This window comes from Neorhizobium sp. P12A, assembly GCF_008365395.1.
GTDB lineage: Bacteria > Pseudomonadota > Alphaproteobacteria > Rhizobiales > Rhizobiaceae > Rhizobium.
Genome location: NZ_QOVX01000023.1, coordinates 1 through 57,671, shown reverse-complemented (window position 1 = coordinate 57,671; position 57,671 = coordinate 1). Strand labels below are relative to the sequence as shown.

Below are 57,671 nucleotides of genomic sequence, written 5' to 3'. Positions count from 1 at the left end.
CGCGTTTCCGCTTGCGCCCCTTTCACCGGACCGCACCAAAGCGATATTTAATCGCACGATCCTTCGGAGCCAGTTGCATAGACACGCTGCTTTTCTGTTTCATACGAATGCGCTCCGGTCATTTCCAAGTGGAACGCACGGGGTCATTTCTCGATGGAACTCAACAGAGCGAGGACCATGCAAAAGTCCAGTCAGAAGAGCCCAAATTTCTCTGGATTTTCCTTTACCCGACCTAGGCCTTCCGCCAGGGCGTCGCCTGCGCCCTAGGCACTCTTTCTGGGTAACATCCTAAAATCCTTTGCAAGCGCTTAACGCCATGCCTGGCCTCTTCCCTACGCCTCCATCAAAGTCAAAGCGAGATCGTCAGACCGCCGTGTGGCGATGGTGAGTTTATGCATCGCGATTGTCCACCTCACCCACTGAGTTGGAGGAACACGGGTCGTCCCCTAAAGATGAAGACCGGAACGAAGGCTACGGAATTCGATCATACGCTCGTCCGGAAACCGTGTGCCTGTGGCAGGCACCATTCATGAAAAGTTCAGTTTGGGTGGGTTACGGAACTGCAATGTTTCGCAGAATGACCATCGCCACGCCGATCTTCTTGTCTTTTCAGACGAGCATTCGGCTATGCTGGTCATTTAACCCAAGCTTCGCATTGCGAGGCACAATCGTAAATTTTGGATGCCATGAACATTGAAATCATAGACGACGTGCCCGCGACAGCAACGCCGACGCAACCTGTCGATCCTTATCAGGGAATCAGAGGTGCGCTGTTGTCCAATGGCGAGTTGACAGATGAGGCGCGTCAGCTTGCCAAGACGCATGAGCTCAATGTCGCCAGCTTTCAGAATTTTGAATTTTATCAGAGGCATCGCGAGAACGAGGCTGAAATCCTGCGCGTTTATCGCGCTGCCGCAGCTGATGTGGACGCAGGCGAACCGATTATTTCCGCGGCCGAATGGCTGCTCGACAACCACTATATCGTCGAAGAGGCCATCCAGGAGGTGCGGAGGGATTTTCCGCGGAAATTCTTTAGCGAATTGCGCACGATCGTGATCGATGGTGTTTCCATTCCGCGGACACTGGCGCTCGCCTGGCTCTATGCCGTCCACTCGCACAGCAATGTCAGCCGTGCGGGCCTTGCGGCTGTCGTTGATGGTTTCCAGGACGCCGAGACGTTGCGGATCGGCGAGCTTTGGGCGTTGCCCTCGTTGGTGCGCTACGTTCTGATCGACAATCTGCGCCGCGTTGGGACCCTTATCGACGCCAGCCGCCAGATGCGGAAGAAGGCGAACGAACTTGCCGACCAAATCACGGCAGCGACGGGCAAGGCTTCGGATCTGCTCGGGCACAACAGCGCGCTCGTTTCTGATCCGACCTTCGTAACACAGGTTCATTACCGCTTGCGCAATGCGATCGAGCCCATGGATGAGGCGCTTGCCTGGCTGGAAGCGAAGCTCACTGAGGCCGGCACAGACATACAGGCCGTCGTGAACCTGGAGCAAAGCCGCCTGGCGGGCGGCAATGCGATGATGGGAAGCATTATTCGCAGCCTTCGCGAGATCAACGATACGGACTGGTCGACCTGGGTCGAAGAGGTCAGCAAGGTCGACATGCTGCTTCTGACCGAGACCGACTATCCACAACTGGATCCCGGTTCGCGCAATGGCTACCGCAGGCAGATCGAAAGGCTTGCCAAGCGCAGCGGCAAGTCGGAAATGGAAATCGCCCAGGCCGCCGTCCGACTGACCAAATCCGCCGATGCGGAGCCTGCCGATCCGTTTTCGCCCGAGCGCAATGTCGGCTACTATTTCGTCGGCGCCGGCCGTCGCATACTTGAAGCAACCGTCGGCTACCGGACGCCAGTCAGCCAATATCTGTTGCGCGCAATGCAGCGCATGAACTGGCTGGCGATCGCCGTGCCGGTGCTCTGCCTGACGTTGATCGCGCTGATTTTTGTCGGCTGGGCCATGACGCAGTCGGGAACGGCCCTTTCCATCACGGTCGCCTTGCTTGTGTTGCTGACACTTCCCGCGTCTGAAGGCGCGACGGGTCTGTTTAATTTCGTGGTCACGAATTTCGTCAGGCCGGAACGGCTGATCGGATACGAGTTCAAGGAAGGCATTCCGGACGATGCCCGCACGCTGGTGACGATCCCTTCCCTGATCGGCAACCGCAACCATGTCGACGAGCTCGTCCGCAACCTCGAAGTCCACTATCTCGCCAATCCGCTCGGCGAACTCTATTTCGCGCTGCTGACCGACTGGCCGGACAGCAAGGTCGAGCAATCGCAGGCCGATCTGGACGTTCTTGACTATGCCCGCAGCGAGATCGCAGACCTCTCGGCCCGCTATGCGCAGGACGGCAAGACCCGTTTTTATCTCCTGCACCGCCGCCGCCTCTATAGTGAGGGCGAAGGCGTCTGGATGGGCTGGGAGCGCAAGCGCGGCAAGCTGCACGAACTCAACAGGCTGCTGCGCGGCGATCGCGACACCACGACCTTCCTGCCCGGCGCCGATATCGTTCCTGAGGGCATCCAGTACGTCATGACGCTGGATTCCGACACGCGCCTCGTGCGCGATACGGTCACCAAGCTCGTCGGCAAGCTCTATCACCCGATCAACCGCCCGGTGCTCGATCCGGAAAGCCGGAGGGTCGTCAGCGGCTATGGCGTGCTGCAGCCGCGCGTCACGCCTTCGCTCACGACCGGCAAGGATGCATCGGTCTTCCAGCGCATCTTCTCCGTCAACCGCGGTCTTGACCCTTACGTCTTTGCGGTCTCGGACGTCTATCAGGACCTGACCGGCGAAGGCACCTTCACCGGCAAGGGCCTCTATCACGTCGATGCCTTCGAGAAATCCCTTGAGGGCAAGATCGAAGAGAACTCGGTTCTGAGCCACGACCTTCTCGAAGGCTCGATGGCGCGCTGCGCACTCGTGACCGACGCCGAGCTCGTCGAAGACTTCCCGACCCGCTATGAAGTCGAAGTGTCACGCCAGCATCGCTGGGCGCGCGGCGACTGGCAGCTTCTGCCTTATATCTTCAAGCCCGAGCGCGGTGTGACCGAACTCGGTCGCTGGAAGATGTTTGACAACCTGCGCCGTTCCTTGACGCCGATCGCCTGGTTCTTCGCGTCGCTGCTCGGCTGGGCCTGGCTGAACCCGCTCGGCGCGCTTCTCTGGCAGATGCTGCTGATCTTCAGCCTGTTCGTGGCGCCGACACTGTCGCTGATCAACGGCATCATTCCACGCACCAGCGATATCGTCGCCAGAGCCCATCTCCATACCGTCTTGACGGATATACGCGGCGCCAATGCCCAGGTTGCGTTGCGCATCGTCTTCATCGCCGACATGGCATGGGTGATGGCGGATGCGATCGTCCGCTCTGTGTATCGCCTTCTGGTCAGCCGCAAGCTGATGCTGCAGTGGCGCACGGCCGCCAGCGCCCAGGCCGTTGCCCAGAAGACGATCCTCGGCCATTACCGCGTCATGTGGCACGCCCCCGCACTTGGCGTGATCGCCGTTTTCTTGGCCGCCTTGCCGGGTGACAGCGCCTATCTCGTCGGCATCCCCTTCGCGCTGCTCTGGATCCTGTCGCCGGCCGTTGCCTGGTATGTCAGCCAATCCGCGGAGACTGAAGACCGCCTGGACGTCCCCGAACAGGTCGCCAGCGATCTGCGCAAGATCGCGCGTCGGACCTGGCGCTACTTCGACCAGTTCGTCATCCCGAGCCAGCACTTTCTGCCGCCGGACAACGTCCAGCAGACGCCGCATGCGGTCGTTGCGATCCGTACGTCTCCGACGAATGTCGGCGTGTACCTCCTCTCCGTCGTTTCGGCGCGTCATTTTGGATGGATTTCGTTCGAAAACGCCGTCACCCGCATCGAACAGACGCTCGCGACCGTCGATCGCCTGGAGAAGTATCGCGGCCATCTGTTCAACTGGTATCACACCGATACCTTGAAGCCGCTCGGACGCAAGTATGTCTCCGCGGTCGACAGCGGCAATCTTGCCGGCCATCTGATCGCCGTATCGTCGGCCTGTCGCAGGTGGGCGGAAGCGCCCTTGGCGCATACGCGCGGCAATCTCGATGGCCTCGGCGACGTTGCAGATATCCTGCGCGAGGTCCTTGCCGAGCTTCCGCAGGAAGACGAGGCGATCCGCGCCATCAAGGGTCGCCTCGTCGAGCTGATCGTCGGCTTCAAGACCGCGCTGGAGAAGGCCAAGGGGCATGACGCATCCTCTGCGCAAGTGACCCGCTTTACCGAGCTTGCCACGGACATCGAGCGGCTGGCGCGAGACCTCGATCGTGATGTCAAGACCGGTCGCAGCAGCGAAGTCGTGCGCTGGGCAAACAGCCTTGTCCTGACATGCCGCGCTCATCTTTCGGATGGCGACGTTGATGCGGCGAAGGCTGAAGAGATCCGCACGCGGTTGCTCGCCGTTGCCGATCGCGCGCGCGACACCGCCTTCGCCATGGATTTCAGCTTCCTCTACCGTCCCGAACGCCGGCTGTTGTCGATCGGCTTCCGCGTCGAAACCGAAGAGGTGGATGCCGCCTGCTACGACATGCTCGCCTCCGAGGCCCGCCTGACCAGCCTCTTTGCAGTCGCCAAGGGCGATCTGCCGACCGAGCACTGGTACAAGCTAGGCCGCCATGTCGTCGCCGTCGGTTCGCGCGGCGCGCTGGTCTCCTGGTCCGGCTCGATGTTCGAGTATCTGATGCCGCCGCTCGTCATGCAGGAGCGCCAGGGCGGTATTCTCAACCAGACGAACAATCTGATCGTTCAGGAACAGATGAATTATGCGCGCCGGCTCGGCACGCCCTGGGGCATCTCGGAAGCGGCTTTCAACGCCAGCGACCACCAGATGAATTATCAGTACAGCAATTTCGGCGTTCCGACGCTCGGCCTGAAGCGCGGTCTTGGCCAGAACGCCGTCATCGCGCCCTATGCCTCGATCCTCGCCAGCCAGTTTGCGCCTCAAGCGGCACTCGAAAATCTCAACCGGCTGCGGGAACTCGGTGCGCTCGGCATGTACGGCTTCCACGATGCCGTCGACTTCACACCGAGCCGCGTGCCCGAGGGCAAGAAGTGCGCTGTCGTCTACAATTACTATGCGCACCATCACGGCATGTCGATTGCCGCAGTCGCCAATGTCGTCTTCGACGGCCTGCTGCGTGAACTGTTCCACGCCGATCCCGTGATCGAAGCTGCCGAGCTGCTGCTGCAGGAAAAGGCACCCCGTGACGTGCCGAAGATGACCGCAAAGCACGAGACTGACGCGGTCGCCATGGTCCAGGGCGACCTCATGCGTCCCGAAGTTCGTCGGGTGGAAGATCCGGCATCGCGTGAACGCGACATCGTCCTTCTCTCCAACGGCCGCCTTTCGACCATGCTGACGGCAACCGGTTCGGGCTATTCGCGTTGGAACGGGCTTTCCGTCTCGCGCTGGCGTGCCGATCCGACCGAGGATCGTTGGGGCAGCTTCATCTTCCTGCGCGACGCCTCGTCCAATGAATGGTGGTCCACGACGGCCGAGCCACGCTCGATTGCCAACGAAAATACGCGCACGAGCTTCAGCGACGATCGCGCCGAGTTCTCCAAGACCGTCGGAAACCTGACGAGCGACCTCGAGGTCTTCATCGCCAGCGATCATGATGCCGAAGGCCGGCGCCTGACGCTGACCAATACGGGCACGGAAGATCGGCTGATCGAAGTCACCTCCTACATGGAGCCCGTGGCTGCGCATGACGGCGTCGATACCGGTCACCCGGCTTTCGCGCGCATGTTCCTGAAGACGGATATCAGCGAAAAGGATCATACGATCTTCGTCGAGCGCCAGAAGCGCGAGCTGACCGATCCCCAGATCGTGATCGCTCACCTTGTCGTCGACGACGGCGATTCCGCCTCCGCCACGCAGTTCGAAACCGATCGCATGCGTTTCCTCGGCCGCGGCAGAAACCTGACCGAAGCAGCCGCATTCGATCCGGGCGCGACCTTGTCGGGATCCGACGGTTTCACGATGGATGCCTGCGTATCGCTGCGGCGTGTCGTGCGCGTTCCGGCGGGCGAAAAGGTTTCCCTCACCTTCTGGACGATCGCTGCTGCGACCCGCAGCGAACTCGAGACGGCAGCGGCCCATTATCGCAAACCGGACGTTTTCACCCAGGAACTCGTTCAGGCCTGGACGCGCACGCAAAACCAGCTGCGCCAGGTCGGGATCAACTCGAAAGAGGCCGCGATCTACCAGCGACTGGCCCGCTACCTCGTCTATCCGGAAATGGCGATGCGCGCAGACGCAGCTGCCGTTCGCCGCGGTCTTCAGCCGCAATCGGTCCTCTGGGCTGCGACACTATCCGGCGATGCGCCGCTGATAACATTGCGGATCACCGATGAGCTTGGCACAGACCTCTTGAAGGAACTGCTGCGCGCGCAAGGCTTCCTGCAGTCACGCGGCGTGGAAATCGACCTCGTCATCTTCAACGAGCAGACCGGCACGCCTGCACAGGATATGCAGCGCACGATCGACCAGCTCTGCGACGCGGCCCGACACACGAGCGAGATCGCCGGCATCCAGCGCAACATCTATACGCTGCGCAAGGACATGACCGAGCCACGCACCTATGAGGCCATTCTTGCGGCATCGCGGATCGTGTTGCTCGGACGCGATGGAAACCTGCGAGAGCAGCTTGAGCACGCGCTGACGATTTCGGGCTCTCCAGCCGTTCTCGGCCAATGGGGCGATTCCACGCTGGTCCCCCGGATGAGGCGCGAAGAGACCGCTTCTTCGACCGTCGACGGCGCCGACCTGGCGTTCTGGAATGGATATGGCGGCTTTACGCAGGACGGACGCGAATATGTCATCCGTCTTTCCGGGGGCGAGCCGACACCGCATCCGTGGATCAACGTGATCTCGAACGGGAAATTCGGTTTCGGCGTTTCGGCGGAAGGTGCTGCATTCACCTGGGGCCAGAATTCCCGCGACCATCTGTTGACGCCGTGGACCAACGATGTCGTCATCAATCGACCGGGCGAAGCATTCTATCTACGCGACCTCGACCGCGCGGCGACGATCGTACCCTATGCCGCACTGGCCCAGGACGCCTCGACGCGCTTCGAAGCACGTCACGGTCTTGGCTATTCGGTCTTTTCGAGCGAGCAGGAAGAGATCGCGCTGACAGTGACGCAGACGATCGACGCCGAGCGGCCGATCAAGCTGACGCAATTGCGCATCAGCAACAAGTCGTCCGAGCCGCGCAATCTGCGTCTCTACGGCTACGCCGAGTGGATTCTCGGAAGCCATCCGACCAAGACCAAGCCGTTTATCCTGTCCGAATACGACCAGGGCTCCGGTGCGATCTTCGCGACCAACCCCTTCAGCGTCGATTTTTCCTCGCGTGTGGCAACGTTCGCGGCAAGCGAGACGGCAACCAGCGTTTCGGGCAGCCGGCGGGAATTCGTCGGGCGCCACGGCACGATGCAACAGCCGCGTGCAGCATCGGGCGGCATCGTCCTCTCCGATTCGATTGAACCCGATGGTGATCCGGCCGCCGCCATGGCCTTCGACCTCACGCTTGTCGCTGGCGAGACCCGTGAAATCGTCTTCTATATGAGCGACACGGGCTCCACGGAGGAAGCGAGAGCGCTCGTCGCGGAGCTGCGCGGTGAAAGCTTCGATGACGTCATCAACCGGACGAAGGCCTTCTGGGCCGACTTCACGGGCAAGGTCCACATTACCACACCGGATCGCAGCTTCGATTTCCTGGTGAACACCTGGCTGCCATACCAGACGTTGAGCTGCCGTATCATGGCCCGCACGGCCTTCTATCAGGCGAGCGGCGCCTGGGGCTTCCGCGACCAGTTGCAGGATTCGCTGGCCTTCCTCAGCCACTCTCCGCAATATGCGCGCAACCAGATCCGCAATGCCGGACGACGCCAGTTCGTCGAAGGCGACTTCCAGCACTGGTGGCTGGACGATAGCGGCGCGGGCGTGCGCACCAACATCTCCGACGATGTCGTCTGGTTTGCCTATGCGCTCGACCAGTATCAAACCGCGACCGGAGATCGCTCGATCCTCGACGAGACGCTCCCCTTCATCGAAGGAGCCGAGCTCAGTGCCGGTCAGCACGATGCGTTTTTCCAGCCGCGCATTTCGGCCGAGAATGCCTCGCTCTACGAGCATGCCGCGCGCGGTCTCGACCTTGCGATCAAGCGGACCGGGGCGAACGGATTGCCGCTGATGCTGGCGGGCGACTGGTGTGACAAGATGAATCGCGTCGGCGTCGAAGGACGAGGCGAGAGCGTATGGCTCGCCTGGTTCCTGCTTGGCACGCTGAGCCGCTTCGTCGGGATTGCCGAAGAGCGCGGCGACACCCAACGCGTCAACCGGTGGTCCGACCATGTCAGGATCTTGAAGCAGGCGGTCGAAGCGGCCGGATGGGATGGCGAATACTATCGCCGCGGCTTCTTCGACGACGGAACGCCGCTCGGATCCAGCACATCCGATCAATGTATGATCGATTCCATGCCTCAATCCTGGAGCGTCTTGTCAGGACAGGGCGATGCGGAGCGCAGCACTCGCGCGATGAACGCGACGCTGGAGAAGCTCGCCGACGAGGACGGACAGCTGGTTCGGCTGCTGACGCCGCCCTTTGTCAATCCGGCACACGATCCTGGAAATATCGCTGCCTATCCCCCGGGCGTGCGCGAAAATGGCGGCCAATACACGCATCCGGCGACGTGGGTGGTCATGGCACTTGCGCGCATGGGACGGCCGGACGACGCTTGGCGCTGCTTCCAGATGCTCAACCCGATTCAGCACGCGCTGGATAAGGATGCGTCGGAAGTCTATCGGATCGAACCCTATGTCGTTGCCGGTGACATCTATGGCGAAGGAGCGTTGAAGGGGCGCGGCGGGTGGAGCTGGTATACCGGCTCGGCCGGCTGGCTCTACAGGGCTGCGCTGGAAGGCATTCTGGGCATTCGGATCGAGCAAGGTGTCCTGTTCGTCGAGCCCAATCTGCCTCGCGACTGGAGCGGCTTCGAAGCGAAAATCCAGCTCGAAGGCAAAGAGCATCATATCGCTGTATCTAAGCCCATCGACAATGCCGGCCCGGTGGTTCTCATCGACGGAGAGAAAATGAAGCGGATTGATGGGGGAGCCGTCCGTGTGAGCTGAGCGGTTTCATGCGAATTTACGCGGGCGGCGGATTTGTCTGCCGCCCGCGTTGAAAAGGAAATTCAATCGATCCGTTCGCGAGGCAGGATAGGTTGAAATGCGGAGTGATGGATGTCGGAAAATCTCGAGCTGATGGGCGACATTGCAAGTGTGATCATCAATTCCAGGAAGATGGGAGGGGTCGACTGGAGCGAGATATCGATTGCGGTCACCGTCGATGAGAGCGGCGAGGCAAACGAGATTTTCGGCTATACCTACGACGCAAGCGGAAACTACACCGCCGTCGCTCCGAGATTGCGCGAGATCGAGCAGCCGGAGGCGGCATATTGGCAATGGCTTCGTAACGACGGCAAAAAGGGTTTCCAAAAGATCTTGTTTCAATTCAACCGGACCAGCCGCCGGGTGAATGCTGACTTCGAGCATGAAGATCCAGGCAGATGGCAGGTGACGCCGAACAATGTAGACAGCATCATCGCGCAGCTTCGGCCAAATCTCGGCGAATAGTGGCTTTGAAAAGGGGGACGGCGTTGAGCTGCATTTCCCTTCCCGGTCAAAGCGTTGAGACGCGGCTCGCCGTCTGCGGCTTGTTGCGCGAATATCATGCTCTGTTTGCCGATCGCCTCTCCCATTTCTTGAAGGTGGACGCCAACCGGCTGACCGTGATCGGCATCTTTTCGGGAAGCGGCACGGTACGGTGCTGCCGGTATTGGAACGCTTCCCCGGTCTCGATTTTTCCGACCTGGTCCGATCTTCAGTGGAACCCGACTAGGGCGACGGCAGATCGATCAAATCCGTCCACTGGCTGACGATCCTGGGTAAGGATATTGTCGAGCGCCCGGGCGGACACGAGACGCTCACAACAGCGCTCGGGCCGCATTGCCAAACATATTCCTGCAATGGCGGGATCACAATCCGGGCCGGCGATCAGCTCCGGTTCCGGTACGTAACGCAAGGCATTGTGCTCGACGACTACCGCCGGGTTGCCGAGGCCCTGAAGTCCGACCGCTTGGAATCCTGTCGCCGCAGGCTTTTCGCCGCGCGTTCGACCCCGGAAGCGATGAAGCACACCTAGCGCTGGCTGACGCGTTTCGATTGATATTGTCCGCGCTAGAAATTCCCGAAGAGTGAACCGAGCACAATGACCACTACAAGGGCAAGGAGAGCGCCGACGACGGCCGCCATGACGATGTCGAGGTATCCTTCCCTGTGCGTTACGCCGCATACGGAAAGCAGCGTTACCACCGCGCCGTTGTGCGGTAGGCTGTCGAGCGTACCTGAGCCGATGACGGCGACACGATGCATCAATGCCGGATCCATGCCGATTGTGGCTGCGATTTTCATGTAGGTGGGGCCGAGTGCATCAAGCGCGATGGTGAGGCCGCCGGAGGCGGAACCGGTGAGCGCGGCCAGAATGTTGGTCGCCACCGCCAGCGACACCAGCGGGCCACCGCCGATGGAAAGCACCCATGCGCGCACATCCGCGAATACCGGCAGCGCAGCGATGACGGCGCCGAAGCCGACAAGGCTCGCCACCGACAGGATCGGCAGGACCGAGGCGTTGGCGCCGGCCGTCATGGTCGCGCGCAAGGCCGGTATGCTACGGAAATTGATCGCAATGACGGTGATGATGGCGGCGAGCAGCGCGACGATCACCGACCAGACGCCTCCGACCGCCGAGACGCTCGTTTCGCCCCATTGGGGCAAAGCAAGGAACGAGGTATCCATGGGCGGCAGGACAACGAAGGACATCAGCAGGTTGACGACGATCACCACGATGACGGGCAGCGCCGCGAGCACGATGGGCGGACCTTTGGCCGCCTCCTGGCTGTGGTGAACCTCCACCGGGTCGAATTCGCGCGCAGTGGTGGCTCGTTCCCGCACGATCGGATCATCCGCCGCTACTTCCGCCGATTCAGTCACGAGCGCAACCGAGGCACCGAAGCCTTCGCCGTTCGCGCGCGCCAAAACCTCTCGCCGCTTCAGCCACCACATGCCGAAGCCCAGCATGATGACCGAAGCGATGATGCCAAGCCCGGGTGCCGCGAAGGGGGTGGTGCCGAAGAACGGCATCGGAATGGCGTTCTGGATGGATGGCGTGCCCGGCATCGCCGACATAGTGAAAGTGGAGGTGCCGAGCGCGATGGCCGCCGGCATCAACCGCCGCGGCACGCCCGCCTCGGCGAACAGTGCGATACCCATGGGCGCCAGCACGAAGAATGCGACGAACAGGCTCACTCCTCCATAGGTGACAATGGCGCCGGCCAGCACCACGGCGAGGATCGCGCGCTCCGCTCCGAGCTTTTGCGTCATGAAATTGGCGATCGAAGATACAGAGCCTGAATCTTCCATCAGCTTGCCGAACAGCGCACCAAGCAGGAATAGCGGAAAGAACTGCGCAATGAAGTCCGCCGCATTGCGCATGAAGGTCTGCGTCCAGCTTGCGAGCAGCGGTTCGCCGGAAAAGGCGGCTGAGATCAGCCCCGCAAGCGGCGCGAGAATCAGGATGCTCGCCCCCCGGAAAGCGAAAAAGATAAGGACAGCGAGCCCGGCGAGAATGCCAAGAAGACCCATGGCTCACACCCCTTCCAGGAGCACGTCGAGGTCGATCGAGGATTGGACGCCGAGCATATGACCATGCCCGTCGAGGAATACCTGCGCGCTATTGCGCCCCTCCGCCTTGAGCATGGAGAGGAAGTCCCATTCCGCATTGAGCTTGGAAGAGTAGCCGAGCGTCGCCATCAGCGGGTTCGGCACCATGTGGACGCGCATTTTCGCCCATGCGGCTCCTTCGGCGCTGCCGGGGTCAGCCACCTTGCGCAGAAGGGCGATCATGCGCAACTCCTTGAGGGCCACCGCATTGAACGAGACCTCGTTGAGCCGGTTCATGATCTCCGCCGCCGTCTGTGGCGTGCCGGGGCGCTCGACAGGGTTTATCGGGATGAGAATGGTGTCGTCGGATTTCAGCTCGCGCACCAGTGGCGTCAGGGTCGGGTTCCCCGAATACCCCCCGTCCCAATAGTGCTCGCCATCGATCTCGATGGCCTGAAAGAGGGTCGGCAGACAGGCCGAGGCGAGGAGCACGTCCGGCGAGATCTCCGCATTGCGGAACACCCGGCCACGTCCAGTGCGCACGTTAGTGGCAGTGATAAAGAGCCGGATGGGTGATGCCTTAAGCCGTTCGAAGTCTATCTGCTCCTCAAGGATGCGCCTCAGCGGGTTCACGTTGGCGGGATTGAGGTCGTAAGGAGAGAAAAGACGGGAAATGATGTCCATGCCGATGAACATGGGCGATGTATCCATGGTCCAGCGGCCGAGCAGTCGGTCCAGCGGACTGCGCTGGAAAGGAGAGAAGCGGGCGGCATCCGAGACTGCCCGCCAGTAACGGTCGAGCGCTTCGCGCGCGCCTTCCGGCCCGCCATGGGCGAAGCCGTCCGCCAATACCGCCGCGTTCATGGCCCCGGCAGAGGTGCCGGAAATGCCCTCGATGCTGAGCCAGCTTTCCTCAAGCAGCCGGTCGAGCACGCCCCAGGTAAAGGCACCATGGGCGCCGCCGCCTTGCAGCGCCAGGTCCACGAGGAGGAGGGAGCGGTCCATATCACACAGCCCTGATCATCTTTTTCCGCCCTCTGATATGAGAAATCGAATAGGTTGAGTGAGTTCTGGCACATGCGATCCGAAGGGGCGGGATAACACTCGGGGCGTGCCCTGAGGTGGTGGACTAATCCATGATATCGTACCCGCCGTCGATGTATATCGTATCACCGGTGATCAATCTTGCCCGCTCCACGTCGCGCTGCCTGCCAACAGCCATTCCTCCAGCCATATCCGCTGTTGGTACACGCAGCATGACGAAACGGTTGCAGCGCATGTATCTTACGGTAGCATACGCGGAGCTTCAGTTCGGGGTGTCTGATGGGAACTGGGGTACCTCGCCGGTTGACATGCGTTCAATTTCGGACGGCCTATGGTCGGACAATGATCTCAATTCCCGCGCCTATCTGGCTCTCCGAGGATCAGTTTTGCCTTTTCGCCAGGCTTTCCCGTTGCTCCGGCGTCAGTGGTCTGATCTTTTCGCCGCGCAGCATCAAAAACAATTTGGCGGTCTCTTCCAGCTCTTCGGTAGCGTATTGCGCCTCGCGCAGCGATTTTCCGGCAACGACCGGACCGTGATTGGCGAGCAGAACAGCATGGCTGTCCCTCGCCTTTTCCCGTACCGCCTCAGCCAGTGCTACGTCACCCGGTGGAAAATACGGTGCCAGCGGTAGCTTGCCGACCCGCATGACATAATAGGCGGTCAGTGGTGGAAGCAGATCATCGGGATCAAGACCATCGATAAGGCTGAGGGCAACAGCATGCGTCGAATGCAGATGCACAACTGCGCCGGCGCCCTTGCGTTCGCAATACATGCACTGATGCAGGAAGGCTTCCTTGGTCGGCTTGTCGCCGCCGATGTGGACCCCTTCGGCAGAAAATTTCGACAAGCGCTCCGGATCGAGCGCGCCCAGCGAGGCGTTGGTGGGCGTCATCAAAAGATCGCCGTTCGACAATCTGGCGCTGATGTTTCCGGTCGAGCCGAACGTAAAGCAGCGGTCGAACAGCGATTTGCCAACCTCGACGATCTCGTCGCGCAGGCGCATTTCCTCAGACAGTGTCGCCGTCATTTCAAGAGCTCCCAGGCTTTTATGAAGAAGTCAGGCGCGCCGAAATTGCCGGATTTGAGCGCCAGGGCCATTGGCTGTTCGTCCCCCATCGTCAGCGTCCAGGGGACACCCGGATCAATCTCCGGCCCGATATAAAGGGCCGAGGGCTTGAGCGCACCGACGACAGCTCCCGAGGTCTCGCCGCCGGCGACAATCAGCCGCCTTACGCCCTTCATCCTCAGCTCTGTCGCGGTCTTGGCGAGGAAATCCTCCACCAACTCGCCGGCTTTCTGTCTTCCGAGAACCTCCTGGGCCGCGCGCACCTCCTGAGGATCGGCACTCGAATAGATCAAAGGCGTGTGCTGGTCCTGCCCAATTGCCCACTCCACCACTTGGTCAACGGCAATGCGCCCCTTGGCAATGTCGATCGGATCGAGCTTCAATGCCGGTTGTCCGCCGCCGATCACAGCCTTGATCTGGGCCCGCGTCGCCTCGGAACACGATCCGGCGAGGATCACTGCCCTGCCGGGAGGCGAAGGAAAGTCAACGACGCCCGCGCTGGACGCCAGGAGCCCTCGTCGGCGGAAATTCTCCGGCAGACCGATCGCAATGCCCGAGCCACCGGTTATCAGGGGCAGGTTAGCCGCTGCCTCGCCGATCACCCGCAAATCCTGGTCTGAAAGCGCATCGATGATCAGCGCCTGCTCGCCGCGCGCGCGTGCATTTGCGAAAGCTTGCCCGATGGCATCGGCCCCGCGTGCGACGACGTCATGGGCGATCAGCCCGACCTTCATTGTCGACTGGGCGGCCATGAGGCGGACAAGCGAACTGTCGGTCATGGGCGTCAGGGGGTGATTGCGCATCGGGCTTTCCGAGAGCAACTGGTCGCCGACGAAGAGATGTCCCTTATAGATCGTCCGGCCATTTGCAGGGAAAGCCGGGCAAACGATGGTCAGGTCGGTGCCCAGCTCCTTGACGAGCGCGTCGCTGACCGGACCGATGTTACCCTCTGCAGTGGAATCGAACGTCGAGCAATATTTGAAGATGAATTGCTGTGCTCCTGCAGCTTTCAGCCATGCGAATGCGTCGAGCGCCATCGCCACTGCTTCCGAAGCTGGATTGGTCCGGGACTTCAGTGCAACGACGACCGCATCGACATTACCGGGATCAAACGCTGGCGACGGCACGCCCACCGTCTGGATGGTCCGCATTCCCTCACGCGAGAGCATCAAGGCAAGGTCCGTTGCCCCCGTGAGATCGTCGGCGATTGCGCCCAGCAACATGTCGTTCTCCTGCTTGTAGGGGACGAGCGCCCTAGGCGGTCGCCCCTTCGATGATGGCAAATCCGGTATCGATGACTTTTGGCGGATCGCTGCGCTCTGCGCTTTCGAGCAGGTGCTCGACCGCGGCTTTGCCGATGGCGAAGCGATTGGAAAGAACGGTCGACAGCGGCTTGGGAAGCGCCTGACCAATCTCCAGGCCGTTGAAGCCGAAGAGGGCGAGCTTGTCCGGCACGGAAATGTCGGCTGCCAGGCAGTGCATGAAGCCGCCGACCGCCATGTCGTCGTTGGAAAAGGCGACCGCCTCGATATCGGCGCCGTCAACGAGAAGGCGCGCCAGTGCCTCGCGTCCTGACAGGGTGGAACTCGGCCCATCGATCCTGTTTTCTGCGACCAGAGCCAGCCCCTTTTCGCTGAGGCCCTCGCATAGGCCGAGGTAGCGGGCGTGAGAGCGGCGGTCGGCAAGCCAGTCGTGGCCGACATAGGCGATCTTCGAATAGCCGCGCTGCATCAGATGGCGGGCAATCGCCCTTCCCGCCTCGCGATTGGAAAGACCGACGGCAAGATCGATCGGCCGATTGTCGATGTCCATCAACTCGGCGATGCGAACTCTGCTCGCTTCCAACATTCGCCGCGCCGCATCCGTATGCTCAAGCCCTGTCGTGACGATCGCGGCCGGTTTCCAGGCGAGCAGTGAGGAAATGAGCTGCTGTTCCTTGACGAGGCCATAGTCGGTGACGCCGATCATCGGCTGGTAGGGCGTGCCCGCAAGACCGGCGTGGATCCCGTGCAGCACCTCGGCAAACACGATATTCGACAGCGACGGCAGGATCACCCCGATTATCATCGAGGAAGACGACGCCAGCGAGCCGGCCGCGCGGTTAGGCACATAGCCGAGCTTTTCGATCGCCTCATTGACCCGTTGCCTGGTCTCGGCTGCAATGAACCCCTTGTTGCGAACGACCCGCGACGCCGTGTTTTCGCTGACATTGGCCAGCCGCGCGACGTCTGCGAGCTTCGGCGTCCCTGTCGATGTCAAAGCTTCCACTTCCTCAATCGTCCGCCGATCCATTCGTGAAATTCCTCACGGTGACATCCATATCTCAGCGCTAACATATTTTGCTTGATCCCATCAAGAGGATATGGTTTGAAAGTGATGTTAGCGCTGAGATAATCTCGAGTGTCCTTGCTTCGACGAATATGAAAGGGGTTGCCGAATGGTGCACCAATTGACTGTTGCTGTTGTCGGTCTCGGCTCCATGGGGCTCGGAATGGCGCGCTCGGCACTTCGAGCGGGGTTCACGGTGCGCGGCTTCGACATCAATCCGAATGCCCTCCATGCGCTTGAGACGGATGGCGGCGTGGCGACGACAGCGCCAAGAGATGCCGCAGATGGGGCCGACATCGCGGTGGTCGTTGTGGTTAATGCGGCTCAGACCGAAGCGGTGCTTTTCGGGGATAACGGCATCGTCTCTTCCATGAGGCCTGGGAGCGTGATCATTTCCTGCGCGACGATTTCGCCCAGCGAGGCGAAAGATTTCGCGTTGCGTGTCGAGGCCGCCGGTCTGCTCTATCTGGACGGCCCGATCAGTGGCGGCTCGAAGAAGGCTGCTTTAGGTGAACTGACGTTCATGGCCTCCGGATCGCCTCACGCCTTCACTGCAGCTCGTCCTGCCCTCGATGCGATGGCTGGGACGGTCTATGAACTCGGTGATAAGCCGGGCATTGGATCGTCGTTCAAGATCGTCAACCAGTTGCTGGCCGGCGTCCATATTGCTGCCGCCTGTGAGGCAATCACCTTCGCCAAGAGCCTCGATCTCGATATTTCGCGCGTTTTCGACGTCATAACGAAATCGGCCGGCAACAGCTGGATGTTCGAGAACCGCATACCGCATGTCCTTGCCGGCGACTACACGCCGCATAGTGCAGTGTCGATCTTCACCAAGGACCTCGGCATTGTTTCCGAGATCGGGCGCAAGCAAAAATTTCCCCTGCCGATCACGGCTGCCGCATTGCAACTGTTCATCATGACCGAAGCGGCGGGCATGGGGCGAGATGATGACAGCTCGGTTGCCAGACTGCTTGCCAAGATCGCCGGGCTTGAACTGCCAGGAATGTCGGAGGAGATCTGAGAATGCCGAAGTTCGCCGCCAATTTGTCGATGATGTTTACCGAGCGCCCGTTTCTTGAGCGGTTCCAAGCGGCGGCCAGTGCCGGCTTCACCGCGGTCGAATACCTCTTTCCCTATGATCATCCTGCGGAGTTGATCACCGAAACACTTGCCGCTGCGGGGCTGAAACAAGCGCTTTTCAACATGCCTCCCGGCAACTGGGCTGCAGGCGACCGCGGCCTCGCCAGCCTTCCGGATCGCCGTGAAGAATTCGCCACGGCGCTTTCGACGTCGATTTCCTACGGAAACGTCATCAAGACGCCACTGCTCCACATGATGGCAGGCAACGCCCCATGGGACGATCCGCTGGCGGTGGCATGTTATCGCGACAACCTGCAACGGGCAGCCGAAGCGACGGCCGAAGCGGGCATCGGCCTCGTCATCGAACCGATCAACGGCCGCGATATGCCAGGCTATTTCCTCAATCACTTCGAGCGCGCGCTGACGCTGATCGATGATCTCGGCCACTCGAATGTGCGCCTGCAATTCGACATCTATCACCGCCAGATCCTTCACGGCGATGTCCTTACGGCTTTGAGGAGGATGGCACCTGATATCGGGCATATCCAGATCGCGGCGGTCCCGACACGCAACGAACCGACGACGGGCGAACTCAACGACGGCGTCATCCTCGCTGAAATCGACGCGATTGGGTACCAGGGCTATGTCGGATGCGAATACCGGCCGGCCGGGATCACAGAGGAAGGGCTCGGCTGGATGAAGTCGATTTGATCGCTCAGGTCTCCCCGGAAACAGGAGAGATCAGCGGACCACCTCCGCAGGACAAGTGGCAGAATGGATCTCGGGCTCTGCATGTTCGAGATCGAGAACGAATTCGCAGCCGGCTTCGATCATCTTGGCGCTCGCTTCCGTTGTCATCGCTACTCCGCCGATGCGAAGGCCATGGTCGCGCGCCTGCGCCATCATCGCGATCTCACGATTGACGCCCGTCCCGAGGTCATCGAGCGCGCGCGCCATCGATCCTCTGAAGGTGCCTGTGGTCGGCAAGTTGACGATCCCGGAAATCCCGGCCGCTCTAAGGGTCGTGAATACCTGGCTCAGTTGCCGAAACGGATCGAGCAAGCACACGCCCACAAAGGCCGGCTTGGTCGGCATATCGCGAAATGATTGGGACGTGATCGCAGCCAGAAGCACCGCATTGGCGTCATGAATGGGAAGGGAAGCGATCCAAAGGCCGGACTTTGAAGGAAGGCCCTCGAGCCAGGGACAGAAGATCCATTTGGCCTCAGTTTCACGCCCCGAAAACGGGGGCCAGGTCGAGGTGATGCGGATGGCAGATGGGTCGGCATTCATCGGCATTAGTACCCAATTTTACTCACTCTACGGTGTATGCCTCCCTTTTCCTAGCGCGCCTTCGGGTTAAGAATTCAAAAAAATCGCTTCGAGGTGATTTGAACTGGGAGGAAAATAGTGACTTTGTTCCGCAGCGGCGAGGCGCCACCGGATTGGTGCGAGCTTACCAAATTCTATGTCCATAACCTTGGAATTAACGAAAGCATTGTCTGCGCGCCGGAGGCCGAGCGTGACCGTCTGCTGGTGACCAATGGGACATGCCAGATCCTGATGGGCGGCGGCTCTCAGGTGCTCAAGGAGGCGCAATTCACGGACATTCCGGCCGGCAAGGGCTATACGGTCGTCGGAAAATCAGAAGGTGCCCAGGCCGTGCGGCTGGTTGGACACTGGAAGGGCGAATTGGGAGGCTGCGGCGTTTTCCGCGTGCAGAACATCCCTGACTGGGTGAACAAGGGCGACCCGGTCACCTATTCCAAACACACGTCGGTCGATTCCCACTACCACGATTGCGACGAGTACTGGATCCTGCTGGAGGGCGCAGGCGAAGCCGTCGTCGGTGCGAAGCATTTTCCGATGCGTGCCGGCGATTGCCTCGCCATCGGCATGGGTCACCACCACGACTTTCCCAACGCTGCCGAGCCGGTCAAGGCTGTGTATTTCGAGACCACGTTGGAAAGGGAAAAACGCGTCGGTCACCTGTGGGAGCACACCCACGGCCCAGCCCACCCCAAACCAGAAAGAATATGAGATGACGAAAAGATTGATTCACGTCGGCGTCGGCACTTTTGGTCGTCGTTGGTGCTCCGAATTTCTCGCCGCCAACATCGCCGACGGGACGGTAGAGGTCGTGGCGGTCGTCGATGTCGACGAGACTGCCCTTGAACTGGGACGCCGCCTTCTCGGCCTGCCCGAGAACCGCTGCTATACCGATCCGCAGAAAGCCTTTGCCGAGAACGCCGCAGATTTTTGCACCATCGTGGTGCCGCCGAATTACCACGAGGGCATCGTCGACATTGCGATCGCGCATGGTGTCGACATTCTTTGCGAAAAGCCTATCGCCGACACGATGGAAGGATCGGTTCGCGTTGCGCGCAAGGTAAAGGCGGCCGGCCGCAAGATGGCCGTCACGATGAGCCATCGCTTCGATCAGGACAAGACGACCCTTCGGTCCGTTATTCGCTCGGGACGGCTTGGGAAAGTCAACATGGTCAGTTGCCGCTACATGGCCGATATGCGCAAGCATATGGCGTGGGGCGCGCTTTTCCGGCACACGATGGAAGATCCGTTGATGATCGAAGGAGCGGTGCATCATCTCGATTTCGTGGCCGATTTCGCCGGCGCACGCTGCCAGACGCTTTACGCTTCGACCTGGAAGCCGAGCTGGGCGGAATATGCCGGAGATACCGACGGTATCGTGATGATGACGTTCGAGAATGGTGCGAGAGGCATCTACGAAGGTTCATCCAGCGCCGCTGTCGGCATGAACGACTGGTACCATGAATATGTCCGTGTCGAATGCGAGGAGGGAACGGCAATCCTCAGCAATCGCGAGATCCAGGTGTTCCAGCGACAAGAGCTGAAGCGCCAGCGCAGCCGGGAGGGTGAGGGTCAAAAAATCCAGTTGATCACCCAGCCGAAATGGCTGAACACTTGGCTGATCGAGCGATTCTGCAACTGGCTGGATGGTGGACCGGAGATGGAAACGCATGTGGAGGCGAATGTGCAGGCCAGTGCGTTGATCTTCTCGGCGATAGAGAGCCAGAGAACCGGCAATGTCGTGAATGTGCCGGAGTTTATCGAACGCCATTCATAATGAACGAGCCGAGGAACCGGGCTGACAAGAACGCGCTGCGGGCACGCATTCGCCCGGGCCACCGAAGCGGCTTCCTTGTGGGAGCCGCGATCGGAACCGGAATGGCGGCCAACTTTGCCGTTCGCGGTGGCGCCGACTTTCTTCTTGCCCTCAGCGCTGGACGTATCCGCAGCATGGGAGAGCCGTCGCTCGTCGCCATGCTGCCGATCCACGAATGCAACAGCTTCGTCATGGATTTCGCCACCAGGGAGATCCTGCCGAGGGCAGCAGTCCCGGTGTTCTTCGGCGCTTCGGTCTTCGATCCGCGCGAGGACCTGCATACGATTGTCAACAAGGTGGTCGAGCAGGGTTTCTTCGGCATCGCCAATTTCCCGACCGCGATCCTGGTGGATCCTGAATTCCGCGAGTTGCTGGAGGAGGCGGGCGTGGGCTTCTCGCGTGAGCTGGATATGCTGTCGCTCGCCCACGAGGCGGGACTTGCCACCATCGCCTATGTCCATAACGGCGCGGAAGCCGAGCGTGCCGCCATGATCCCGGTCGACGTGATCAATGTCGATCTGGGATGGAACAAGGGCGGCGTCGCCGGCGTATCGACGGAAGTCCGCATCGAGGAAGCCGCTCTCCACGTCGCTTCGGTCGTGCGTCGGGTTCGTGCCATCTCGCCTCAGACGTTGTGCATGGTCGAGGGAGGGCCGATCGTAAGCCCGCGCCATCTGGAGGAACTTTGCCGCGTTGCACGGGTAGACGGCTATATCGGTGGCTCGACGATCGACAGGGTCCCCCTCGAGACCGCAATCGAGATCGTGACGGCAAGCTTCAAGACCATCGAGAGCCTGCGCGATCGTGTGGAGCGGCTGGAACACAGTGGCTTCGGCAATCCTTTGCCGTCACCTCTGCTCGGTCGTTCCGACACCGCCGCTGCGACCCAGGCAATCTACAATCGCTTGCTGATGACAGACCTCCCGGTTTTGATTGTTGCTTCGCCGAAAAGCGGTGCACGCGAAGTCGCCGAGGCGCTGCATGCCGAAAGCGCGCGGCGGCAACGCGATCTGATCCTGGTTAACCTCGGCGGCAAGACCGAAGCCGCTCAGGCGCTGGAACTCTTCGGTGGCCTTCCGGTTGCGGTGCCCGATCTCGTCAAGGCTCGGCTCGGATGGCTGGAGGTCGGCCACAAGGCTACTCTTCTCCTTCATGACCTGGAAATGCTCCCCCTCGATCTTCAGCGTGCCCTTGCCGAAGTGGTCAGGACTGGAAGAATGCGGCGCCTTGGCGAGGAAACGTCACGAGCGACCGATGTGCGGCTTATCGGGATCATGAATCCCGCCCATCCCAATACGGTGGCGGCGCGCAGCTTTTTTGAGCAATCAGGTTTTGCAACGATCGTTCTTGCTCCTCTCAACGAGCGTCTGGAGGATCTTCCGATCCTGATCGAGACGGCCCTTGCGAAGATCCGGCTGCGCACGCGACGGCCCAATCTGACGCTCGAACCAAGCGCCTACCGTCTCTTGCTCGAATATGCCTGGCCCGGGGATATTGCCGAGCTGCAGACGGTGCTGGAAAACGCAGCCCTCAGTGCGTCCGGCGATGTCCTGTCGCCCCTGCAACTCGAGGCGCTCGTGCCGGCCCAGAAAGCGCTCCCCATGTCGGCATTTGCATCCGAGCGGGACTGGATCCTCGACGGATTGCGGCGCAACCGGTTTCGCCGCGGCGCAACGGCACAGTTCCTCGGTCTTTCCCGCAAGACGCTCTACAACAAGATGTCCCAGTACAACCTGACACAACTGGCAAAGAGCGACTGAGGCGGCGCGCCCGCGGGACTCTCTGCATCATCCGGCAAGTCCAATGTCACTCTTGCCGGACAATGCTATTGCTGCCGCCTCACCGCTTCTTCAAGGCTGCTTCCAGCGCTACGATGCCGGCGGCAAATGTATCACGCCCCACCTGATGCCGAATCTGGGCCTCGTGTTCCTCCGAAACATCGAAGTGGGCATACCATTCCACGAATGTCTTGTTGCCTTCGGTCACGGGCAGGCAGTGAAACGTTGCCACGTAATTCTGTATGGGCATCGGCGACACGAGAATATTATATGTGAAGGAACGGTCGAGATCGCTGAACGACAGCAGCTTCTCCCTGAGGTTTCCACCATTCGTCAGATTGAAGTTGCGGACGCAGCCGACCTTGTCGCTCGGATACCCATCCTCGACCACGCTCTCGGCGATCAATGGATGCCATTCGCCGTGACCGTTGAAGTCGCGCGCACAGGCCCAGACTTTCTCGATCGGTGCATCTATGATGCCGCTGACGTAAACTCGTGCCATTATATATTCCTCCATGAACATCGTGTCTGATCGGGGTGAAGCAGAGGAACGGTCCCTCCAAGACCGTCCCTCTGCCGGAATGGTCAATGCTTGAAGCCTGCTAGCTTCGCTTGATTTCCTTGAAGCGGCGCGTCTGCTCGACCAGGGCGATTTCCGTCGGCAGCCGTTCCATACTGCTCGCGCCATAAAAGCCATGGCATTGCGGGCATCTCGAGAGGATGATCGCAGCGTCCTCGGGAGTGGAGACCGGGCCGCCGTGGCAGAGTACGATCACATCGTCCCGGACCTCCAGGGCTGCCTGAGCGATTGCCGATACGCGAACCGCCGCCTCATCGAGCGTCATGGCAGTCTCCGCCCCGATCGACCCGCCGGTCGTGAGGCCCATATGAGCGACGATGATGTCGGCGCCGGCCTGCGCCATCAGGCGCGCCTGATCCACGTCGAAGACATAGGGCGTCGTCAGGAGATCCTTGCTTCGGGCAAGGCGCACGACATCGACCTCGAGGTTATAGCTCATGCCTGTTTCTTCTAGATTGGCGCGAAACACGCCGTCGATGAGGCCAACCGTCGGAAAATTCTGAATACCGGAAAAGCCAACCGCTTTCAGCTGATCGAGAAAATAGTCGAAATTGCAGAAAGGGTCCGTGCCGTTGACGCCGGCAAGAACCGGGGTGTGGGATACCACCGGCAACACTTCGCGGGCCATTTCCATGACGATTTCATTGGCGTTGCCATAGGCCAGCACGCCCGCAAGCGAACCCCGGCCCGCCATGCGGTAACGGCCCGAATTATAAATGACGATGAGGTCGATGCCGCCGGCCTCTTCGCATTTTGCCGACAGACCCGTTCCGGCCCCTCCCCCGATGATCGGCGTGCCACTTTCAATCATGCCGTGGAACCGCTTCAGCAATTTTGCCCGTTCGATAGGTGCCATTTTAAGCCTCAGGTATAATGCCTCGGAATGCGGCAACGGTTGCGTCTGCGAATTCCGGGCTGTTGATGTGATAGGGAAGACGGAGCAATGTCCTGTTGGAGGTTGCTCGAAGGGTGTTTTCGAGAGCGCCGAACAAGGCCGCATCGGCCTCCGGATCCCAGAATTGTTTCCCGGGCGCATCCAGCGCCGATACGCCGCCTTCGGGGATCAGGAAACGGATCGGGCCTTCGCAGGCGTTAAGCTTCTCGCCGATCCAGCGGCCAATCCGCGCGTTTTCCTCCGGCGTCGTCCGCATCAGGGTGATCTGCGGATTGTGCTCATACAGATTTCGGTTTCGATAACGAGCAGGAACCGTCTCCCTGCCGGCAAAATTGACCATGTCGAGTGCGCCGCACGAGCCGACATAGGCAAGCCGGGTTCGCGCGACGGCGCCGAATCGATCCTCCGTGCACGGGAAGATCCCACCCATCAGCAGATCGCAGACCTCCGTCGTTGTCATGTCCAGGAGACCGCTCACCAGACGGGAGTCGGCAAGCTTCTCCATGGATTGGCCGCCAGTTCCCGTCGCATGGAAAACAAGGCAATCATAAGTGGATTTGAGTCGGTCGGTGATTTGCGTGACGCAAGGTGTCGTCACCCCGAACATGGAAAGTCCGACTGCCTGCTTGTCGTCTCCTGCCTCGAACGAGGCTTTGGCCATGCCGGCAATGGCGTAGGCGGCGTTGGCCAGGATTACCCGCGAGATGCGGTTGAGACCGGCAACATCAGTGACCGAGTACATCATGGAGATATCGCTCGGTCCGACATAGGCGGCGACGTTGCCAGAGGCGACAGTCGAAAGCATCAGCTTCGGCAGTCCGATGGGAAGCGCCCGCATGCCTTGCGTAACCAGCGCCGTACCTGACGAGCCGCCAAGGCCGATCACTGCGGCAATGTCGGTGCGCGAAAGCAGAAAATGCTCCAGGGCTTGCGCCATCGCGCCCACCGAGCGGCCGCGATCACCTGTGAAGACGGCCGCCCGACCACCCGGATGGAAGGCGGCCACGTCGGCGGCGCTGATGTCCGCAGAACTCGTTTTCGGCTCGCCGGTGGAAACATCCACCGAGACCGCCGGCCGGTCATTTTTCTCCACGAGCTGCTTCACATAGGCGAGCTCGTCTCCTTTCGTGTCGTGGGTTCCGACGATGTAGATGCGTTTCAGGCTCATGTTCCGCCCCTTCTTCGGACGCTCATAGACGGTTGCCGGTCTGCTCTTCGAAGATATGGGCAAGAGCGGCATCGGGCATGACGTGGATCGTATCGCCAGGATTGGTCCTGATGCGCTCCCGGAAAATGCAGATTACTTTCTGGCTGCCCAGTTGCCCGACGATCTGCATCTCCGACCCGGTCGGCTCGACAACCTGCACCGTGATCGGTGCGCCCTGCTCGCTCAGAATGAAATGTTCCGGTCGAATGCCATAGATGGCCGATTGCCCGACCGCCGCTGGCGGTGCGGATTGCAGCGGAAGCAGGACACCGTCCGGCGTCCGAAATCCGTTAGCCTCAACCTTGCCCTTCAGGAAATTCATGGAGGGAGAGCCGATGAAGCCGGCGACAAACTGGTTCGCGGGGCGATCATAGAGGTCGAGGGGCGTGCCGATCTGCTCGACGATGCCGTCATGCATGACCACGATCTTGTCGGCCATGGTCATGGCCTCGATCTGATCATGCGTCACGTATACGGTCGTCGTCTTCAGCCTTTGATGCAGCGCCTTGATTTCACCGCGCATCGACACACGCAGCTTTGCGTCCAGGTTGGACAGCGGCTCGTCGAAAAGGAAGACCTGCGGATCGCGAACGATCGCGCGGCCCATGGCAACGCGCTGGCGCTGGCCGCCGGAGAGCTGACGCGGGTAACGGTCGAGAAGTTTCGTGAGATCGAGGATCCCGGCGGCCCTTTCGACCTTCTGGTTGATCTCGCTTTTCGGTACTCTCTTCAACTTCAGCGAGAAGCCCATGTTGTCGGCGACCGTCATATGCGGATAGAGCGCATAGTTCTGGAACACCATGGCGATATCGCGCTCCTTTGGCGGCGCATTGTTGACGACCCGCGAACCGATACTGATCTCGCCGTCGGTGATGTTTTCCAAACCCGCGATCATGCGCAGCAACGTCGATTTCCCGCAGCCCGACGGACCGACCAGGACGACGAACTCCCCATCGTTGACCTGAATGTCGACGCCATGGATCACTCTCAATGCGCCATAGGCTTTCTGCACGTTGCGGATATCTACTCCGGCCATATTCTGTTCTCCCGTTATTCCGTTTGGCTTCTTGTTTGTTCGTAGGTGGCCTTATCGATCATTTCAGTGCGCCTGCCGTGAGGCCGGAAACAATCTGCCGCTGCATCAGCAGGAAGACGACGATGACTGGAAAGACGAAGACGGATGAAAAGGCCATCACCCGATGCCAATCCGCATATTCGGCGCCGACGAAACTATAGATGCCGACCGTCGCAGGCTGGAGTTCCTGTTCGCTCAGCAAGGTCAGAGCATAAACGAACTGGCCGTAAGCCTGGACGAAGCACAGGGCGCCGACAACGATGAGCGGCACGCGCATGATCGGCAGGACGATCCGCCAGAATGTCTGGAGCTCATTGCACCCGTCGACGCGGGACGCCTCCTCCAGCTCATAGGGAACCTGACGGAACATCGGACGCAGGATCACGAGAGCGAAAGCAAGCGTCTTCGATGTGGTTGCCAGAATGACGGCAGCATACGTGTTCAGGATGTCGAGCGAGCGGAAGATGATGAACATCGGAGTGGCAAGCAGCGCTTCGGGAAAGACCTGCAGCATCAGCACCAGCACCAGCGCGACGTTGACGAGGCGAGACCTTAGCCGGCTCATGGCATACCCCCCCATGGAACCGAGGAGCAGTGTCAGCAGCGTTACCGGAATGGCGATCGCCAGACTGTTGCGCAGGTAGCGTCCGATGTTCTCGTGCGCAAAGACGTAGTAGAAGGATTCGAGCGTCGGGGCGCGCGGAACAAGCGTTGGCGGCTTGGCAAAGATCTCCGCAGAGTTCTTCAGGCCTGATGTAAGCATCCAATAAATCGGAAAGAGATAGATGGCGAGCCCGATCACGGCGACCACCGTGTGAAGGCAGCCACCGAAAGGCAGGTCGCCGAGCTTCCTCGATGTCGTTTTCATGCAATGGCCTCCTTCTTGAGCGTGCGCACGTAGAGGAGCGCCACTGCGAACACGATGATGAAGGAGAAGCTGCCGATCGCCGAACCGATGCCGAACTGGAATTGCTGGAACGAGAATTGATAGGAAAGAAGCGGCAGGACGTTGCTGGCATCCAGCGGTCCGCCCTGAGTCATGGCGAAGATGAGATCGAATGCGCGCATCGTATAGATCGTGACCAGGCACGCGACCGCGAGCAGAGCCGGCATGATCGCTGGAAGGGTGATGTAGCGGAAACGCGCGAAGGGACCGGCGCCGTCCAGAGTAGCTGCCTCATATTGCTCCTGTGGAACGCCGGTGAGCGCCGCTGCAATCAGGATCATGCTGAAGGGCATGCCGAACCAGACGTTGGCGATCGTGACCGATGCCAGCGCCACCGAGGGATCGGAGAGCCAATGGATCGGCGAGCCGATGACACCGACGATCGAAAGGACGTAATTGACGACGCCGTACTCGGTCGCAAAAAGCCATTTCCAGAGCGCGCCGACGACGAGGGCGGGAAGTATCCAGGATGCCAGCAGCAACCCACGCAGATAGTGCGCGCCCGGGAAGCGCTGCGAGAAGAAGATCGCGAGCGCAAGGCCGATCGAAACTTGCACGACGACATTGATCACGACGAACAGCAGAGAATTGACGAACACCAGCTGAAAAGAGGGATCGGCAATGACCGCCCTATAGTTATCGAGCCCGACGAACGGGCGCACGAAGTCGACGATGTTGCCTAGGTTAACATCCTGGAAGCTCATCGCGACATTGTAGACGACCGGAAAGCCGATGAAGGTCAGGAGGTAGCAGACTGGCATCGCCAGGAAGATGTATAGTAGCGGCGAGCGAACGTTCGCCATCGCGTGGCTCCGAGGTTATGCGCTGAACACCCAGGCGGCCCGCACCTTGATGCGGACGGCCTTCAAGCTAAGTCCGGCAACCAGCCGATCCGGTCTCCCGCCAATCAAAGCGGCGTTTTGGCAAGGATCGGCTGGATCTTCCCCGCGGCATCCTTGAGGGCGACATCGGCGGGCTTCGTGCCGGTAATCGCTTCCTGCATCGCCATCTGTATGGCCCTGGAAATCTCCGGCCACCGCGGATGAGGTCCTCGCTGCCGGGCGGATTGCATCTGCTCGCGATAGATCGAATAGGCCTCCGGCCATTGCGGGTTCTCTACGACCACATCCGAACGCGGCGCTAGGCGACCGGTCTTCCAACCCTCGTTGAGGAATCGCGGATCGGACATGAGTTCGATGAAGCGGAACGCGCCCTCGACCTGCTTGGCTCCCTTCGGAGACACGAAGATATAGCCTCCGAGCGCAGAGGCCTTGATGTTCTTGTCCTCCTTCACGGGCAGAAGCGTGAGGCGCCAGTCGAACTTCGCTTCCTTCTGCATCCGCGGCAGTTCCCAGGGACCGCCGAGCGCGATGGCGGTATTGCCCGCCATGAAGGTATTGATGACTTCGTATTGCCGCTGATTGATAACGTCCCTGGAGGCGACGCCATTCTTCACCATGTCGACCCAGTATTGCAGCGCTGTCGTGGCTTCAGGCTGATCGAGCTTGTCGACCGAACCGCCAGCCTGTGTCAGGAACGGCAGCCACTGGAACACGCCCTCCTCGGCCTGCAGCGCGCAGAAACCGAAACCATAGACGCCCTTGTCGGCATCGCGCAGTTTTTCGGCTGCCGTCTTCAGTTCCGCCCAGGTCTTCGGCGGCTGATCCGGATCCAGGCCCTTGGCCCGGAACATGTCGGCATTGTAGTAGAGCGCCAGCGTATTGGCATCACGCGGCACGCCGTAGGTCCTGCCCTTCCATGTGCCGGCCGCCCACGGGCCTGGGAAATAGAGATCCGGCTTGATCAGCTTGGATTGCGCCACCAGGTCGGTGAGATCGGTGAGTGTTCCCTGCGCCGAAAAGCTTGCGACAACAGGATTATCGAGGGTGACCAAGTCGGGAACCGAGCCGGTCGCGGTCGCCTTGATCAGTTCGGTCACCACTTCCGTGCCGGGAACGATGCGGGCGTCGATCCGATAATCGCTTTGAGATTCGTTGAATGCTTTGATGCCGCCATAGATCATATCCGTTTCCAGATTGAAGACATGCCAGACCTTCACCGTCTTTGGCTCCGCATAGGCAACACCCGCGGGCAGGCACATCATGGCAGCAGCGCTTAGGAATGTTCTTCTCTTCACGGCATTTCCTCCCAACCGGCGGCACCTTTTTGATGCTCGCTTGTTCATGAGTATCTGTGGCGCGCCAAGGAGCTCCAATTCGAATTTCCCTCCCTGTGAGTAAAAACGGGTAATTGTCGCGCGAGACGATTGGTGCTTGGCCATCGGATTACGCGACATCCGGAGGTTTTTTGGGTAAAACACGACGAGCCCTGCCACGGCGGGCGGAAAGCCGCCCGCCCCTTTTTAGGCAAACCGTTTGTTTGGGAATGGCCGGAGTGGAATGTCCGCCATATAGAGCCTGCCATCCCATCCGGCATCAGCGAGATGGAATGGCAGCCGCCCGCGAGAGACACAGTCTCCCAACTATTTGAGATAGCCGCGGCGCTTCATGAACTGCGTGGTCTTCGCCTGGAGATCGGCAACGGCCTGCTCCGGCGTCTTCGTCTTGGCGCAGGCGGCATTCGCCTCGTCTGCGATCATCAACAGCACCTGTTCGGCCTCCTTGACCGGGATATAGCCGAACGTTTCCGCAGAGAAGGCCTGTGCCAGCGCCTGGTAATGCGGATATTTTGCCCCGAGCGCGGCATCCCTCAGAACCGAAAGACGGGCCGGTGACGTTCCAACGGCAGCCGTCCGCTGAACGATCGCCTTCGAGGTCAGCCACGCCACATACAATCTCGCGGCCTCGGGATTCTTTGCCTTGGCGTTGACGCCGATCGACGTCCCTCCGAGGAGCGCACCTCCCGGAGGCATCACGGCGCCGAACTTGCCGGCAACCGTCGATTTGGCCGGATCCGACAAGGCGCCGAGACCGCCAGCCCACATGACCGCGTGCGCAGATTTGCCTTGCTGGAAGGAGTTCAACACCTCGTTATAGTCCCAGGTCAGGTTGCCGGGCGGGCTGATGGGCTGAAGCTGCTCGGCCATGAATTTGATGGCCTTGAGGCTCGCTTCATTGGCAAGATCGGGATTGCCGGCCTTGTCGAAGAACTGGCCGCCGAAAGAATGCTGAAGCAGGGACCACATCACGTAGCATTGCGGTGTCTTGCCCGCGGGCAGCGCATAACCGTAGACGCCGTCCGACATCGTCTGCTTGCCGCGGGCAACGATTTCCTCCCATGATAAGGGCCCCTTTTCCGGATCGAGCCCTTTCGCCTTATAGATCTCCTTGTTGTAGAGCATGAAGGCGACGTCGCCGAGGACCGGCAGACCGACGAGCTTGCCGTTATTCTTTCCGTAGACCTCGAGCACCTTCGGCGCGTAGTCATCAAGGTCGAGTGACGGTGCTCCCGGCACGTCCTTGTCGACATTGGTGAGGTCGGCCAGGAACGGAGCCAGGTCCGCCTTCCACTGGTAGACGAACAGGCTGACATCGAATGCGTTGGTGCCGCTTGACCAGTCGAGCATAAGCTTGGCATAGTGATCGCTTGGCGCAATGCGGGTGACATTGAGCTTTATGCCGGTCGCCTGGGTGAATTCCTCCCCGAGCCGTACGCTGGGATCGAAGGGAGGGCTCGTGCGTGACATGATGTTGAGCGTGCTGCCCGCATAGGTCCTTGGCAGCTCCTGGGCCCGCAACGGGATCGCGGTTCCAAGGAGCCCTGCGGCAGTCGCCATGGTGAATTGCCGTCGAGTGATTCCGGTCATGCTTGTCTCCTCCCTTATATGTCGTATTTGCTTATCCTTGGCTGCTAACCCTTGACTGCGCCCATGGTCAGTCCGCGCACGAGGTACTTCTGCATGACCACGGCGAACAGGACGACCGGGGTCGAGATCATGACGGCCGCCGCCCCGATCGCTCCCCATTGAATGCCGTACTCGTTGCGGAAGCCGATCACTGCGAGTGGCGCCGTTGCGGCATCCGACTGGGTGAGAGCCAGCGCAAACAGGAATTCGTTCCACGCCGCGATGAAGACGAAGACGCTCGTCGCCACCAGACCGCCTTTCACGAGCGGCAGCACGATGCGGATGAACACCTGCAATTCCGAACAACCGTCAACGATCGCCGCTTCGCGCAACTCCGTCGGAATCTCGCGGAAAAAGCCACGCAGCAGCCAGATCGAGAAAGGCAGGTTGAATGCGCAATAGACCATCACCAGCGTCTCTCGCCGGTCGAGCAGGCCCGCTTTGGCCGCAGCAAGGTAGATGGGCACCAGGATAGCGATACCTGGCACCATGCGGGCAAGAAGCACCGCCGCCAAAAACACGCTGCTGCGACGGTTGAGGTGGGCAAGAGAATAGGCTGCCGGCGCCGCCAAGCAGAGGACTGCAATCGTAGCGGGGATCGACGTCAGAAGGCTGTTCGTCAGGTATTTGAGGAAATTGCTTTCCAGAAAAATGGTGCGGAAGCCATCAAGCGTCGGCGTAAAGACGATGCGCATCGCCAGGGTGTCGATCGGGTCGCGAAACGCCGTCAGCACCATCCATGTATAGGGAAACAGGTAGATCAGCGCGAGCGCGATCCAGAGCACGGTCAGAGCGAGACGCCGGTTCGAGCGGTTGGAATTGCCGACAATCATTACCGGTCCCTCAGGGCTGTCTTGAAGAGGCGCCACAGCAAGGGCGAACTCGCGACGAGGACGATGACGACGAAGATCCAGGCGATCGCCGTCGTTCGACCGATATCGAAGGCCGAGAAGCCCACCTTGTAGGCGAAGATGGTGATCGTCGTCGTGCGGTCGCCAGGCCCGCCACCGGTCAAAAGCCAGATCTTGTCGAAATCGCCCATCGCTGCAATCGCCCGAAAAGAGGTCGCGATCAGCATGTAAGGGACGAGATGGGGCAGAGTAATATATCGAAAAAGCTGAACGTTGTTAGCGCCATCGACCAGGGCGGCTTCCACGGCATTTCGGTCCATCGCCTGCAGGCCAGCCAGGATAACGAGCATGAAGAAGGGAGTGGTTTGCCACACATCCATCAGGATGATCGACGGCAGCGCCATATCGAGGTTCAGCCAGGGCACTTTCGGCAGGTGCACGGCAGTCAGCACGGCATTGAACACGCCGCTGTCTTCTTCGAACAAAAGCTTCCAGAAGATGCCGATGACAGACGGCGTGATCACCATCGGGATGATCATGATGGATCGAAAGAACGACCGTGCATGGAAATCGGTATCCAGCAGCAACGCGAAAATCGTACCGAGCGTCAGGCCGCAGCAGATCGAGACGAGAGCGTAGACAACTGTGACCCGGACCGCCGACCAGAAGTCCGGGCTCGACATCACGTCGGTGTAATTGTCGAGACCGATGAAGATATCTTCACTGCCGGGACTTGTAAGTACCCAGGCGGTAAAGCTCGCCTTCAATGCAAACAGCATCGGGCCGAGATAGATCAATGCGAGAACGATGGCCGCAGGCAAGAGGAAGAGAAGCGCAACTCCGCGGCCTCCTGTTGCGGTAGCCTGGGGCGATTTTGTCCTCATGCGGGGACCACTCCCGTTCGACCGGTGACTGGATAGAGCGGATCGGTATAGCCCGGCGTAGACGCATGCCCCGGCGGCACGAGCGCATCAACCAGGGCGTCGTCCCCGTCGCCCGTTCCCTCCGCGGCCGCTTCGAGATAGGTCGTCCATTGTTCCAGAGTGCGCGGGCCGGCTATGACGGCCGTGACGGTGGGGTTGCCCAGTGCCCAGTTCAGCGCGAAGCCGATGGCGCTTCGTCCCTGCGACACCGCGTGGGCCTGGATCCTTTCTGCGATGGCAAGCGACTCCGGCCGGAACTCGGTCTGCATGAGACGGGTATCGTTGCGACCGGCCCGGGACGTAGGATCCGGAGCCTGCTCGACGCGATATTTGCCCGTGAGCACCCCGCGAGCAAGCGGGCTATAGGAAACGACCCCAATGCTGAATTTGGCGCAGGCCGGAAGATATTCGACTTCGGCGACACGCGTCATGGCGTTGTAGAGCGGTTGGGCCGCGATCGGCCGCGGTATGCCAAGCGTATCGCAGATATGGATCATCTCGATGATCCGCCAGGCGCTGTAGTTGCTGAATCCCCAGTAACGGACCTTCCCCTGGGTGATCAGCTCGCCCATCGTGCGGACGGTCTCTTCCAGCGGCACGCGCTGATCGTCCCGATGCAGATAGTAAAGATCGATCCAGTCGGTTCCCAACCGCTTGAGGCTGCTTTCAGCGGCATGGACCATCCACCGGCGGCCGAGCCCATCGCCATTGGGGACATCGGGATTGCGGGCGCCACCGACCTTGGTTGCCAATATCCACCGGCTGCGATCTGCGGAAATGGCTTTCCCGACGATTTCCTCGGAGCGGCCGTCCGCATAGCTGTCGGCGGTATCGATAAAATTCACCCCGGGGTCCCGGGAATATCCGACAATACGATCCGCTTCGGCGGCATCAGTCTGATCGCCGAACATCATCGCCCCGAGGCAGACAGGCGATACGGTCAAGCCACTACGGCCAAGTCGTTTCTGGATCACGAAAATACTCCGGAATACAGGACGACGTGGCGGAACAGCCCGCTGGATGAGGGTGTGGTCTGGCGCATAGTAATTTCCTCCCGAAACGTCCATCGCCATTGAACTGGCGGCAAGCTAGGGGACCCTTCCGGGGCACGCAAGCAGCCCGCGGAGTTCCGTGGGTAAAATTGAGTAAGCCTTCCCAGCCATAGGCAGCATGCGACAATTCGGGCCAAGCTCGCGGGGGTGGTTCGCCCGCATATAAGTTGCACCGTTCGCCTGACTGCAACCCAACACAAGTGGCCGGACGACAGGCAATACTTGCCTGACGCACCGAGGCATCAGATGACCAAAGACCGTTCCGGCTTGGCGCTTTACCCACCTTTACCCAACGCCCGCATCATTGCTCGTTGCGCCGACTGCGGGGCATAGCGCTATCGTCTCGGACAACCGGCGCGGAGGACGCCGGGCCACGGGAGGACAGCATGAAAGGTATAAGCCGACGTAATTTCTTTGGCGTGGCGGCTGCCACGATCGCAAGCCCTTACATGTTGCGCTATGCGCAAGCGGAGGAAACAGCTGCCGACGCGGTGACCCGCGGGCTGCCACGCACCTATGCCGGACGCTCGCTCAACATCACATGGGGCTCGACACCCGCCTATGCACAGATCAGCGCCTATTGCGGCAAATTCAGCGAGGCGACCGGCATCGAACTCAAGTTCGTACCGTTGCAGCAGGCGGACCGCTATCAGAAGATGGTGCTTGACGCGACCAGCAACACGAACAGCTTTGACGTGTCGATCACCGCTTATCAGTGGAAGGACGAGATCGCACCCTATTTCACCGATCTCTCCAAGATCGACCAGGAAATCAAAGGGATACCACCCCTCGAGCTGACGGATTACCCGCAAAATGCACTCAACGCCTATTCACGGGTCGACGACAAACTGATCACCATGCCGCTCCTCGGCGATGCTTCGCTACTTGTGTGGAACAAGAAGGCGTTTCAGGAAGCGGGGCTGCCCGATACGCCGCCGGCGACCTGGGACGCCGTCTACGAGGGCGGTGCCAAGCTCGTCGGTGGTTCCCGCTATGGCTTCAACATGCCGGCGGGCAAGAGCATCCAGACGGCCTGTGTCTGGATCACCCTCTTCCATGCCTATGGCGGTAGCTATTTCGATGCCAAGGGCGCCCCGACCTTCAACAGCGAGGCGGGTTTGCGGGCAACCCGGTTCATGGCGGGCGAGCTCGGCAAAGTCAGCCCTCCTGGAAATCTCACCTGGGACTTTCCGGAGATGATCAGCAGCGTCGCCAGCGGCCAGTCGGCGCAGGGCTTCATGTGGGGCGGAGGTTTGAGCACGCTCTTTGATCCCTCCAAATCGGCAGTCGCCACGACGCTCGGCTATTCACCAACCCCTGAAGCGGTGCTTCTTGGTGGCTGGGGTCTTGGCATCAACGCAAAGGGCCGGAATGTCGATGCTGCAAAGCTCTTCGTCGGCTGGCTGACCAGCGCCGCAGTCTCGCGGCAGATTGCCCTTGTCAGCGGTTCGCCCTGCCGCACATCAACGTTTACCGACCCCGACGTCGTTGCCAAATATCCCGGCGTGCCGGCAATCCTGAAAGGGATGCAGGGCAAGGTCGCGACCTATCCGCCGATCAAGGAGGCGGAGCAGCTCAACATCATCATCTATGATCAGGTCAATGCCGCCTGCGCCGGCACCAAGACCCCCGAGCAGGCAACCGCCGACATGCAGGCGGGCGTTACCACCTTCATGCGGCGGCGCGGATATCTGAAGGGCTGACGCGACCAAGGCCAAAGCGAGGGAACCGGGGTTTATATCCGCCGTTTCCCTCGTCGGCACATGCGGATTCACTAGTAACGGAGCGGACTATTGGCAAGCGAGACGATCAGCCTTTGGAATGGCATGACAATCCCCCGTCTTGGCATGGGATGCTGGGCGATCGGCGGTCCCTACCATTCCGGCAATACGGCATTGAGCTGGGGAATGGTGAACGATCAGGACTCCCGCGAGGCGATCGCGCAAGCGCTGGACCTCGGCATCCGTTTCTTCGACACGGCATCAAGTTATGGCGCCGGCCACTCCGAGGAGATCCTCGGGGCCGCCCTGAAGAACCGTGATGACGTGGTGGTTGCGACGAAATTCGGCAACATGTTCAATGCTGCCACCCGACAGGCGCTCGGCTCGAGCGCGACGCCGGCCTTCATACGGGAATCCACCGAGCAATCCCTGCGCCGGCTGCAGCGCGATTCCATCGATCTTCTCCAGTTTCACATCAACGGTCACCCGCTGGACGAAGCGATGGACGTGTTCGACACGCTCGACGAACTTCGACACGAAGGCAAAATCGCCGCCTATGGCTGGAGTACCGACGATCCAAAGAGAGCCGAAGCATTTGCCGACCGGCCAGGTTTCGTCGCTGTCCAGCACAATCTCAATGTCCTCGATCCCGCACCCGATATGATCGCCCTCGTGGAACGGTTCAGCCTGGTTTCGATCAACCGCGGACCGCTCGCGATGGGCTAGCTGTCCGGCAAGTTCGACAATGTGAAGCTTCCCGACGACGACGTTCGCAGCTCGGACGCGGCCTGGCTGCGCTACTTCAGGGATGGCGCCGTCCAACCCGAATTCCGCCGCAAGCTCGATTCCGTGCGTGAACTTCTGCGCTCGGACGGGCGAACGCTGGTCCAGGGCGCCCTCGGATGGATCTGGGCCACCTCGCCCAACACCCTTCCGATCCCCGGCTTCCGAAACACGAGACAGGTTCAGGAGAACGCCGGAGCACTTGCGAAGGGCCCTCTCGCACCTGCGACGATGACCGAAATAAAGACATTGCTCGGGTCGTGAGGGACGGCGGAGGTGCTATTTCTGGCAGCATTTAGCGACTGCTGAATGAGAGGCTTGCACGCATCGAGAGCGCCGCTGCATCTCTGTTTTGATCGAGTGAGGGATGTGTCGGCGCAATCCGGAACTCTCTTTGAATTTTTTACTCTGTACTGTCGAATACTGAATGCTCCGTTCGACTCCTTTGGGTGCACCGGAGGAAACCAAATGAAATTGCATTTCAGCAGAAACCCAAATCCGCGCCTCGCAGTCGCCGTAGCGCGCCTTTTGGACACGGAGATCGAGTTCCAGTTCGCCGAGCCAATGGCCCCAGGCCAATCGGAGCGATATCGTCCGCTCAATCCAAATCTTCTTTTGCCCATCCTGGAGCATGACGGTCGGCGCGCACTTTGGGAAACCGATGCGATTGCTTGCTGGCTATCACGGCACGCCGGCTCGAACTTCTGGCGAACTGACGAAGACGAACCGGAAATGATCCGCTGGATCAGTTGGGCGAAAGAGAACTTCATGAAGGCATGTGACATCGTCCATTGGGAGCGCGGCACAAAACCGCGCTACGGGATCGGGCCCTGTGACGACACGATGGTTGAAGAGGGTCTGGGCCAATTCCACAAGGCGGCAGCGATTCTCGAAAGAGAACTTTCCGATCAGCCGTGGCTTCTGGGCGACGTGATATCTTTTGCCGATTTTCGTATGGCGACCTTTTTGCCCTTTAACGACGCGGCGCGCCTCCCCATCGCGGAATACCCCTCCATACAACGCTGGTCTGATCGACTAAACCGGATCGACGCCTGGAGGGACCCGTTCAGGAAATTGGACGCCCCCGATCTGCCACCTCTTCCCAATTGAAAAAAATCTGCAGGAAATGTCCGCTCAGGAGCCCCCTTCCGGATCTGACGGGCACTCTATACCGGGGGCAGTTGGATCGGCGCCGGATGAATTGAAGGACGATGGTGCATCTGGCCACGAAGCCCTACCCTCGCCTGATCTGTCATTGGTTTCTTGAGCGCCCTAATTTTGAAGTTGCAGGGTGTAACGTGTATGTCGACGCTCCCCGGTGCGCGTGAGGGCGCCAATCTCTACAAGTTGCTGCAGGTCGCGTGTCGCCGTTGCCCGAGATGTGGCGGTGATCGAAATATAGTTCTCCGCACTCAGTCCGCCTTTGAAGCCTGCAATACCTTCCGTGAAGATGCGCGCGATGACCTTTTCTTGCCGGTCATTAAACCGGCCTCGGAAACGGTCATAAAACTTTGCCTTTTGAATGAAGAAGGCAATTCGCCCGATGGTTGCTTGTTGGGCTTCAAGGATGGTCTGTGAAAAATAGATGATCCAATCGGTGATATCGAGTGTTTTCTGGTGACGTTCCAATTCCAAATAGTAGGCTTTTCGACTCTTCTCGATCGTGAAAGCGAGGGAAATCAAGCTTGGCTGTCCGATGTTTTGAGCCAAGGACTTCTCGGCCAAGGCTCGGCCAATTCGCCCGTTGCCGTCTTCAAAAGGATGTATGCTCTCGAAATAGAGATGTCCGATGGCCGCGCGCGTCAATGCCTGCAGCGGGAACTGCCCATCTGGTCCGGATCGATTGAACCAGGTAACGAAATGCTCCATCTCTGTGCCTACCTGACGGGATGCGGGCGCTTCGAAGTGGATTACCGGCTTGTCCAGCCGACCTGACACTATCTGCATTGCATCTGCATGACTGCGATAGGCGCCTATCGTGTCGATATGCCGATTTCCGGCCACCAGCATCGAGTGCCAGCGGAAAAGCTCCTCGTGGTGCAATTCAGCAGCCCAATTTTGATAGACATCTGCCATCATCTCCGCGATCCCACGCTCCTGGGGTCGAACTGGCCGATCATCTGTATCGAGTCCGAACTGTCGACGCAGCGACGACTGGACGCTTGCGCGATCGAGGAATTCGCCTTCAATCTCAGAGGTTTTAATAGCCTCGTCGCTCAACAACTCTATTCGGAGCTGGCGACCATCGTCCTCGTTGAAATGCCGAACTGCACCGATTACCTCGCCGGATGACTGCAGAAATTTCTGCTCTATCGAGGCCATGCTCTCAGCATCGTATTTGAAATTTGGCCAATCGGCGCGCTGCCAGTTCCACTGCATGAGCTATAGATACCTTTTCTATAACTCAGAAATACAGCTGTAAATGAGCTATTACAAGCTTCTCTATTGCTCAGTCGACGGCCGACGCTTGTTCTTCGGGTGGATCAACCGCATGGCGACGATGCTATGACCCGAGCGATATCTACGAGTCACCCGGCTCATTGATGGAAGCGCGCGGTCTTTCAGGAACCGAGCTCACCTCACCATGGCCAGCGTGGCCCGGCGCACTGGCGATCAGTCTCATCGCGCCGGCCAATAGCAGAATGGAGGCGGGCAGGACCAGCGCGTTCCACTGGAGCATCTGATCTGTCTCGGCCACGAGCGTGGCAAAATGGACAACGAGATAAAGTATAATCATCTGGATGAAGAGGTTTTTGAGTTCGGCGACGCTGTCGATAATCATCCAGCCTGGCAGTGCAGCGCGTTGCTTCGGCGACAGGTCAACAAGAAAACCAAGCGCGATGGCGCAGCCGAAGATGACGAGGACGATGGCAAACAGCAGCTTATCCGTCGCTCGCATAACGGCCGCAATGACTGCAAGATCCGGGTCGGTCCTTACATATGCGAAGGCATGCCATAGTGTCAGAAGTCCTTCCCAGAACATCAAAGCCGCAGCCGCGATGACGCCTATGGATGCAAGCGCCATGACGAAACGCAACTTAAGCAGGAGGTATATCATGTTTTCTCCAATCGAGCTTCATGCTTCCCGGCGGCGCTGCCGTCATCGCTGAACACCAACAATCTGCAGCTCCGATCGACTAAGAGCCGCCTGGGCGAAGGCAACGGCGGCACGGAAATCGAAGCGATCGTTTGCAGCAAGAGTGGCGAGGACAGCATTGTCGAACAACTGTTGCCCAGCTGAGCTTAAGATCGCACACCACAAAAACCAGCCGGTTGAAAATCTTCGACGACATCAACTGAAAGTAAATACGGTAGAGGCGGATTGAGTGTTCCTAGGAGACGCTGGTCGACAGGAGATGGAGGACACCATCTTCCAGCACCTGGTTGAAATTATTGACGACCCATCTCACCTCCTTCTCCTGGCCCCCAAAGCCAAACCGGGAAAATCTTTGGGGAATCCAACGAGATACGCGCATAACCGAGAAGCTTTTTTGCCCGAACAAGGGCAGGAAACGACAGGCGGCGCTTTCTCCGAAACGGCCGTCCAGGCCGCTTCCAAACTGCCCCACATCCGATCCACATCTGCAAAGCTCGTGCTCCAACAACAGGACCATCGCTGACGGCTTGCCGATTTCAACGACTAGCAGTAGTATTTGAATATATACTAATTTTCCGCGTCAGACTGCTTCCATACGTGTCGACTTGAGAAATATCTCGGTTCAGGTGGAGACTGGTCGATGAAAGTGCGACGTCGAATTCGATCGGTATGCCTCATAATATTATCGGCCACGTTGATGTCCGCACCGAAGAGCGCCACAGCAGAGGCCGGGCCTTCCGTGGGCGTCTTCAACGTTCCGGTCCAAGATGTTTCGCCGACGCATGAATTCGTCGGTCGCGTGGAGGCGGTCAATTCCGTCGATATCCGTTCACGGATCGAAGGCTTTCTGGACGAACGTCTTTTTGACGAAGGTCAACTGGTCAAGAAGAATCAGGATCTTTTCCTGATCGACAAACGATCACTCGAGATATCGTTGGCGGACGCCAAGGCAGCGCTTGCGAGCGCCCAAGCGACCTTGGACGACGCCCAACGCCGCGTTGCTCGAAATCAGTCGCTGACGGGCCAGACCGTACCGCGCGCGACGCTGGAAGAAAGCCAAGCGGCGGTTGAGACCGGACAGGCAAACCTGTTGTCGGCACAAACACGCGTTGACCAGGCCGAGCTCAATCTCAGCTACACCCGAATAACCTCGCCGATCGACGGCCGCATCGGGGCGGCGGAACTGTCTGTGGGAAGCTTCGTCAGCGGCAGTTCGACGGCGCTTGCACGGGTCGTCGAAATGGATCCGATCCGCGTGGTATTCTCCGTGAGCGACCGATCCATCCTTGAATTGCGCGCGGCGGCCGGTGATATCGGCAAGGAGGAGCTCACCAGCCGCTATCGGCCCACGCTGCGGCTCTCGAACGGCCAGCCGTACAAGCAGCCGGGAAAAATCGAATTCTTCGGCAATGAAATCGACCCGGCGACGGGAACGCTTCCGATTCGAACGCTGTTTCCCAATCCGGATGCCCTTCTTATTCCAGGCCAGTTCGTCACCGTCCTCATATCGGAGGCGGAAAAGACACTGCGCCCGGTTGTGCCGTTGGGGGCAGTGCAGCAGGATCGTGAAGGCAAGTTCGTCCTGTTGGTCAACGAGAAGAATGCCGTCGAGCTGCGACGAATAAAGGTCTCCCAGCAGGTCGGCGGCAATTGGGCGGTGGACGATGGCCTGAAAGGCGGTGAAAAACTGATAGTCGAGGGCTTTCAGAACGTCTCTGAAGGCGTGGTCGTCAATCCCGTTGACGTCTCTCCAACCGATAGCAGCGTGCTTTCGCTCGCGCCCACCGCATCGCAATCAGGCTCAGCGCAATGAACATATCGGCGCACTTCATTGCCAGGCCGAGATTCGCGATGGTCATCGCAATCGTGATGATGATCGCGGGCGGGGTCTCACTCCTCCTGATCCCAGTCGCGCAGTTTCCGCAGATCACGCCGCCTGAAGTGCAGGTGACGGCGAGCTATCCCGGGGCGAATGCAAGCGTCATGACCGACAGTGTGGCGGCACCGATCGAGGATCAGGTGAACGGCGTCGACAACATGCTCTACATGTCGTCATCGAGTACCAATAACGGCACCTATAGCCTGACGGTGACATTCGCGGCGGGCACGGATCCGGACATTGCACAGGTCAACGTGCAAAACCGCGTGGCGCTGGCATCGCCGCGACTACCCGCCGCCGTCACCCAGACAGGTGTCTCGGTCAGAACTCGTTCGTCCAGCATGCTGCTCGGCTTTGCGATTTATTCGCCGAAAGGCACCAAGGACGACGTCTTCATCAGCAATTACGCGATGATCAACATAAGGGACGCGATCGCGCGTCTGCCGGGCGTTGGCGAGGCGAGCGTGTTTGGTCCGGCCTACAGCATGCGTATCTGGATGAACCCCGATCGCATGCAGGCTCTCGGCGTCACTGCCTCGGACCTCACCGCCGCCATCCAGGCCCAGAACGCGCAGGCGTCGGCCGGTCAACTGGGCTCTCCCCCGTCGCCCGCCGGCCAGCAGCTGCAGTTGACGGTCATGGCGCGCGGAAGGCTTGCTGATGCAACGGAGTTCGGCGACATCATCATCCGCACCAACAAGGATGGAGCGATCGTTCATCTCCGTGATGTCGCACGTGTCGAACTAGGCGCGGAATCCTACGATACGACGTCGACCCTGAACGGCAAGCCCAGCGCGACGGTCGTCGTTTATCAATCGGCCGATGCCAATGCGCTGGCCGTATCGAACGCCGTTCTTGGCGAACTGGAGACCTTGTCGAAACAGTTTCCCGATGATGTCGCATATACGGTCGTCTTCGATACGACCGCTTTCGTTCGACAAACGATCCATGAGATTTTCGTCACGCTTGCGATCACCTTCGCGCTCGTCGTGGCCGTTGTGTTTTTATTCCTGCAGGACTGGCGTGCGACGATTATCCCGACGCTGACGATACCCGTTTCCCTGGTCGGTGGCTTCGCCGTGCTCTACCTCATGGGCTATTCGGCGAATACGATCACACTTTTCGCCATGATACTCGCAATCAGCCTGGTTGTTGATGATGCGATCATCGTGGTGGAAAACGTGCAGCGCATCATGAGCGAGGCCGGTGTCGACGTGCGCGAGGCGACGTTGCGCACCATGAGCCAGGTCACGGGGCCGATCGTCGCTACGACCTTGGTGCTGGCCGCCCTCTTCGTACCAGTCGCCTTCCTCGCCGGCATAACCGGTGAACTTTACCGGCAGTTCGCGGTCACCATTCTGATCACCATCACCTTCTCGACGATCAATGCGCTGACGCTCAGTCCAGCGCTCTGCGTCCTGATCCTACGGCCGGCGCAGGCGGGCCGGTCGCGAATTTTCGAGAAGATAAACGCGGGGCTCGATGCATCGAGACGGTTTTACCTGCGTTTGCTGGCGGTATTCGCCCGCAGGATTGCCCTAAGCCTGCTCGTTCTTGCCGTGATCGTGGTCGGCATCTTCGGCTTCTATCGCATTCTGCCCGTGGGCTTTGTGCCATCGGAGGACCAGGGCTATCTGTTCATGAATGTGCAATTGCCGGATTCCGCGTCCCTCGAGCGCACGCAGCAGACGATCGCGACAGTCACCTCCGTGCTTCAGCGGACGCCGGGCGTTGCCAATACCATCGCCATCGCCGGAACGAGCATGATCGGTGGTGGCGGCTCGAATTCTGCAATGGTTATCTCGGCGCTGAAGCCGTGGAGCGAGCGCGGCTCGGACCAGAGCGTCTTTGCGATCATGAACCGGCTGCGTGGGGAGTTCAGCAGGATTTCTACCGCGTCGATCGTGCCCTTCAATCCGCCAGCGATACCCGGTCTCGGCACGACCGGCGGCTTCGACTTCCGCCTCCAGGCTCGTGCCGGGCAAAGCCAGGAAGAACTCGCCGAAGTAATGCGCGGCTTGATCATCGCGGCCAATCAGACGAAGCGACTGACAGGTGTCTTCAGCACGTTTTCGGCAGACGCGCCGCAGATCTATCTCGACATCGATCGCCGCCGTGCCGAGCTTTTCGGCGTTTCTCCGGCGACGATCTTCAGCGCGCTGCAAGCGCATCACGGATCGGCCTATGTCGATGACTTCAACATATTCTCGCGTGTTTACCAGGTTCGCATTCAGGATGAACCGAATTTCCGGACGCGCATCGAAGACATCCAGCGGCTGAGGGTGCGAAGCCAGTCGGGCGACCTGGTTCCGCTGCAGGGAATGGTCTCCATCTCGACCATCTACGGGCCGAACTCGGTCAACCGCTACAATCTTTTCCCCTCCGCCGCAATCAACGGGCAGGCTGCGCCAGGAGCGAGCACCGGGGACGCCCTCGACGCCATGGAAACGCTTGCCGCCGAAAAGCTGCCGCCAGGCTTCGGATTTCAATGGACGGGACTGGCTCTTCAGGAAAAGCAAGCTGGCGGACAGACCATCATCATCCTGATCATGGGGATCATTTTCACCTATCTGTTCCTCGTTGCCCAATATGAAAGCTGGAGTGTCCCGCTGGCGGTGATGATGTCTGTAACCGTCGCAGTTCTCGGAGCCTTGGCCGGCCTTGCGATCGGCGGCATCGATCTTAACATCTACGCGCAGATCGGCCTGCTGCTGCTGATCGGGCTGGCAGCAAAGAACGCCATCCTCATCGTGGAATTCGCCAAGGAGCGCCGGGAAGAAGGCTTCAGCGTCATGGAAGCGGCAACCGAGGGAACGTCGCAGCGCTTCAGGCCGGTATTGATGACGGCAATGGCATCCATATTGGGCGTGGTGCCACTGGTGGTGGCGACCGGTGCGGGAGCAGGCAGCCGCCAGGCAATCGGCGTAACCGTCCTTGGCGGACTGTTGCTCGGAACGATCGTGGGCCTTCTCATCATTCCGCTGCTTTATATCTTCGTTCAGACAGTGAGGGAGATCGTCAAGCTGAGACTGTTCGGGGCCGCGCACCCGCAGCCGAACACCGGAACCACCGCGGCACCCCCTTCGGACAAGGGGATGCTCGGGTGAAACGACGCCGGATTTCGACCGCATTTCGAACCCCGGAGCCACCGGGCGGCGGCCTCTTTGACACTCCTCAATGAGATTTCGAGTTCGCTTGATATCTTCAGCCAAGCTCACATAGTTCGTGAGTGACCGAACACCGCACAAAAGGGCGTGTTATCCTTGCTGAGCGTCCCTAGATACGGGGGTCGGCGGCACTGGGAGGATGATTTCGGAGGCGACCTTCCAGTCCTTCGCGATCTTCTTCCAATTGATGATCATCAGGAAGGGTTTTGGGGTCCCGTCCTGTCCAGCATAGGACACGGTAATATTCATTGGAGCGTAGGACTCGGCGATATCCGGAGTCAGCCCGACGACCTTGAGTTTGGACAGATCGGGTGTCAGCACGACAGGGCCGGAGGCCGCAATGTCATGCAGTTTCTGATCGATCGCATCGTTGCCCCAGAAGCCTGCCCAGTTGCCTTCGGATGGTATGGCGCTCTTTGCGACCAGAAGAGCGGAAGGCGACTGCCAAAACATCGTGTGCAGGCCCTTGATGTCGTGCTTGTTCGCCAGTTCCATGAGCTTGCTGAAGCGTGCTTCGATCGTGTCGATGGTGCGGGCGTCCAGTGGGCCCTGGTTGGTTGCCGAAGCGACGGTCGCGAAGCCTGCAAAGACGGTTGCCAGAGTGAAGGTGGCAGCAAGGAGCATTTTCTGCATTGGATATCCTCTGTTAAAATTGATGTGCCTGCAGGATGACGGCCGCCGGCTAAGACGACCGTCCCGTCTCCGGCCTCAAGCCTGCTTCTTGGCGATGTTTGCGGCTCCCCAAAGCGAGCCGACGTTGACCCGATTGGGATAGAGCTGCAGCATTGCGTCATAGAGTTCGCGGGCGGTCTTTGTTGCCTCGTTCAAGCGATTGAAGTCGCGGATATATTGCCGCGTCTCATTGATGATGCATGGATCGTCAGGATTTTCCGGCACCTTGTGCCCTGCGATAACCGTGCGGGGAGCAAGGGCTTCGAGCCGATCCAGCGCCGAAATCCATTCGACCCGGCTTTCCGTCGTGGTTTCGCCGAGATAGAGGTGAATGCCGTTATAGACGACGTCACCGCCGACGATCAGCCCCGCCGACGGAACATAGAGGCATGTCGACACGGCCGTATCGGTCCGCCCGGCGTTCATTGCCACAAGCTTGTGCCCTTCCAGCTCCAGTTCATTGTTGTCCAGCGGTTCGGCCGCAAGCAGCCGGTCGGGGATCTGACCTGGAAACAGCCTGCGCCAGAAGTTCTCGACCGAGGCCGGCGACAGATGCTCGTGCATGGCCTCGACCACGGCTGGCGTTGCGACGGCCCTGGCATTCGGAAAGCGTTCGAGGAGTGGCGCCAGTCCAAAGAAGTGATCGCCATGCCCGTGAGTGATGTAGATGGCCGTCAGATTTTTGCCAGTAGCGGCCACCCAATCCGACAGCGTCTGTGTCTGTTCGGTAGTAAGGAAGGTGTCGACCAGGATGGCGTCGCGTTCGCCGTAGATCAGCGTTGATGAGTTCGCCACCCACATCAGCTCTTCGTGGCCGGGCGGCACATCGCGGCTGAGACCTGACCGTTTGATGTTGAGTGTGCTCCAGGAAAGTCCATCATCTAAGGCTGAGGTCATGTTTTTCTCCATAGTTTGAGAAGGATGGATTATCGGGTCGAATGGTGCGGACCCGGCTGCGTAGTTATGCGTCGGGCAGGGTGAGATGATCCGCGGCAAAAGGCATTTCTTGACACCGGCTTACGGGGTGCTAATAATCACAAGGTGACCGGTCGGAATTAATTAGTCAAGGATGTATTGAATGAAATCTTCGTCAACTGGCCGAAGGGGTCCAAAACCGAAGCTTGGGACGCGCGACAATCTCGTTCAGGCGGGATTGCGGATGTTTCACACCGACGGATATGCCGCAACCGGTGTTCAGGGCATTGCCGAGAGTGTCGGCGTCCCAAAGGGATCGTTCTACAATCACTTCGCCAGCAAAGAGGTTTTCGGCGCCGAAGTCCTCGACGCCTATTTTGATCGCAATGAGGACAAGCTGCGCAGCATGCTTTGCGATGCGTCAATTGCCCCACTCGCCCGTTTGGCCGGTTATTTTGACGACAGGATCGAGGCATTCAGGGCGGCTGGCTTCGTGAGAGGGTGTCTGCTCGGAAATATCAGCGCCGAGGTCGCCGACCACAGCGTCCTCATGCGCGAGCGGCTTGCGATGCATTTTGGATCGTGGACGCGGTTTTTCGAGCACTGTATCGCACAGGCACAGGATGAAGGAGCGATCAGTCGTGGCCTGCCAGCGGCGCTTCTGGCCCGCTTTGTGTTGAACAGTTGGGAGGGCGCATTGCTGCGCATGCGGGCTGAAAAGAGCGATGAGCCTCTTCTCGACTTCAAGACGACTATATTCGATCTTGTCCTGAAACAGCGCGCCGATCTCTGATCCGAAAATCAATCCAGCCCGACCTCGTATGTGCCAGGAACCCATATGGGCCAGCGGCGCACGGGACGGGGTGCGACCATTCGCTCGGACGTCGCACACACTCTCGCATGGCCGACGGAAAGGCGCAGATTGGTCAGCGCGGACGCATGCTGAGGGCGGGCTCGATCATTTTCAACGACAGGCGCTCGACGATTGACAGCGCGGTCAAGAGCTGGGGGAGCGACAGAGCGGGGCTTTCGATCCCAGTCACGACGGGAATACCCACCGAGTTCTTACTCGCCATTCCGGGAGACGGCTTCCAGACCAGATGCAAGATTATTGCCCAGGATCGTCAGAATCTTGAAGTCGCCTTTGCGGCCTAATCGGCGGATTCATCGGGCTTCCGAACGGATCGAGATCAATACGCTTCTCGCGATACGACCTGCGTTTTTACGGCGTGGCAGCAAGTCGCCCGATGATTTTCTGGCTGACCTTTAACGCGTTTCCGAGGCGCTTCCTTCGAGAAGCCCGACATTGGCAAATCAAATTCGCAAATGGTCTATTTCATCCCAAGGGCGCAGTTTTTTAGTTTTGTCACTAAACGGTTAAGTCCTCTCGATAGGGAGTTCTGATCGAAGCGTTTCGATGAACGTCCGCGTGTTTTCCCACAGATGCGCATCAATCAGAACTCATGCGAAAACTCTCCTTTTCGCAGCAACAGGGAGCGTCGAGATGCTCACTGGTATAACACTCGAGAAACTGACCGTCTCATTCGGCAATACGAGGGTTCTTCACGGTATCGATCTGACGATCGCGCCCGGAGAGACCGTCGGTCTTGTCGGTGAATCGGGATCGGGTAAATCCGTGACCTGGCTTGCAGCGCTAGGCCTCCTCCCCTCCAAGGCGAAAGTGACCGGGCGTGTGCTGGTCGATGGCCGCAATCTTCTCGACATGTCCGATTCTGCGCTTGCGGGAATTCGCGGCCGGCGGATTGCCATGATCTTTCAGGACCCCGCCAGTGCCCTCAACCCGATGCTGACGATCAAACGGCAGATCGGCGAAGCGCTTGCGCTACATCGCGGTGTTTCAGGTGCCGCGATCAAGGCCGAGGCAAAGCGACTGCTCGATCTCGTCGGCATACCCGACGCCGAACGGCGGTTGAATGCCTATCCGCATGAATTCTCCGGTGGCCAGAACCAGCGTGTGATGATCGCCATGGCACTGGCCGGGAAGCCGGACCTGCTGGTCGCGGACGAGCCGACGACCGCTCTGGACGTCACCATCCAGGCGCAGATTCTCGATCTTCTGGCCCTGACGCAACGCGAAACCGGCATGGCGCTCGTGCTCATCAGCCACGATCTCGGCGTGGTCTCGCAGATCTGTGACCGCGTCGCCGTCATGTATGCCGGCCGCATCGTCGAGGAGGCGTCGGTCAATGACCTTTTCGACCAACCCGCCCATCCCTACAGCCGCGGCCTGATCGGCTCCCTGCCCGTCATCGACGGTCCTCGCCAGCGGCTGGCGGCGATCGGCGGAACGGTGCCCGATGCCAAACGCTTGCCGGCCGGCTGCTCCTTCGCGCCGCGCTGTTCCCTCGCCGAAGCAAAATGCCACGAACAGATTCCGCCGCTTGCCGGCATTGGTCATGATCACAACGTCGCCTGCCTGGTGAACACCGCGCAACTCCCGGGGAAAGTCCGTCATTCCCTTCCAAGCGAGCATCGGGTAGACGCATGAGTTCAGTGCTTCTTCGCGCGCAGAACATTGCACGCAGCTATGCGGTGCATCGCAGCCCCTGGGCGAAGTCGTCCATCATTCAGGCCGTGTCGGATGTCACGCTTTCGGTCGGCCGCGCCGAAACGCTCGGCATCGTCGGCGAATCCGGCTCTGGCAAGTCGACGACCGGTCGGCTTCTCCTCGGCCTCGAGCCGGTGACGGGTGGTTCGGTCGCGTTCGATGACAAGCCACTTCCAACCATCGGATCGTCCGACTGGAAAAGGCTGCGGACCCGCATGCAGATGATCTACCAGGATCCTCTCGCGGCCCTGGACCGGCGCCTGCCGATTTCGATACAGATGCGCGAGCCGCTGGAGATACACCGGATCGGCAGCCCGAGAGAGCGGGAAGCCCGGGTCGGCGACCTGCTGCGTGCGGTCGGCCTTTCCGAGGAGGTTGCCCGCCGCTATCCGCACGAACTTTCCGGAGGTCAGCGCCAGCGCGCGGTGTTGGCGCGGGCGCTGACAACGAAGCCGGATCTGCTGATCTGTGACGAGCCGGTATCGGCGCTCGACGTCTCGATCCAGGCTCAGGTCGTCAATCTTCTTTCCGACCTGCAACGCGAACTCGGTTTGTCGATCATTTTCATTAGCCATGATCTGCGCGTCGTCCGACAGATCAGCCATCGGATTGCGGTCATGTATCTTGGCCGAATAGTGGAAGAAGGCGATGCAGACGATCTCTTTGCTCATCCCTCCCATCCCTATACCCGCGCCCTGGTCTCCGCCGCCCCGGTTCCCGGCAAGAAGCTCGCGGGACGCATCATGCTGAAGGGCGAACCGCCCAGTCCCGCCAACCGGCCAACCGGCTGCGCCTTCCACCCGCGCTGCGCCTTTGCCATCGATCGCTGCAGGAGCGAGATGCCGCCGCTTGCCGATGTCGGCCCAAGCCGGAAGGCTGCCTGTCATCTCGCCGGCGCATTGCCGGCCGCTTCGGATGCGTCCTCAAAGGCAGTGGGCGGATCGATCGGCTCTCCCGTTTCGCTCAGCGAACAGATTTCCTGACATGATGATATCTAGCTTGAAAGCAATAGGGTTCCGGGCGATCCGCTCTCTCATCACCCTCTTCCTCTGCGTCACCCTGGTCTTTATCGTCCTGCGCGCTGCCGGCGATCCATCCGAGGAGCTGCTGCCGCCGGAAACACCACCGGATGTCCGGCAGGAATATCGTGTGCAATGGGGTCTCGATCAGCCGATCACCGTCCAGTATCTCAATTTCCTCGGCCGTGTGGTGCATGGCGATCTCGGCAAATCCTTCTCCGACGATTCCTCTGCGACCGACACCGTCATGGCGGCGATGCCGAAAACGCTCCTTCTCGGCGGCACGGCCCTGCTGCTTGCATCGATCATCGGCCTGTCCCTTGGCGTTGCGGCTGCGCTGAGGCGGGGGACGACGGTTGATCGCTCCCTGATGGCGGCGGCCGTGCTCGGCTATTCGATGCCGGTCTTCTTCCTCGGGATCTTGATGATCCTGATCTTTGCACTTCAGCTGCGCGTCTTGCCGTCCTCGGGCTCGTCCAGCCCGTTCCATCTCATCCTGCCGACGATCACGCTCGCATTGCCGCTTGCCGGCCGGATCGCTCGCTTCGCCCGGACAGCAACCCTCGAGGTCATGGGTAAGCAGTTCATCCGGACGGCCCGCGCAAAGGGACTGCGGCAATTGCCGGTCATCCTCCGGCATGCGCTGCCGAACGCCATGGTGCCGTTGCTGATGTTTTTCGGCGTCGAGATCGGCCTTATCCTGTCCGGAACTGTTGTGGTGGAGACCATCTTTGCCTGGCCGGGCCTCGGGCGCCTGCTGGTCGATTCCGTCACCATGCGGGATCTGCCCGTGGTGCAGGCCGTCATTCTGATGATCACCCTGATCATCGTTCTTTCCAATTTCTTCGTCGATATCCTGCATGCGCTGATGGACCCGAAAGTCAGTCTTGCCCGAACGCTTGGAGGCGCCGGATGAGCACGACCGAACAGTTGCAGCGCCGCCGCCAGATCGGCGGGATGCCTCCGGTCATTCTCGTCTGCCTCGGCTGGCTGGCGGCCGTGATCCTGGTTGCGATCTTCGCCGGGATCCTTGCTCCTTATCATTACACGACCCAGGATCTCGCAGTTCGCTTTCGGCCGCCTGTCTTCCTTGGCGGGCGCGTCGATCACCTGCTGGGAACCGATCATCTCGGTCGCGATGTCCTGAGCCGATTGATCTACGCATTGCGCACCTCGATCCTCATCGCCGCCGTCGGAACCCTGCTCGGCGCGACGATCGGCACCTCTATCGGGCTTCTTGCCGGTCGGTTCCGCGGCATCATCGATGTCGCGGCAATGATGCTGACCGACGTGCAGACCGCCCTGCCCTCGCTCTTCATCGCCATCGCGTTCCTCGCCTTCTTCGGCAACGATATCATCCTCTTCATCGTGCTCGTCAGCCTTGAAGGATGGGAACGTTATGCGCGCCTGGCGCGCGGCCTGGCGCTCTCCGAGCAGTCGGCAGACTATATTCGTGCTGTCGAGGCGTTTGGCGCCGGAACGGGACGCATCGTCTTCCGTCATTTGCTGCCGAATATCGCCGCCTCGCTAATCGTCCAGGCCACGCTCAATTTTCCGGGTACTATTCTGCTGGAGACCTCGCTCTCCTTTCTCGGCCTGGGTGTTCAGCCGCCCGGAACCTCGCTCGGCCTGATGCTCGGCGAGGGCCGCCGCTACCTGTTGAACGCGTGGTGGATCGCGGTGCTCCCCGGCCTGATCATCTTTCTCACGACGCTTGCCATGAGCCTGTTCGGCGACTGGCTGCGTGACCAGCTCGATCCGACCATCGACAAGGACGATTGAACAGACCCGACGCGGCTTCGGCCGACCCGTTCATGCGAGCAAAAAATCCGGCTCCGAGGCAACCTTTACTCCCGGTTGCCATAGCTGGGCAGATGCCGCAACCGACTGAAAAATAGTCATTTAAAGTTCACTTTCAGGTCACCGCACTGTCACCTCGACTGCCTATCAGGGGCCCTCCCACCGGATCTTCGGTCGAAGATTATCCAGAAAATTCGGAGCACTCCATGTATACGATCAACCGTCGTCAGCTGCTTCAGGGGGCCGCTGTCGCCCCCTTCGTTCTCAACGTTCCCTTCGCCTTCGCCGCTGGCGACAGCCGGCCGAATTTCACCGTGGCCGTTGCCGCCCTGCCGGCAACGCTCGAGCCGGCGCGCGAGCTTTCAAACGTTGGAACACGTGTCACCTATTCGATCTTCGACACGCTGATACGCCGCGATTTCCTGGGCTCGCCGGATGGCGGCGGTTCCGAGCTGAAACCGCATCTTGCCACAGCCTGGGAGCGCAAGAGCCCGTCCGAACTGATCGTCACGCTTCGCCAGGGCGTCAGGTTCCACAATGGCGACGAGCTGACCGCCGACGACGTCGCCTACACCTTCCGGGATGGCCGTCTTCGCGGCGACAAGGCCCAGATCCCGGGCGGCAAGCCCTATTTCGGCATTCTCTCCAATGTCGAGGCCGTCGACAAATACACCGTCCGCTTCACGACCAGCGTGCCGGACGTGCTGCTCGAGCAGCGTCTTGCGTCCTGGTGCGCCTGGATCGTCAACAAGCGCGCCTATGAGGAAATGGGCTTTGAAGCTTATTCCCGCGCGCCGGTCGCGACCGGCCCCTACAAGGTCATTTCGCATAACCAGAACGATGCAACCGTTCTCGAGGCATTCGACGATTACTTCCTCGCCAAGCCGACGGCGAAGCGCGTCACCTTCCGCGCCATTCCGGAGCTCGCGGCGCGCGTCGCCGGCCTGGTCTCGGGTGAATTCGACCTGATCACCAACGTTCCTCCGGATCAGGAAGCCGTTGTTGGCGGTTATCCGGATATCGACGTCCGCTCCGTCGTGCTCGCCAACGCGCATGTGCTCGTCTTCGATACGCGTGACCCGGTGCTGGCGGACAAGCGTGTGCGTCAGGCGCTCTCCGCCGCCATCGACCGGCAGAAGCTCGTTGACACGCTCTGGCAGGGCGAGGCAAAGGTTCCGGCAAGCCACAACTATCCGGAATATGGCCAGATGTATATCGAGGGCCGCAAGCTGCCTTACGATCCGGAAAAGTCGAAGGCGCTGCTGAAGGAGGCCGGCTATACCGGCCAGAAGATCGTCTATCGCACCCAGGCAGACTACTACACAAATGCTCTCGAAGCCGCCCAGATCCTCGTCGAGATGTGGAAGGCCGTTGGCATCAATGCCGAGCTGCAGGTCGTGGAGACCTCGGCCCAGATGCGCGGCAAGGCGGTATCGCAGATCTCCAACTGGTCGAACTCAACGCGTCTGCCCGATCCTCTCGGCGCCCTCTGGGTTGCCTGGGGTCCGACGGGCGAAATCCAGGCGGCTGGTGTCTGGGACGCAGCCTCGGCCAAGGAATTCAACCAGGATGGCAAGGCGCTGGAAGCCGAAACCGATCCGGCCAAGCGCAAGGCGCTATTCGTGAAGATGCTCGACCAGTGGGAAGAGGAAGTGCCGGGCACGATCCTCTACCAGCCGTCCGAGGCCTATGCCATCAAGAAGTCCATCGCCTGGCGTCCAACCACCTTCTACTTCATGGATCTGCGGCCGGACAATCTTCGCTTCTCCCAGGCCTGATCGCTGATCGGCCCGGTCAATCCCTGAAGAAATCGGTCGCCGGGATGAAAACACATGCCGGCGACGTTTCAGCATCCTTTGACATGCAAGACATGATTGGAGTTCCCCATGCGCCACCCCATGGTCGTCATCGTTATCTGTGACGGTAATCGTCCGGATTTCATTTCGGACGCGACGACGCCAGAGATGGCGGCGCTGAAGCGGACGGGAACCTGGTTTGACAACCATCGCGGCATCTTCCCATCTGCGACCAGGGCTTCCTCGGCAGCCATTGCAACCGGCAGCTATCCGCTTCATCACGGTCTGCGCGGCAATTCGGTCGGTCTTCCCATTCCCGGCGGACACGAGTTCCACGATGCCGGCAAACCGGAATTCTACGATACCTACCGTCGCCACTTCGGCAGGATGCTGACGCGACCGGCGCTTGCCGAACGCGTCGCCGGACTGAACGGCGCCATCATATCGGCGAATGTCTCCCCGGGGGCGGCATTCTTCCACGACAGCTATGGACATGGCCATATGTTCCATCGGGAGCTTTGCTACGGTCCCGGCCGAATCCCGACCGGCGAACAGATCACCTCGCCTTCCGGCGCCGAGGGCGACGCGATCATGACCGAGCGCTTCCTGACCGCGCTCGATGGTATGCGTCCCTCCACCGCAACGCTTTGGCTTTCCGAGCCCGACAAGTCCATGCACGCGGCTCCCCTCGGCAGCGACATCCATCTGGACGCATTGCGCGGAGCAGACCTGCTCGTCGGGCGCGTTGCGCAGGCGGTTGAGCGGCTTCGCGACGACGGCCATGACGTGCTTTTCATGGTCGGTTCCGACCATGGGCATGAGGCGGTAACGGAGGTTATTCCCGTTGAACGGCGGCTTTTCCAGGCCGGCTTCAAGAAGGAGCTCGAAAGCCCTGAAGTCATCGTGACGCCCCAGGGCGGCTCGGCATTCATCCATTTCGGTGGTGACGCTCTGGCGCGGCGTGACGAAGCGGCCCACTGGCTGAGGGAGCAGCCCTGGGTTCGAGAGGTTTTCATGGGCGAGTATCTCGCAAGCCTCGGTCAGATTCCCTCAGACGACATTCTCGCAATCGACATGGCAAAGACCGAGGGTACCAATATCAACGGCGTTCCGGGCCTGTCGGCCATGGCGGTCCGCTTTTCCGAAACCGAAGACGATATCCGCCAACACTGCGGCGTGCATGGCGGACGCGGAGCGTTCGAGACCCGACCGGTCCTGATGGCGACCGGCCGGGGATTTTCCGGAGGTCGCACGGTTACCGACACTACCTCGATCGTGGATATCGCGCCGACCGCCATGGCCCATCTTGGCCTTGCGATTGAACAGGTGGATGGGAGGGCGCTGCAGGGGCGCTGAGATTGCACATAATGTTTCGCGGTGGCGCCGCCGCTGACGCCGGCATGGTTGACCCTGCGCTTGTACAATCGATGATCTGCGAAAAGCCATCCTCGCTCGTCTCGCCGGCGGTAAACGTAATGCCTTTCGTCAACGGCTGTTGAGCATTTCGGGGATATTGTAGCGAAAGACCGCCATTTCCACGCGATTTCAGATGACACACCGCTCTATAATATTCGCTGCGCGCAGGAGTTCGGGCACGATATTGGGGTCATTCATGGACAATCATTGGCAGGATTCGCGAAATTCTGCGAGAGGCAGATGCCTTTATGATTGCTCTGACTGAACCTGTCATCGCGAGAATCAACCAAGGGACGGCTGGACAAACGTTTCTCTCGCTTATTGCTGCCGCTCGGCCGCAGTCTGCTCCGGCGTGTACGGATCGGTAGTCTCGTCGAAGCGTGTCCAATCCTGCTCGGCATAGCTGGCCCGACGCGCGGCGATATCGACACGGGGCGATTCACTGAGGATTGCTTCGGCGGGTGCGACGCGGCTTTAGTCCACCCCCGTGAAAAAGATAGCGTATAGGATGAAAACGGGCGCTGTCCTCAGCATTCGTCGCCAGGGCCCTTGGTTCAAACGTGTCGAACACAATGATCGAAGGCGCTATCAAGAGACTTGAGGGCGCGTCGCTTAAGATAGGCCCGTTGCTTGCAAGTGTTGGAGCAGTAAAGAGCGTTGGGGCCAATCGGTCTGAAAATCTTCAGGCAAAAGGGGCATTGTTGATCGCGAAGTGAGCTTTCGAGGCTCGATATGCCACAGCGCCGCAGGTAGGCCTTTTGTCTGCATGTATTCGAGCAATAATGAGCGGTATTGCGCATAGGGGTGAAGGCCTTGCCGCATAACTTGCAACGGAATGTGGTGTGCGTGCGGATACGATGTTGCAATCTCTGGATTGTGTTGCGGCGCACCTTGCATTTCCGGCTGCAGACGTAGACTGCAGGAACAATGTACCACCGATATGCACTAACCAGTCTTCCGCAAATCTGGCACGGTAAAGGTTCGCGCCAATCGTCGCCTTCGCAGGGATTGCAGGACGAGCAGAAGAAAACATTCTGTCGTCGGTACGAGAATATCTGGGCCAGCGGGACCGCCGAGTGGATTCAGCAAGGCTATCTCGGGATCGACCAGAGAGCCGCCTATTTCCAGGTTGCTTATGCCTCGGCTGCTGCGATGGTTATGCGGACGCTCGATGTACTGACGCAGTCAAATCCAAACTACTCGAAGGGATACCCGCACATTTTGACGTTTTCCGTGTTAGGGCGATCGTCCTCATGCCCTTGGATTATGAACTTTCTGTGCTTGAGAAACACGTTCGCCAACATGGTGGATAGCAGCGTTTTGAAAACTGACGTGTAGGTCGTATCGGCATAACCGACATAGGGTTTCCAATCGAGCAGACCTTGGTGGAACTGCTGAATCATCGCGTCCGTCAGATTGTTGATATAGACGACGAAGAATTGGCCGCGATGCTCGAAATCGACATCTCGCGCGAACACCACTGCATTCGACATGGCTTCGAGAAGGAACGGCTGTTGTCCATAGCCGCCTATGTAGTCACCGGCTAAAACCGAATGATTACCATCTTTGCTGAAGAGTGGAATGAGATAACGAAATACCGCTAGTCCATACCAGCTTCGCTCGATCGCGCGGCTATCAAAGACGAGCGCCATCTCCCTCCGTTTGTGATCGGGAACAAGGGCCGTTTTCAAATCGTCGTATCGAATACCCTTTCCCGCAAGAGCCTCTTCGACCGAATGGCGAAGCCACTGTATTTCGCGAAGCATCCGCTCCGGGGATAACTTGACTTGATCGCGCACTACCTCAAGCAGGATATTGCCGCGTGCGTTAAGAGTATGAAGAGGTTTGGTTTCATTAAGGGGTTCGTCCACCATTTCTATCACCCGCTGGCCTTAGCTTTGATCGCCGTCCTCATCCTTGGAATGCAAAGCGTGCAGGTCTTCCCTCAACCGAACCGGCAAATCCATCTTCTCATGCAAGATGCTCATGATACCGAGATCGCCGTTGTCCAGTTCGCGGAAGAAAACGTAGTGATGTTCATATCGGCTGAAAAAGGCCTTCCTCGTCACATCGGAAGGCACCGCCAACTTCTGAGGAAGTTTCCGCCAGACTAGGCGGCTTTTGCAAAGACGCTCAAGGTGAGAATGCAGGCCACGGATATAGGTATCAGCTTGTCCTTCGCCCCATCTATCGGACGTATCACGCCAAATCCTGTCCTGTGCGGCGTCCGCACGAGGATAAAAGCGATATCCCGCCATGGTTAAAGGCGCTTGTTACGGCGAATAACGTCTTCGGCAGAGACCGCGATGAATTCGCTGTCTTTAGCCTGCATTGCGGGCGCCAGTTCTTTTTGCAAGGCTTCCCACGCCTCGTCCCGCGTTTGCAAGTCGCGGCGGATCAAGGCGCGAATATACTCGCTGGCATTTTCGTATAGCCCATCATCGCCAATTTGCTGCTGGATATGATCCTGCAATGCACCACTGACTTTGACGTGAATGCTACCCGAAGCCATGCGTTTATCCTTTCGTTCTCTTTTAAGTATGGGTATGGTAGCAAATATTGTCAATATTCTCCACAAAACTCCGTATTTCGAATGAATCCGCGGTCATCTACATCTACCGGCGAATAAAGCCGGCCACCGACAAGCTGTCAGTGACCGGCAAGAGCGAGGGCGTGGTCCCTTGTGCTGGCCCGCCAAGCGGGCTGACGAATTGACAAGCAATTCGTGACGACACCCGTTCGGGTGTCTAGACGTGGACCATTCCCGCGAGGATTTCATGGCTTACCATCACCGCCCCTGTTCACTTTGTTACTTCGCTATGGGAGCAGGGAATCACAGGAGCAAGGGAGCCGTCAAATCGCGGCCCGGTTTTGTGCTAGCGTTGTGCTAAGCCTAAAAACGACTTCGGCCTCCACTTGGGAGGCCGATAAAGTCTTGATAGTCTTTCAAATTTTTGGTTGCGGGGGCAGGATTTGAACCTGCGGCCTTCAGGTTATGAGCCTGACGAGCTACCGGGCTGCTCCACCCCGCGACACGCGAGCCGCAAAGCGGCTCGTCGTGAACCGATGGACCGCTTTAGCGGTCTGTCGGCTCGACCGGGTCGAATGCTTGCATTCGATCCCGTAGGACGTCTCCGTATTTCGCCCTTACAGAGAATCTACGGTCTAAAAGCAAAAAGGCCGCTTTTAAGCGGCCCTTTGATCGGCTTTGGGCCGTTTTCGCTCAGAGAAGATTATTTGTTTTCGCATGCAGCTTTCGAAGCCTTACGGCTTCGGCGCATGCGTTTGTT

42 protein-coding genes, 1 tRNA gene and 2 pseudogenes are annotated in these 57,671 nt (G+C 59.6%); 20 read left to right on the top strand and 25 right to left on the bottom strand.

What is annotated here, in order from left to right:
- The first annotated feature begins 686 nt into the window (after nucleotides 1-686).
- Together DTW90_RS32080 and DTW90_RS32075 are read left to right on the top strand one after the other, a co-directional pair.
- Complete coding sequence (locus DTW90_RS32080) at nucleotides 687-9,179, top strand: glucoamylase family protein (RefSeq protein ID WP_149343686.1); 8,493 nt, start codon at nucleotides 687-689, stop codon at nucleotides 9,177-9,179.
- A gap of 111 nt (nucleotides 9,180-9,290) precedes the next feature.
- Nucleotides 9,291-9,683 carry a hypothetical protein gene (locus DTW90_RS32075; RefSeq protein WP_149343684.1) on the top strand — a complete coding sequence of 131 codons (393 nt, stop codon included), beginning with the start codon at nucleotides 9,291-9,293 and terminating at the stop codon, nucleotides 9,681-9,683.
- A gap of 603 nt (nucleotides 9,684-10,286) precedes the next feature.
- On the opposite strand, the gene DTW90_RS32065 is transcribed toward DTW90_RS32075, so the two are convergent.
- From DTW90_RS32065 to DTW90_RS32045, 5 genes are all read right to left on the bottom strand, one after another.
- Nucleotides 10,287-11,750, bottom strand: coding sequence for a GntP family permease (locus DTW90_RS32065; protein ID WP_149343683.1), 1,464 nt, complete (start codon nucleotides 11,748-11,750; stop codon nucleotides 10,287-10,289).
- A gap of 3 nt (nucleotides 11,751-11,753) precedes the next feature.
- Nucleotides 11,754-12,773 carry a patatin-like phospholipase family protein gene (locus tag DTW90_RS32060; RefSeq protein ID WP_149343681.1) on the bottom strand — a complete coding sequence of 340 codons (1,020 nt, stop codon included), beginning with the start codon at nucleotides 12,771-12,773 and terminating at the stop codon, nucleotides 11,754-11,756.
- A gap of 419 nt (nucleotides 12,774-13,192) precedes the next feature.
- Nucleotides 13,193-13,840 carry a 3-oxo-tetronate 4-phosphate decarboxylase gene (otnC, locus tag DTW90_RS32055; protein ID WP_149343679.1) on the bottom strand — a complete coding sequence of 216 codons (648 nt, stop codon included), beginning with the start codon at nucleotides 13,838-13,840 and terminating at the stop codon, nucleotides 13,193-13,195.
- Entirely contained in the window at nucleotides 13,837-15,102 is a 1,266-nt protein-coding gene (otnK, locus tag DTW90_RS32050; protein ID WP_149343677.1) for a 3-oxo-tetronate kinase, read from the bottom strand. Before otnK ends, otnC begins: the two co-directional genes overlap by 4 nt.
- A 31-nt stretch (nucleotides 15,103-15,133) precedes the next feature.
- Nucleotides 15,134-16,171 carry a LacI family DNA-binding transcriptional regulator gene (locus DTW90_RS32045; protein WP_149343675.1) on the bottom strand — a complete coding sequence of 346 codons (1,038 nt, stop codon included), beginning with the start codon at nucleotides 16,169-16,171 and terminating at the stop codon, nucleotides 15,134-15,136.
- 145 nt (nucleotides 16,172-16,316) lie between these two features.
- Between DTW90_RS32045 and ltnD the strand changes: the two genes are divergently transcribed.
- Together ltnD and otnI are read left to right on the top strand one after the other, a co-directional pair.
- Complete coding sequence (gene ltnD, locus DTW90_RS32040) at nucleotides 16,317-17,231, top strand: L-threonate dehydrogenase (protein WP_149343674.1); 915 nt, start codon at nucleotides 16,317-16,319, stop codon at nucleotides 17,229-17,231.
- 2 nt (nucleotides 17,232-17,233) lie between these two features.
- Nucleotides 17,234-18,001, top strand: a complete 768-nt coding sequence (gene otnI / locus DTW90_RS32035) for a 2-oxo-tetronate isomerase (RefSeq protein WP_149343672.1) — start codon at nucleotides 17,234-17,236, stop codon at nucleotides 17,999-18,001.
- 30 nt (nucleotides 18,002-18,031) lie between these two features.
- Here the strand turns inward: otnI and DTW90_RS32030 are convergent, their stop codons facing one another.
- Nucleotides 18,032-18,583, bottom strand: a complete 552-nt coding sequence (locus DTW90_RS32030; protein ID WP_188080124.1) for a phosphoenolpyruvate hydrolase family protein — start codon at nucleotides 18,581-18,583, stop codon at nucleotides 18,032-18,034.
- A 117-nt stretch (nucleotides 18,584-18,700) separates the two neighbouring features.
- Here DTW90_RS32030 and DTW90_RS32025 point away from each other — a divergent pair, with 117 nt between their 5' ends.
- Genes DTW90_RS32025 through DTW90_RS32015 form a run of 3 tightly spaced genes read left to right on the top strand, consistent with a single transcriptional unit; the run spans nucleotide 18,701 to nucleotide 22,195 of the window.
- A complete protein-coding gene (locus DTW90_RS32025) occupies nucleotides 18,701-19,330 on the top strand; it encodes a cupin domain-containing protein (protein ID WP_149343669.1) in 630 nt (209 codons plus the stop codon).
- A 1-nt stretch (nucleotide 19,331) separates the two neighbouring features.
- Nucleotides 19,332-20,396, top strand: coding sequence for a Gfo/Idh/MocA family oxidoreductase (locus DTW90_RS32020; RefSeq protein ID WP_149343667.1), 1,065 nt, complete (start codon nucleotides 19,332-19,334; stop codon nucleotides 20,394-20,396).
- Entirely contained in the window at nucleotides 20,396-22,195 is a 1,800-nt protein-coding gene (locus tag DTW90_RS32015; RefSeq protein WP_149343665.1) for a phosphoenolpyruvate hydrolase family protein, read from the top strand. Before DTW90_RS32020 ends, DTW90_RS32015 begins: the two co-directional genes overlap by 1 nt.
- Nucleotides 22,196-22,274: 79 nt before the next feature.
- Here DTW90_RS32015 and DTW90_RS32005 read toward each other — a convergent pair whose 3' ends face one another.
- The 11 genes from DTW90_RS32005 to DTW90_RS31955 all read right to left on the bottom strand — a co-directional run bounded on the left by DTW90_RS32005 (nucleotide 22,275) and on the right by DTW90_RS31955 (nucleotide 33,469).
- Nucleotides 22,275-22,715 carry an SRPBCC family protein gene (locus tag DTW90_RS32005; protein WP_149343663.1) on the bottom strand — a complete coding sequence of 147 codons (441 nt, stop codon included), beginning with the start codon at nucleotides 22,713-22,715 and terminating at the stop codon, nucleotides 22,275-22,277.
- A gap of 100 nt (nucleotides 22,716-22,815) precedes the next feature.
- Nucleotides 22,816-23,649, bottom strand: a complete 834-nt coding sequence (locus tag DTW90_RS32000) for a phosphoenolpyruvate hydrolase family protein (RefSeq protein WP_149343661.1) — start codon at nucleotides 23,647-23,649, stop codon at nucleotides 22,816-22,818.
- A gap of 1 nt (nucleotide 23,650) precedes the next feature.
- On the bottom strand, nucleotides 23,651-24,850 hold the full coding sequence (locus DTW90_RS31995; RefSeq protein ID WP_210251446.1) for a Tm-1-like ATP-binding domain-containing protein: 1,200 nt from the start codon (nucleotides 24,848-24,850) through the stop codon (nucleotides 23,651-23,653).
- Nucleotides 24,851-24,878: 28 nt separating this feature from the next.
- Nucleotides 24,879-25,931 carry a sn-glycerol-3-phosphate ABC transporter ATP-binding protein UgpC gene (gene ugpC / locus DTW90_RS31990; protein WP_149343657.1) on the bottom strand — a complete coding sequence of 351 codons (1,053 nt, stop codon included), beginning with the start codon at nucleotides 25,929-25,931 and terminating at the stop codon, nucleotides 24,879-24,881.
- A gap of 58 nt (nucleotides 25,932-25,989) precedes the next feature.
- The gene (locus DTW90_RS31985; protein WP_149343655.1) at nucleotides 25,990-26,838 is read right to left on the bottom strand and encodes a carbohydrate ABC transporter permease; all 849 of its coding nucleotides are present in this window, start codon (nucleotides 26,836-26,838) and stop codon (nucleotides 25,990-25,992) included.
- The gene (locus DTW90_RS31980) at nucleotides 26,835-27,719 is read right to left on the bottom strand and encodes a sugar ABC transporter permease (protein ID WP_149343653.1); all 885 of its coding nucleotides are present in this window, start codon (nucleotides 27,717-27,719) and stop codon (nucleotides 26,835-26,837) included. The genes DTW90_RS31985 and DTW90_RS31980 overlap by 4 nt, the downstream gene beginning before the upstream one ends.
- A 104-nt stretch (nucleotides 27,720-27,823) precedes the next feature.
- Complete coding sequence (locus tag DTW90_RS31975) at nucleotides 27,824-29,053, bottom strand: ABC transporter substrate-binding protein (RefSeq protein ID WP_188080122.1); 1,230 nt, start codon at nucleotides 29,051-29,053, stop codon at nucleotides 27,824-27,826.
- Between the two features lie 345 nt (nucleotides 29,054-29,398).
- The gene (locus DTW90_RS31970; RefSeq protein ID WP_188080121.1) at nucleotides 29,399-30,682 is read right to left on the bottom strand and encodes a sugar ABC transporter substrate-binding protein; all 1,284 of its coding nucleotides are present in this window, start codon (nucleotides 30,680-30,682) and stop codon (nucleotides 29,399-29,401) included.
- A gap of 44 nt (nucleotides 30,683-30,726) precedes the next feature.
- On the bottom strand, nucleotides 30,727-31,554 hold the full coding sequence (locus DTW90_RS31965) for a carbohydrate ABC transporter permease (RefSeq protein WP_149343647.1): 828 nt from the start codon (nucleotides 31,552-31,554) through the stop codon (nucleotides 30,727-30,729).
- Nucleotides 31,554-32,456: a sugar ABC transporter permease gene (locus DTW90_RS31960; RefSeq protein WP_149343645.1), complete on the bottom strand. Its 903-nt coding sequence runs from the start codon at nucleotides 32,454-32,456 to the stop codon at nucleotides 31,554-31,556. The genes DTW90_RS31965 and DTW90_RS31960 overlap by 1 nt, the downstream gene beginning before the upstream one ends.
- Complete coding sequence (locus DTW90_RS31955; protein ID WP_149343643.1) at nucleotides 32,453-33,469, bottom strand: aldo/keto reductase; 1,017 nt, start codon at nucleotides 33,467-33,469, stop codon at nucleotides 32,453-32,455. Before DTW90_RS31955 ends, DTW90_RS31960 begins: the two co-directional genes overlap by 4 nt.
- Nucleotides 33,470-33,933: 464 nt before the next feature.
- Between DTW90_RS31955 and DTW90_RS31950 the strand changes: the two genes are divergently transcribed.
- From DTW90_RS31950 to DTW90_RS31940, 3 genes and pseudogenes are all read left to right on the top strand, one after another.
- Nucleotides 33,934-35,250: an extracellular solute-binding protein gene (locus DTW90_RS31950; RefSeq protein WP_149343641.1), complete on the top strand. Its 1,317-nt coding sequence runs from the start codon at nucleotides 33,934-33,936 to the stop codon at nucleotides 35,248-35,250.
- Nucleotides 35,251-35,373: 123 nt separating this feature from the next.
- Nucleotides 35,374-36,315 (top strand): annotated as a pseudogene (locus DTW90_RS31945) (aldo/keto reductase).
- Nucleotides 36,316-36,519: 204 nt separating this feature from the next.
- Nucleotides 36,520-37,161: a glutathione S-transferase family protein gene (locus DTW90_RS31940; protein ID WP_149343639.1), complete on the top strand. Its 642-nt coding sequence runs from the start codon at nucleotides 36,520-36,522 to the stop codon at nucleotides 37,159-37,161.
- 162 nt (nucleotides 37,162-37,323) lie between these two features.
- Here the strand turns inward: DTW90_RS31940 and DTW90_RS31935 are convergent, their stop codons facing one another.
- Together DTW90_RS31935 and DTW90_RS31930 are read right to left on the bottom strand one after the other, a co-directional pair.
- Nucleotides 37,324-38,430: a Fic family protein gene (locus DTW90_RS31935; RefSeq protein ID WP_149343637.1), complete on the bottom strand. Its 1,107-nt coding sequence runs from the start codon at nucleotides 38,428-38,430 to the stop codon at nucleotides 37,324-37,326.
- A 142-nt stretch (nucleotides 38,431-38,572) separates the two neighbouring features.
- Nucleotides 38,573-39,109 carry a YqhA family protein gene (locus tag DTW90_RS31930; RefSeq protein ID WP_149343635.1) on the bottom strand — a complete coding sequence of 179 codons (537 nt, stop codon included), beginning with the start codon at nucleotides 39,107-39,109 and terminating at the stop codon, nucleotides 38,573-38,575.
- 736 nt (nucleotides 39,110-39,845) lie between these two features.
- Here DTW90_RS31930 and DTW90_RS31925 point away from each other — a divergent pair.
- Both DTW90_RS31925 and DTW90_RS31920 read left to right on the top strand, forming a co-directional pair.
- Nucleotides 39,846-40,961: an efflux RND transporter periplasmic adaptor subunit gene (locus tag DTW90_RS31925; RefSeq protein ID WP_246665134.1), complete on the top strand. Its 1,116-nt coding sequence runs from the start codon at nucleotides 39,846-39,848 to the stop codon at nucleotides 40,959-40,961.
- A complete protein-coding gene (locus tag DTW90_RS31920; RefSeq protein ID WP_149343631.1) occupies nucleotides 40,958-44,134 on the top strand; it encodes a multidrug efflux RND transporter permease subunit in 3,177 nt (1,058 codons plus the stop codon). Before DTW90_RS31925 ends, DTW90_RS31920 begins: the two co-directional genes overlap by 4 nt.
- Before the next feature lie 150 nt (nucleotides 44,135-44,284).
- On the opposite strand, the gene DTW90_RS31915 is transcribed toward DTW90_RS31920, so the two are convergent.
- Nucleotides 44,285-44,827 (bottom strand): hypothetical protein, encoded by a 543-nt coding sequence (locus tag DTW90_RS31915; RefSeq protein WP_149343629.1) that lies wholly within the window; start codon nucleotides 44,825-44,827, stop codon nucleotides 44,285-44,287.
- A 75-nt stretch (nucleotides 44,828-44,902) separates the two neighbouring features.
- Complete coding sequence (locus DTW90_RS31910; protein WP_188080120.1) at nucleotides 44,903-45,763, bottom strand: MBL fold metallo-hydrolase; 861 nt, start codon at nucleotides 45,761-45,763, stop codon at nucleotides 44,903-44,905.
- Nucleotides 45,764-45,944: 181 nt separating this feature from the next.
- Between DTW90_RS31910 and DTW90_RS31905 the strand changes: the two genes are divergently transcribed.
- From DTW90_RS31905 to DTW90_RS31870, 8 genes and pseudogenes are all read left to right on the top strand, one after another.
- Complete coding sequence (locus DTW90_RS31905; protein ID WP_149343627.1) at nucleotides 45,945-46,574, top strand: TetR/AcrR family transcriptional regulator; 630 nt, start codon at nucleotides 45,945-45,947, stop codon at nucleotides 46,572-46,574.
- A gap of 128 nt (nucleotides 46,575-46,702) precedes the next feature.
- A pseudogene (locus DTW90_RS31900) lies at nucleotides 46,703-46,936 on the top strand (sensor domain-containing diguanylate cyclase); the annotation flags it as partial.
- 349 nt (nucleotides 46,937-47,285) lie between these two features.
- Nucleotides 47,286-48,290 (top strand): ABC transporter ATP-binding protein, encoded by a 1,005-nt coding sequence (locus tag DTW90_RS31895; protein ID WP_149343623.1) that lies wholly within the window; start codon nucleotides 47,286-47,288, stop codon nucleotides 48,288-48,290.
- A complete protein-coding gene (locus DTW90_RS31890) occupies nucleotides 48,287-49,333 on the top strand; it encodes an ABC transporter ATP-binding protein (protein WP_149343621.1) in 1,047 nt (348 codons plus the stop codon). Before DTW90_RS31895 ends, DTW90_RS31890 begins: the two co-directional genes overlap by 4 nt.
- Before the next feature lie 16 nt (nucleotides 49,334-49,349).
- Nucleotides 49,350-50,285: an ABC transporter permease gene (locus DTW90_RS31885; protein WP_246665133.1), complete on the top strand. Its 936-nt coding sequence runs from the start codon at nucleotides 49,350-49,352 to the stop codon at nucleotides 50,283-50,285.
- Nucleotides 50,282-51,151, top strand: coding sequence for an ABC transporter permease (locus DTW90_RS31880; RefSeq protein ID WP_149343618.1), 870 nt, complete (start codon nucleotides 50,282-50,284; stop codon nucleotides 51,149-51,151). The genes DTW90_RS31885 and DTW90_RS31880 overlap by 4 nt, the downstream gene beginning before the upstream one ends.
- Nucleotides 51,152-51,375: 224 nt before the next feature.
- Nucleotides 51,376-52,947, top strand: coding sequence for an ABC transporter substrate-binding protein (locus DTW90_RS31875; RefSeq protein WP_149343616.1), 1,572 nt, complete (start codon nucleotides 51,376-51,378; stop codon nucleotides 52,945-52,947).
- Nucleotides 52,948-53,055: 108 nt separating this feature from the next.
- Nucleotides 53,056-54,321: an alkaline phosphatase family protein gene (locus tag DTW90_RS31870; protein ID WP_149343614.1), complete on the top strand. Its 1,266-nt coding sequence runs from the start codon at nucleotides 53,056-53,058 to the stop codon at nucleotides 54,319-54,321.
- A 1,256-nt stretch (nucleotides 54,322-55,577) separates the two neighbouring features.
- Here DTW90_RS31870 and DTW90_RS37390 read toward each other — a convergent pair.
- The 4 genes from DTW90_RS37390 to DTW90_RS31850 form a co-directional block, all read right to left on the bottom strand.
- Entirely contained in the window at nucleotides 55,578-56,255 is a 678-nt protein-coding gene (locus tag DTW90_RS37390) for a hypothetical protein (RefSeq protein WP_188080119.1), read from the bottom strand.
- Nucleotides 56,256-56,273: 18 nt separating this feature from the next.
- On the bottom strand, nucleotides 56,274-56,639 hold the full coding sequence (locus DTW90_RS31860; RefSeq protein WP_149343611.1) for a type II toxin-antitoxin system RelE/ParE family toxin: 366 nt from the start codon (nucleotides 56,637-56,639) through the stop codon (nucleotides 56,274-56,276).
- 2 nt (nucleotides 56,640-56,641) lie between these two features.
- Nucleotides 56,642-56,893, bottom strand: coding sequence for a transcriptional regulator (locus DTW90_RS31855; RefSeq protein WP_132527978.1), 252 nt, complete (start codon nucleotides 56,891-56,893; stop codon nucleotides 56,642-56,644).
- Between the two features lie 443 nt (nucleotides 56,894-57,336).
- Nucleotides 57,337-57,413 (bottom strand) — tRNA-Met (locus DTW90_RS31850).
- Between the last annotated feature and the right edge of the window lie 258 nt (nucleotides 57,414-57,671).

Excerpts from the sequence above, each read along its gene's own strand:
- DTW90_RS31935 (WP_149343637.1), bottom strand. The coding sequence starts at position 38,430 with ATGCAGTGGAACTGGCAGCGCGCCGATTGGCCAAATTTCAAATACGAT.
- DTW90_RS32080 (WP_149343686.1), top strand. The coding sequence starts at position 687 with ATGAACATTGAAATCATAGACGACGTGCCCGCGACAGCAACGCCGACG.
- otnC (WP_149343679.1), bottom strand. The coding sequence starts at position 13,840 with ATGACGGCGACACTGTCTGAGGAAATGCGCCTGCGCGACGAGATCGTC.
- DTW90_RS31855 (WP_132527978.1), bottom strand. The coding sequence starts at position 56,893 with ATGGCTTCGGGTAGCATTCACGTCAAAGTCAGTGGTGCATTGCAGGAT.
- DTW90_RS31920 (WP_149343631.1), top strand. The coding sequence starts at position 40,958 with ATGAACATATCGGCGCACTTCATTGCCAGGCCGAGATTCGCGATGGTC.
- DTW90_RS31895 (WP_149343623.1), top strand. The coding sequence starts at position 47,286 with ATGCTCACTGGTATAACACTCGAGAAACTGACCGTCTCATTCGGCAAT.
- DTW90_RS31880 (WP_149343618.1), top strand. The coding sequence starts at position 50,282 with ATGAGCACGACCGAACAGTTGCAGCGCCGCCGCCAGATCGGCGGGATG.
- DTW90_RS31985 (WP_149343655.1), bottom strand. The coding sequence starts at position 26,838 with ATGAAAACGACATCGAGGAAGCTCGGCGACCTGCCTTTCGGTGGCTGC.
- DTW90_RS32065 (WP_149343683.1), bottom strand. The coding sequence starts at position 11,750 with ATGGGTCTTCTTGGCATTCTCGCCGGGCTCGCTGTCCTTATCTTTTTC.
- DTW90_RS32045 (WP_149343675.1), bottom strand. The coding sequence starts at position 16,171 with ATGGATCGGCGGACGATTGAGGAAGTGGAAGCTTTGACATCGACAGGG.
- DTW90_RS31910 (WP_188080120.1), bottom strand. The coding sequence starts at position 45,763 with ATGACCTCAGCCTTAGATGATGGACTTTCCTGGAGCACACTCAACATC.
- DTW90_RS31915 (WP_149343629.1), bottom strand. The coding sequence starts at position 44,827 with ATGCAGAAAATGCTCCTTGCTGCCACCTTCACTCTGGCAACCGTCTTT.
- otnK (WP_149343677.1), bottom strand. The coding sequence starts at position 15,102 with ATGTTGCTGGGCGCAATCGCCGACGATCTCACGGGGGCAACGGACCTT.
- DTW90_RS31970 (WP_188080121.1), bottom strand. The coding sequence starts at position 30,682 with ATGACCGGAATCACTCGACGGCAATTCACCATGGCGACTGCCGCAGGG.
- DTW90_RS31890 (WP_149343621.1), top strand. The coding sequence starts at position 48,287 with ATGAGTTCAGTGCTTCTTCGCGCGCAGAACATTGCACGCAGCTATGCG.
- DTW90_RS32015 (WP_149343665.1), top strand. The coding sequence starts at position 20,396 with ATGAACGAGCCGAGGAACCGGGCTGACAAGAACGCGCTGCGGGCACGC.
- DTW90_RS31905 (WP_149343627.1), top strand. The coding sequence starts at position 45,945 with ATGAAATCTTCGTCAACTGGCCGAAGGGGTCCAAAACCGAAGCTTGGG.
- DTW90_RS37390 (WP_188080119.1), bottom strand. The coding sequence starts at position 56,255 with ATGGTGGACGAACCCCTTAATGAAACCAAACCTCTTCATACTCTTAAC.
- DTW90_RS31965 (WP_149343647.1), bottom strand. The coding sequence starts at position 31,554 with ATGATTGTCGGCAATTCCAACCGCTCGAACCGGCGTCTCGCTCTGACC.
- ugpC (WP_149343657.1), bottom strand. The coding sequence starts at position 25,931 with ATGGCCGGAGTAGATATCCGCAACGTGCAGAAAGCCTATGGCGCATTG.
- DTW90_RS31870 (WP_149343614.1), top strand. The coding sequence starts at position 53,056 with ATGCGCCACCCCATGGTCGTCATCGTTATCTGTGACGGTAATCGTCCG.
- DTW90_RS32060 (WP_149343681.1), bottom strand. The coding sequence starts at position 12,773 with ATGGACCGCTCCCTCCTCCTCGTGGACCTGGCGCTGCAAGGCGGCGGC.
- DTW90_RS32075 (WP_149343684.1), top strand. The coding sequence starts at position 9,291 with ATGTCGGAAAATCTCGAGCTGATGGGCGACATTGCAAGTGTGATCATC.
- DTW90_RS32000 (WP_149343661.1), bottom strand. The coding sequence starts at position 23,649 with ATGGCACCTATCGAACGGGCAAAATTGCTGAAGCGGTTCCACGGCATG.
- DTW90_RS31860 (WP_149343611.1), bottom strand. The coding sequence starts at position 56,639 with ATGGCGGGATATCGCTTTTATCCTCGTGCGGACGCCGCACAGGACAGG.
- DTW90_RS31960 (WP_149343645.1), bottom strand. The coding sequence starts at position 32,456 with ATGAGGACAAAATCGCCCCAGGCTACCGCAACAGGAGGCCGCGGAGTT.
- DTW90_RS31925 (WP_246665134.1), top strand. The coding sequence starts at position 39,846 with ATGTCCGCACCGAAGAGCGCCACAGCAGAGGCCGGGCCTTCCGTGGGC.
- DTW90_RS32030 (WP_188080124.1), bottom strand. The coding sequence starts at position 18,583 with ATGAATGCCGACCCATCTGCCATCCGCATCACCTCGACCTGGCCCCCG.
- DTW90_RS32020 (WP_149343667.1), top strand. The coding sequence starts at position 19,332 with ATGACGAAAAGATTGATTCACGTCGGCGTCGGCACTTTTGGTCGTCGT.
- ltnD (WP_149343674.1), top strand. The coding sequence starts at position 16,317 with ATGGTGCACCAATTGACTGTTGCTGTTGTCGGTCTCGGCTCCATGGGG.
- DTW90_RS31940 (WP_149343639.1), top strand. The coding sequence starts at position 36,520 with ATGAAATTGCATTTCAGCAGAAACCCAAATCCGCGCCTCGCAGTCGCC.
- otnI (WP_149343672.1), top strand. The coding sequence starts at position 17,234 with ATGCCGAAGTTCGCCGCCAATTTGTCGATGATGTTTACCGAGCGCCCG.
- DTW90_RS32005 (WP_149343663.1), bottom strand. The coding sequence starts at position 22,715 with ATGGCACGAGTTTACGTCAGCGGCATCATAGATGCACCGATCGAGAAA.
- DTW90_RS31950 (WP_149343641.1), top strand. The coding sequence starts at position 33,934 with ATGAAAGGTATAAGCCGACGTAATTTCTTTGGCGTGGCGGCTGCCACG.
- DTW90_RS31930 (WP_149343635.1), bottom strand. The coding sequence starts at position 39,109 with ATGATATACCTCCTGCTTAAGTTGCGTTTCGTCATGGCGCTTGCATCC.
- DTW90_RS31875 (WP_149343616.1), top strand. The coding sequence starts at position 51,376 with ATGTATACGATCAACCGTCGTCAGCTGCTTCAGGGGGCCGCTGTCGCC.
- DTW90_RS31980 (WP_149343653.1), bottom strand. The coding sequence starts at position 27,719 with ATGGCGAACGTTCGCTCGCCGCTACTATACATCTTCCTGGCGATGCCA.